Origin of the sequence: Citrobacter sp. UYEF32 (assembly GCF_040546205.1) — a bacterium.
GTDB lineage: Bacteria > Pseudomonadota > Gammaproteobacteria > Enterobacterales > Enterobacteriaceae > Phytobacter > Phytobacter diazotrophicus.
This window is the reverse complement of record NZ_JBEPNI010000003.1, coordinates 115343-173013: the sequence shown is the minus strand read 5'-3', so window position 1 is coordinate 173013 and position 57671 is coordinate 115343. Positions and strand designations below refer to the sequence as shown.

At 53.1% G+C, this 57671-nt stretch carries 50 protein-coding genes (2 of these 50 running past the window's edge); 27 read left to right on the top strand and 23 right to left on the bottom strand.

Going from position 1 to position 57671, the window contains the following annotated elements; translation table 11 throughout:
• Positions 1-1566, top strand: partial view of a hypothetical protein gene (locus ABIB59_RS09105; RefSeq protein ID WP_354035077.1) — the 3' portion only. 675 nt of this gene lie to the left of the window's left edge; the window shows 1566 of its 2241 coding nt (coding positions 676-2241); the start codon falls outside the window, past its left edge; the stop codon is at positions 1564-1566.
• A 44-nt stretch (positions 1567-1610) separates the two neighbouring features.
• Here the strand turns inward: ABIB59_RS09105 and proY are convergent, their stop codons facing one another.
• The 4 genes from proY to phoB form a co-directional block, all read right to left on the bottom strand.
• Positions 1611-2972 (bottom strand): proline-specific permease ProY, encoded by a 1362-nt coding sequence (gene proY / locus ABIB59_RS09100; protein ID WP_041852542.1) that lies wholly within the window; start codon positions 2970-2972, stop codon positions 1611-1613.
• Positions 2973-3051: 79 nt separating this feature from the next.
• Complete coding sequence (gene brnQ / locus ABIB59_RS09095; protein ID WP_041852543.1) at positions 3052-4371, bottom strand: branched-chain amino acid transporter carrier protein BrnQ; 1320 nt, start codon at positions 4369-4371, stop codon at positions 3052-3054.
• A 408-nt stretch (positions 4372-4779) separates the two neighbouring features.
• Positions 4780-6075: a phosphate regulon sensor histidine kinase PhoR gene (gene phoR / locus ABIB59_RS09090; RefSeq protein WP_041852544.1), complete on the bottom strand. Its 1296-nt coding sequence runs from the start codon at positions 6073-6075 to the stop codon at positions 4780-4782.
• Between the two features lie 21 nt (positions 6076-6096).
• Positions 6097-6786, bottom strand: coding sequence for a phosphate response regulator transcription factor PhoB (gene phoB / locus ABIB59_RS09085; RefSeq protein ID WP_041852545.1), 690 nt, complete (start codon positions 6784-6786; stop codon positions 6097-6099).
• Positions 6787-6981: 195 nt separating this feature from the next.
• Here phoB and sbcD point away from each other — a divergent pair, with 195 nt between their 5' ends.
• Positions 6982-8184 (top strand): exonuclease subunit SbcD, encoded by a 1203-nt coding sequence (gene sbcD / locus ABIB59_RS09080; protein WP_354035074.1) that lies wholly within the window; start codon positions 6982-6984, stop codon positions 8182-8184.
• On the top strand, positions 8181-11327 hold the full coding sequence (sbcC, locus tag ABIB59_RS09075) for an exonuclease subunit SbcC (RefSeq protein WP_354035072.1): 3147 nt from the start codon (positions 8181-8183) through the stop codon (positions 11325-11327). Before sbcD ends, sbcC begins: the two co-directional genes overlap by 4 nt.
• 122 nt (positions 11328-11449) lie before the next feature.
• Here sbcC and mak read toward each other — a convergent pair whose 3' ends face one another.
• The gene (gene mak, locus ABIB59_RS09070) at positions 11450-12355 is read right to left on the bottom strand and encodes a fructokinase (RefSeq protein ID WP_071195852.1); all 906 of its coding nucleotides are present in this window, start codon (positions 12353-12355) and stop codon (positions 11450-11452) included.
• Between the two features lie 99 nt (positions 12356-12454).
• Between mak and rdgC the strand changes: the two genes are divergently transcribed.
• On the top strand, positions 12455-13366 hold the full coding sequence (rdgC, locus tag ABIB59_RS09065; protein ID WP_079497577.1) for a recombination-associated protein RdgC: 912 nt from the start codon (positions 12455-12457) through the stop codon (positions 13364-13366).
• Between the two features lie 53 nt (positions 13367-13419).
• On the opposite strand, the gene ppnP is transcribed toward rdgC, so the two are convergent.
• The 5 genes from ppnP to ABIB59_RS09040 all read right to left on the bottom strand — a co-directional run bounded on the left by ppnP (position 13420) and on the right by ABIB59_RS09040 (position 16168).
• Positions 13420-13704 carry a pyrimidine/purine nucleoside phosphorylase gene (gene ppnP, locus ABIB59_RS09060; RefSeq protein ID WP_041852550.1) on the bottom strand — a complete coding sequence of 95 codons (285 nt, stop codon included), beginning with the start codon at positions 13702-13704 and terminating at the stop codon, positions 13420-13422.
• A gap of 88 nt (positions 13705-13792) precedes the next feature.
• Positions 13793-14470: an AroM family protein gene (locus ABIB59_RS09055; RefSeq protein ID WP_041852551.1), complete on the bottom strand. Its 678-nt coding sequence runs from the start codon at positions 14468-14470 to the stop codon at positions 13793-13795.
• A 197-nt stretch (positions 14471-14667) separates the two neighbouring features.
• Positions 14668-14859, bottom strand: a complete 192-nt coding sequence (yaiA, locus tag ABIB59_RS09050) for a protein YaiA (RefSeq protein ID WP_041852552.1) — start codon at positions 14857-14859, stop codon at positions 14668-14670.
• A gap of 50 nt (positions 14860-14909) precedes the next feature.
• Positions 14910-15434, bottom strand: a complete 525-nt coding sequence (gene aroL, locus ABIB59_RS09045) for a shikimate kinase AroL (RefSeq protein WP_041852553.1) — start codon at positions 15432-15434, stop codon at positions 14910-14912.
• A 269-nt stretch (positions 15435-15703) separates the two neighbouring features.
• Positions 15704-16168, bottom strand: coding sequence for a YaiI/YqxD family protein (locus tag ABIB59_RS09040; protein WP_354035459.1), 465 nt, complete (start codon positions 16166-16168; stop codon positions 15704-15706).
• Between the two features lie 138 nt (positions 16169-16306).
• Between ABIB59_RS09040 and proC the strand changes: the two genes are divergently transcribed.
• Positions 16307-17113, top strand: a complete 807-nt coding sequence (gene proC, locus ABIB59_RS09035; RefSeq protein WP_071195854.1) for a pyrroline-5-carboxylate reductase — start codon at positions 16307-16309, stop codon at positions 17111-17113.
• 43 nt (positions 17114-17156) lie between these two features.
• On the opposite strand, the gene ABIB59_RS09030 is transcribed toward proC, so the two are convergent.
• The 7 genes from ABIB59_RS09030 to ABIB59_RS09000 all read right to left on the bottom strand — a co-directional run bounded on the left by ABIB59_RS09030 (position 17157) and on the right by ABIB59_RS09000 (position 24519).
• Positions 17157-18680, bottom strand: a complete 1524-nt coding sequence (locus ABIB59_RS09030) for an FAD-dependent oxidoreductase (RefSeq protein WP_354035068.1) — start codon at positions 18678-18680, stop codon at positions 17157-17159.
• A 140-nt stretch (positions 18681-18820) separates the two neighbouring features.
• Entirely contained in the window at positions 18821-19933 is a 1113-nt protein-coding gene (gene adrA / locus ABIB59_RS09025; protein WP_354035066.1) for a diguanylate cyclase AdrA, read from the bottom strand.
• Positions 19934-20023: 90 nt separating this feature from the next.
• Entirely contained in the window at positions 20024-20344 is a 321-nt protein-coding gene (gene psiF, locus ABIB59_RS09020; RefSeq protein ID WP_041852558.1) for a phosphate starvation-inducible protein PsiF, read from the bottom strand.
• Between the two features lie 92 nt (positions 20345-20436).
• Positions 20437-21855, bottom strand: coding sequence for an alkaline phosphatase (gene phoA / locus ABIB59_RS09015; RefSeq protein WP_079497580.1), 1419 nt, complete (start codon positions 21853-21855; stop codon positions 20437-20439).
• A 100-nt stretch (positions 21856-21955) separates the two neighbouring features.
• Positions 21956-22216, bottom strand: coding sequence for an anti-adapter protein IraP (gene iraP / locus ABIB59_RS09010; RefSeq protein WP_041852560.1), 261 nt, complete (start codon positions 22214-22216; stop codon positions 21956-21958).
• 258 nt (positions 22217-22474) lie between these two features.
• Positions 22475-23665: a multidrug efflux MFS transporter gene (locus ABIB59_RS09005; RefSeq protein ID WP_354035064.1), complete on the bottom strand. Its 1191-nt coding sequence runs from the start codon at positions 23663-23665 to the stop codon at positions 22475-22477.
• A gap of 170 nt (positions 23666-23835) precedes the next feature.
• A complete protein-coding gene (locus tag ABIB59_RS09000) occupies positions 23836-24519 on the bottom strand; it encodes an extensin-like domain-containing protein (RefSeq protein WP_079497581.1) in 684 nt (227 codons plus the stop codon).
• An 84-nt stretch (positions 24520-24603) separates the two neighbouring features.
• Here ABIB59_RS09000 and ddlA point away from each other — a divergent pair, with 84 nt between their 5' ends.
• Entirely contained in the window at positions 24604-25704 is a 1101-nt protein-coding gene (ddlA, locus tag ABIB59_RS08995; RefSeq protein ID WP_079497582.1) for a D-alanine--D-alanine ligase, read from the top strand.
• Here the strand turns inward: ddlA and ABIB59_RS08990 are convergent.
• A complete protein-coding gene (locus ABIB59_RS08990; RefSeq protein WP_079497583.1) occupies positions 25701-25937 on the bottom strand; it encodes a DUF2754 domain-containing protein in 237 nt (78 codons plus the stop codon). The genes ddlA and ABIB59_RS08990 overlap by 4 nt on opposite strands.
• 253 nt (positions 25938-26190) lie before the next feature.
• On the opposite strand from ABIB59_RS08990, the gene ABIB59_RS08985 reads away from it, so the two are divergent.
• Entirely contained in the window at positions 26191-26493 is a 303-nt protein-coding gene (locus tag ABIB59_RS08985) for a YaiY family protein (RefSeq protein ID WP_041852564.1), read from the top strand.
• Here the strand turns inward: ABIB59_RS08985 and ABIB59_RS08980 are convergent.
• The 3 genes from ABIB59_RS08980 to ABIB59_RS08970 all read right to left on the bottom strand — a co-directional run bounded on the left by ABIB59_RS08980 (position 26490) and on the right by ABIB59_RS08970 (position 29509).
• The gene (locus ABIB59_RS08980; protein ID WP_502910495.1) at positions 26490-27614 is read right to left on the bottom strand and encodes a DUF1615 domain-containing protein; all 1125 of its coding nucleotides are present in this window, start codon (positions 27612-27614) and stop codon (positions 26490-26492) included. The two genes, ABIB59_RS08985 and ABIB59_RS08980, sit on opposite strands and share 4 nt — an antisense overlap.
• Positions 27615-27626: 12 nt before the next feature.
• The gene (sbmA, locus tag ABIB59_RS08975) at positions 27627-28847 is read right to left on the bottom strand and encodes a peptide antibiotic transporter SbmA (protein WP_041852566.1); all 1221 of its coding nucleotides are present in this window, start codon (positions 28845-28847) and stop codon (positions 27627-27629) included.
• Between the two features lie 128 nt (positions 28848-28975).
• Positions 28976-29509, bottom strand: a complete 534-nt coding sequence (locus ABIB59_RS08970; RefSeq protein ID WP_079497585.1) for an isochorismatase family protein — start codon at positions 29507-29509, stop codon at positions 28976-28978.
• Between the two features lie 196 nt (positions 29510-29705).
• Between ABIB59_RS08970 and ampH the strand changes: the two genes are divergently transcribed.
• Entirely contained in the window at positions 29706-30863 is a 1158-nt protein-coding gene (gene ampH, locus ABIB59_RS08965) for a D-alanyl-D-alanine-carboxypeptidase/endopeptidase AmpH (protein WP_041852568.1), read from the top strand.
• A gap of 17 nt (positions 30864-30880) precedes the next feature.
• On the opposite strand, the gene ABIB59_RS08960 is transcribed toward ampH, so the two are convergent.
• Positions 30881-31507, bottom strand: coding sequence for a helix-turn-helix domain-containing protein (locus tag ABIB59_RS08960; protein ID WP_041852569.1), 627 nt, complete (start codon positions 31505-31507; stop codon positions 30881-30883).
• Between the two features lie 94 nt (positions 31508-31601).
• Entirely contained in the window at positions 31602-34490 is a 2889-nt protein-coding gene (locus ABIB59_RS08955; RefSeq protein WP_079497586.1) for an autotransporter outer membrane beta-barrel domain-containing protein, read from the bottom strand.
• A 471-nt stretch (positions 34491-34961) separates the two neighbouring features.
• On the opposite strand from ABIB59_RS08955, the gene hemB reads away from it, so the two are divergent.
• The 19 genes from hemB to ABIB59_RS08860 all read left to right on the top strand — a co-directional run.
• Positions 34962-35933 (top strand): porphobilinogen synthase, encoded by a 972-nt coding sequence (gene hemB / locus ABIB59_RS08950; RefSeq protein ID WP_071195863.1) that lies wholly within the window; start codon positions 34962-34964, stop codon positions 35931-35933.
• A 131-nt stretch (positions 35934-36064) separates the two neighbouring features.
• Positions 36065-37783, top strand: a complete 1719-nt coding sequence (gene olsF, locus ABIB59_RS08945; RefSeq protein WP_071195864.1) for a bifunctional ornithine lipid synthase OlsF — start codon at positions 36065-36067, stop codon at positions 37781-37783.
• Between the two features lie 175 nt (positions 37784-37958).
• A complete protein-coding gene (locus ABIB59_RS08940) occupies positions 37959-38588 on the top strand; it encodes a response regulator transcription factor (protein WP_071195865.1) in 630 nt (209 codons plus the stop codon).
• Positions 38588-40129: an MASE1 domain-containing sensor histidine kinase gene (locus ABIB59_RS08935; RefSeq protein ID WP_041852574.1), complete on the top strand. Its 1542-nt coding sequence runs from the start codon at positions 38588-38590 to the stop codon at positions 40127-40129. Before ABIB59_RS08940 ends, ABIB59_RS08935 begins: the two co-directional genes overlap by 1 nt.
• Positions 40130-40215: 86 nt before the next feature.
• Positions 40216-41526 carry an MFS transporter family glucose-6-phosphate receptor UhpC gene (uhpC, locus tag ABIB59_RS08930; protein ID WP_317077957.1) on the top strand — a complete coding sequence of 437 codons (1311 nt, stop codon included), beginning with the start codon at positions 40216-40218 and terminating at the stop codon, positions 41524-41526.
• Between the two features lie 4 nt (positions 41527-41530).
• Positions 41531-42562, top strand: coding sequence for an ABC transporter substrate-binding protein (locus ABIB59_RS08925; RefSeq protein WP_041852576.1), 1032 nt, complete (start codon positions 41531-41533; stop codon positions 42560-42562).
• Positions 42563-42633: 71 nt separating this feature from the next.
• A complete protein-coding gene (locus ABIB59_RS08920; RefSeq protein ID WP_103245873.1) occupies positions 42634-44712 on the top strand; it encodes an ABC transporter permease in 2079 nt (692 codons plus the stop codon).
• A gap of 12 nt (positions 44713-44724) precedes the next feature.
• On the top strand, positions 44725-45771 hold the full coding sequence (fbpC, locus tag ABIB59_RS08915) for a ferric ABC transporter ATP-binding protein (protein WP_041852578.1): 1047 nt from the start codon (positions 44725-44727) through the stop codon (positions 45769-45771).
• A gap of 998 nt (positions 45772-46769) precedes the next feature.
• Positions 46770-48149, top strand: a complete 1380-nt coding sequence (gene eat / locus ABIB59_RS08910) for an ethanolamine permease (protein ID WP_041852579.1) — start codon at positions 46770-46772, stop codon at positions 48147-48149.
• A 9-nt stretch (positions 48150-48158) separates the two neighbouring features.
• Positions 48159-49547 carry an ethanolamine ammonia-lyase subunit EutB gene (locus ABIB59_RS08905; RefSeq protein WP_041852580.1) on the top strand — a complete coding sequence of 463 codons (1389 nt, stop codon included), beginning with the start codon at positions 48159-48161 and terminating at the stop codon, positions 49545-49547.
• On the top strand, positions 49544-50314 hold the full coding sequence (gene eutC, locus ABIB59_RS08900; protein WP_165159106.1) for an ethanolamine ammonia-lyase subunit EutC: 771 nt from the start codon (positions 49544-49546) through the stop codon (positions 50312-50314). The genes ABIB59_RS08905 and eutC overlap by 4 nt, the downstream gene beginning before the upstream one ends.
• Before the next feature lie 106 nt (positions 50315-50420).
• A complete protein-coding gene (locus tag ABIB59_RS08895) occupies positions 50421-50930 on the top strand; it encodes a hypothetical protein (protein ID WP_071195871.1) in 510 nt (169 codons plus the stop codon).
• A 10-nt stretch (positions 50931-50940) separates the two neighbouring features.
• On the top strand, positions 50941-51387 hold the full coding sequence (locus tag ABIB59_RS08890; RefSeq protein ID WP_041852583.1) for a DUF421 domain-containing protein: 447 nt from the start codon (positions 50941-50943) through the stop codon (positions 51385-51387).
• 467 nt (positions 51388-51854) lie between these two features.
• Positions 51855-52883 carry a phosphotransferase family protein gene (locus ABIB59_RS08885; protein ID WP_354035057.1) on the top strand — a complete coding sequence of 343 codons (1029 nt, stop codon included), beginning with the start codon at positions 51855-51857 and terminating at the stop codon, positions 52881-52883.
• Positions 52880-54151, top strand: coding sequence for a phosphopyruvate hydratase (eno, locus tag ABIB59_RS08880; RefSeq protein WP_041852585.1), 1272 nt, complete (start codon positions 52880-52882; stop codon positions 54149-54151). Before ABIB59_RS08885 ends, eno begins: the two co-directional genes overlap by 4 nt.
• A 131-nt stretch (positions 54152-54282) precedes the next feature.
• A complete protein-coding gene (tcuC, locus tag ABIB59_RS08875; protein WP_064572427.1) occupies positions 54283-55593 on the top strand; it encodes a tricarballylate/proton symporter TcuC in 1311 nt (436 codons plus the stop codon).
• Between the two features lie 73 nt (positions 55594-55666).
• Positions 55667-56626: a D-2-hydroxyacid dehydrogenase gene (locus tag ABIB59_RS08870; protein ID WP_071195875.1), complete on the top strand. Its 960-nt coding sequence runs from the start codon at positions 55667-55669 to the stop codon at positions 56624-56626.
• Between the two features lie 40 nt (positions 56627-56666).
• Positions 56667-57449 carry a 2-keto-4-pentenoate hydratase gene (locus tag ABIB59_RS08865; protein ID WP_052249361.1) on the top strand — a complete coding sequence of 261 codons (783 nt, stop codon included), beginning with the start codon at positions 56667-56669 and terminating at the stop codon, positions 57447-57449.
• Positions 57450-57478: 29 nt separating this feature from the next.
• On the top strand, positions 57479-57671 hold the 5' portion of the coding sequence (locus tag ABIB59_RS08860) for an HpcH/HpaI aldolase family protein (RefSeq protein WP_041852588.1). It continues 572 nt past the right edge of the window; the window shows 193 of its 765 coding nt (coding positions 1-193); its start codon is at positions 57479-57481; its stop codon lies off the right edge, out of view.

Here is a 57671-nt window from a genome sequence, read left to right as displayed (position 1 = left end):
TATGACGATAACGGCTATCGACAGGGGGAAATGAATTCCTGGCATGAAAACGGCAAGCCCTCCCAGAAATTTACCTATAAAAACGGCGCGCCGGATGGCAAATTCCTCGAATGGAATGAGAACGGCACGCTAGCAAGTGAAAGTACTTTTAAAGACGGCCATCATACTGACGGCCCATGCAAACATTATGGCAGCAAGGGAGAGCTGCTGCGGGAACACAGCTACCGCAACGGCGAATATGATGGAAAATACATTGATTACTTTGCTGACGGTAAAATAAAGCTCGAAAACTTCTATAAAGAGGGAAAATTAGTCGGCGATAGCAAAGAGTTCTACGCCAATGGTCAGCTTCGGATCCTGAGACAATATGACCAACAGGGCAACAAAGAGGGTCTCCAGGAAGTTTATCGTGAAAACGGTACCCTAATATCCAAAGAAATCTACAAACAGGATAAGCATATCTCTGCTGAGAGGTGGTATCAAAACGGCCAAAAAGCATCCCTCAAACAGTACGATGAGAATGGCAAAAAAAATGGTAAGCACCAGAAATGGACTGAAAACGGCCAACTTATCAGCGAGGAAGAATATAACCATGGCAAGCTGTCACTGGATAAAAAGCGGACAAAAACTGGCGCCCCGGTAAGCGAAGTTATTTATAAAAAAGGAAGCAATCAGAGTGTCAAAAAGCACTGGAGTATAAAAACCGGCAAACTTATCTCCCTGGCGCACTACGACGACTATCAACAATCAGGTCCCTCTAAAAAATGGGACGAAACCACCGGTAAACTGATCCTCGAAACAAGCTATAAAGAGGGCTTCGAGCATGGTCTGCGTAAAGAATATGATCCACAGACCAGTGAGTTGATACTGGAAAAATGGAGTGAAGGTTTATCTGACGTTAATAAATATGTTAACAACCAACCGTCCATTAAGAAATATAAAAGCGGCAAGCTGATCGCTGCTGGCTGCAATATAACAACGCTTCTTGAAGATCCCGATGGTGTGAAGGCGCAGGCTAAAAAAGGTGACATCAAAGCACAGGTTCAGCTTGGTCAGTATTATGACGGCTGTTCTGAATTTAAACAGGCTGAAACCTGGATGCTAAAGGCCGCGAAGCAGAAAAACGGCGAGGCGCTGGACTGGCTCGCTCAGCTCTACCTGAAGGGCCAAAAGGATGTCATTGCACAAGATATCCCGAAATATCTGCAGTACAACGAGCAGGCGGCAGAAGCAGGCATTGCTCAGGCGCAGTATCGGGCGGGGATAGATTTTCTGCCGCCTGAGGTTTGCCAAAAAGTGATGTCCAGTTGCGATGCCAAATACCGCTATCCAACCGCTGACATGAAAAAAGCGCTGTACTGGCTAAATAAAGCGGCACAACAGCAAGAAGATAGCGGCGCGTTAGAAATACTTGCGTCGCTATACGGCTATGGTTTTGGCGTTTCGCAGGACGGTAACAAAGCGTTGGCCTATTACGGCGAGCTCAAGAAAAAATACCCTGAAGCAGAGTATATTCAGAAACAAATCACAAAGCTTAAAGCCTATTTAGCCGCATCCGGGCAATAAGCTGTACGTTATGACGCCTGGGTAATGCTTACCCGGGCGTCTTTTTATTTATTGAGAACGGGTTTTGCCTTAAACATCCAGCCAATCAGTAGCAGAACAATCCACGCGAAACCCACATACAGCGAAATGCGCGTGTCCGGGTGCCAGCCAATCAGGGCGATAATAAAGACCAGAAAAACCAGGCCAGCCACGGTGGTGGCAACGCCGCCCGGCACTTTGAATTTCAGGGCATTCACTTCCTGCGGCGATAAACGACGACGGAAGGCAATTTGCGACAGCAGGATCATGATCCATACCCACACGGTGGCGAATGTCGCCAGCGAAGCAATCACCAGGAAGACGTTTTCCGGCATGATGTAATTGAGGTAAACCGCAAACAGCAGCGCGATGGTCATCACCATTACCGTGACCCACGGAATGCCGCGACGGGACGTTTTGGCAAACACTTTGGGCGCACTGCCCTGCTCCGCCATACCGTGCAGCATACGCCCCACGCCAAACACATCGGAGTTAATCGCCGACAATGATGCTGTCAGTACGACGAAGTTAAGAATGCTGGCCGCGAAAGTGATCCCCATATGCTGGAAGGTCAGCACGAAGGGGCTGCCGTCGGTCCCCACCTGGTTCCACGGGTAGATAGACATGATGACAAACAGCGTGCCCACGTAGAACACCAGAATACGCATCGGTACGGAGTTAATCGCACGCGGAATAGATTTCTCAGGGTCTTTCGCTTCCCCGGCGGTGATGCCGATGATTTCAATACCGCCGTAGGCGAACATCACCATTTGCAGCGACATCACCATCCCCAACCAGCCGTTACTAAAGAAACCGCCGTTGGTCCACAGGTTACTGATACCGGTAGGCTGTCCGCCGTTGCCAATCCCCCAGATGATGATGCCAAAACCAGCGACAATCATGATGATGATGGTAGCGACTTTGAAGAAAGAGAACCAAAACTCCAGCTCACCAAAGACTTTCACGCTCATCAGGTTGATGGCGCAGATGATCAGCACCACGCTGAGCACCCAGATCCAGTGCGGTACGGCGGGAAACCAGACCCCCATATAAATGCCAAAGGCCGTCACATCGGCAATCGCCACAATCAGGATTTCGAAACAATAGGTCCAGCCGGTGATATAACCGGCCAATGGCCCGAGGTTTTCCTGCGCGTAGCGGGAAAATGAACTGGCGGACGGGTTGTGTACTGACATCTCGCCCAGCGCGCGCATGATGATATACGCCGCCACACCACCGATGATATAGGCCAGCAATACGCTTGGCCCGGCCATTTTGATGGCATCGGCTGAACCGTAAAACAGCCCGGTGCCAATCGCCGACCCCAGGGCCATAAAGCGAATGTGCCGGGTACTAAGACCTCGCTTTAGTTTGTTCGTACTTTCCATGGTTTCCTGTTCCAGGATCTAAAAAAAACAAAAAACCACGGGACTTTACGTCCCGTGGTTAGTAAACCTTATTGCGCAATTAATGGGCGCTGGATGTCACCTGACGCCCGGCGGCACGATCCCAGCACACAGCCAGAGCCACCATCACCACTGTTGGCATCAACCAGGCCAGCCCCTGCTCTGCCAGCGGTAGACGCTGAGTCCAGGCCGGAAGCATATCGCTAAATGCAGATGCTTTGATACCGTCCAGTACGCCAAACGCCAGACTGATGAACATCGCCGGTGCAATTACGCGGGTCGAATTATGCCACCAGGAGCGCGTAAAGCTTAACACCACAAGTGCGATACACGGCGGATAAATCATTGTCAGCACCGGAATAGAGATTTGAATCAGATGACTCAGCCCCAGATTCGACACTGCCATGGAGAAGATCCCCAGGATAAACACCAGCGCACGATAAGAGAGCGGCAGATATTGCGAGAAGAACTCCGCGCAGGCGCAGGTCAGCCCCACCGCCGTAACCAGGCAGGCGATAAAAATCAGCGCAGCCAACAGGAGGCTGCCAGCGCCACCAAAGGTATGGGCAACATATGCATGCAAAATCGCAGCACCATTGGCAGACTGATCCACCAGCGTCGAGCTATCAGAACCCAGACGGAACAGCGCCAGATAGAGCAGCGTCAGACCGACACCGGCCATCAGGCCAGCCCAGACGGTATAGCGGGTCAGCAAGCGGGCTTCTGTTACGCCACGTGAACGTGCCGCATTAACGATAACAATACCAAACACCATCGCGCCCAGCGTATCCATGGTGAGATAGCCATTCACAAAACCGTTCGAGAACGCCGCATGCTGGTAGGCATCCATCGCATGGCTAATCGGACCGGCTGGCCAGATGATAGCGGCAACAGAGAGAACGATCAGCGCGATAATTTTCAGCGGCGCGAGAAAATTCCCGACGGTATCCAGCAATTTGCCCGGATAGAGCGACACCAGAATGACCAGCGCAAAGTAGATAATGCTGTAAATCAGCAGCGGCAGTGAGCCTTCACCGGTCAGCGGCGCAATCCCCACCTCAAACGATACCGTCGCGGTACGCGGCGTGGCAAACAGCGGCCCCACGGCAAGATAGCAGACGGTGGCCAGCAGTACGCCGGCTACTTTACCAATCGGCGTGCTGAGGCTATCCACCCCTCCGCCCACTTTCGCCAGCGCGACGACCGTCAGCACCGGCAGGCCCACAGCGGTAATCAGAAAGCCAATTGAGGCAGTCCAGACATGCTCGCCCGCCTGCAAACCAACCATCGGAGGGAAGATGATATTTCCGGCGCCGACGAACAACGCGAAAGTCATAAAGCCCAGAGCAACAATGTCTCGTGGTTTTAAATGATGGGTCATAAACGTTTACTGCCTGTGGATGTGATGTTGTAAGTGTTGAAATTTTCGCCTTATTTCAGCGGAACATTACGGCGGAAATAACCTTTAAACGTAGCGGGAAACACTTCCCGCGCTGCGTGACGGAGAATAGTTTTTCGATTTACCACGCAAATACAGTCGGTCTGACGACATACGGGGCGCAATTTAAACGCTTATAACGTTTAAAGGCAATAAGGGATCGCAAAACCAGATGGTTATACCAACTCTACAATAAATGCCAGATGAAGATACTGTATATAAGAAAAACGGATGGCTAATCATGCGAACAAAAAATAGTCAGAGACATAATCTGTTTGAAGATTCGGGAAAAACGAAGTGTGAAAAGCGGGTCTATGACAGAAGTGGAAAGAAAAACTGACACCTCAGGTGTCAGCTTGCGTTCTTCACGACGAGACGTGCGGGCAATGTAAAACTGAAACGGGTGCCTTTACCCGGCGTACTGTCGATTTCGAGCTTACTTTCGTGATGGTTAAGCGCGTGTTTTACGATAGCCAGCCCCAAACCGCTACCACCGGTTTGCCGGGAGCGGGCTTTATCAACGCGGTAAAAGCGCTCTGTCAGGCGAGGAATATGTTCAGGCCCAATCCCCGGCCCATTATCTTCAACGATAAACTGAGCGCCAGAGATCGCACGCTGCCAGCGCACGGTAATGTGTGTTCCCGCTGGCGTATGGTTCACGGCGTTATAAACCAGATTGGAAATCGCGCTGCGTAGCTGATCCTCATTCCCCAGCACTTTCAGGTCGTTGTCGACCACGAATTCAAGCTCATGCTTCTTTTGGCTTAACGTCTGCGCCTCGCGCTCCACAACACGCAGCATCATCGGCACATCAATAGTTTCATTTGGCGGTAACGTTGGCGCCGCTTCTATTTTGGATAATGTCAGTAACTGTTTGACCAGACCTTCCATTCGCGATGTCTGCTCACGCATGGTGTGCAGCGCCTTGTCACGCGGCGGCCCTTCCAGCGTCTGCTCCTGCATCATTTCCAGATAGCCCTGCAATACCGTCAGCGGTGTGCGTAGCTCATGGCTGACGTTGGCAAAAAAGTTACGCCGGGCCCCTTCAAGCTGATGCATTTGCGTGACGTCACGCGCCACCATCAATAACTGCTGCTCGCTGTAGGGCATCACGCGGATCTCCAGATGGCGACCATTGTTCAGCACCAGATTCAGCGGGCGGGTGAAATCTTTCGTTTTAAGATAGCGGGTAAATTCCGGATAACGCAGCAGGTTGAGAATGTTTTGTCCGTTATCGTCCGGCCAGCGTAGATTCAGCAATTGCTGTGCCAGGCCATTACACCAAAACATTGTCCCCTCTTCGGTGATCATCACTAACGCATCAGGTAGCGACTCCGCGCCACTACGAAAACGTTTGATCAGATTACCCAGCTCACGACGGCGTTTTTTATTACGCATCTGCATCTGGTGCAGACCATAAAGCAGGGGTTCCCAGCTTCCCGTGCCCGGCGGCGGCGTCATACTTTTATCGACCCACAACCACCAGGAAAGACGCATTAAATTCCAGAAATGCCAGGCCAGTAACCCGGTGACTGCCACCAGTAAAAACCAGGGCAGATAACCAAAGAAAGCGCCGAGCAGTGCAGCGGGTAGACAACAAAGGATGAGTTCGAGTACCAGCCTTTTCCATGACAGCCGTTCCAGCACGCGTCACACTCCTTTCAGATTTTAGAAACGGGTCGAGAAACGATAACCCGTGCCGCGAACGGTTTGAACCATACGATCGTGGCCGCTGTGTTCCAGCGCTTTACGCAACCGGCGAATATGAACATCCACCGTGCGGTCTTCAACATACACATTCGTTCCCCAGACATGGTTCAGCAGTTGTTCGCGGCTATACACACGCTCAGGATGCGTCATAAAGAAATGCAGTAGCTTAAACTCCGTCGGTCCCATGTCCAGAGGATTTTCACCGGTCATTACACGGTGAGAGCTCGGATCAAGGCTCAGGCCCTGCATTTCAATGACTTCTTCTACCGCCATCGGCGAGATACGACGCATGACAGCCTTAATACGTGCCACCAGTTCCTTGGGCGAAAACGGCTTAGTAATGTAATCGTCCGCGCCCGTCTCAAGTCCGCGCACGCGGTCTTCTTCTTCACCACGGGCGGTCAACATCATCACCGGGATATCACGGGTCATCGCTTCACGCTTGAGATGTTTAATGAACTGAATACCTGAGCCACCTGGCAGCATCCAGTCGAGCAAAATCAGATCGGGCCAGGGTTCATTAAGTTGGTTCACCGCGCTGTCATAGTCTTCCGCTTCGACAGGTTGAAAGCCGTTTTGTTCGAGCACGAAACACACCATCTCACGGATTGGCGCTTCGTCTTCTACGACCAGAATGCGTCTTGCCATAATTTGCCCTGTTTAAATTAAGTCATCAGCTAAGTGCGGCGCCATTATGCGTCACTTTTGTGACAGATTTATGAAACAAATGACCAACAGGTGACCCAAGCCTTTGTTTTATGACAGTGGGAAATTCTTTCACTGGCGGCTCGTGTGCCCGTGAATGTTATAATCGCGTTTACGCTTTTTTGCCACGGAACCGCTATGCGCATCCTTCATACTTCGGACTGGCACCTGGGTCAGAACTTCTACAGTAAAAGCCGCGCCGCCGAACACGACGCTTTCCTCACCTGGCTGCTGGCCACCGCTGAGGAGCACCTGGTCGACGCCATTATTGTCGCGGGCGACATCTTTGATACCGGCTCCCCGCCCAGCTATGCGCGCGAGCTGTACAACCGTTTTGTGGTGAAATTACAGCAGACGGGTTGTCATCTGGTTGTGCTGGCAGGTAATCATGATTCAGTAGCCACCCTTAATGAATCGAAAGATATTCTTGCGTGGCTGAAGACAACCGTTGTTGCCAGCGCAGGCAGCGCGCCTTTTTATTTACCGTTGCGTGACGGCTCGCCCGGCGCGGTTTTCTGCCCGGTGCCTTTTTTGCGTCCACGCGACATCATGACCAGCCAGGCGGGACTCTCCGGGCAAGAAAAACAGCTACATTTGCTGCAAGCCATCACCGATTACTACCAGCAACAGTATCAGGCCGCCTGCGAATTACGCGGCGACAGCGTGCTGCCGATAATCGCCAGCGGGCATCTGACCACCGTCGGTGCCAGTAAGAGTGACGCCGTACGTGACATCTATATCGGTACGCTGGATGCCTTCCCCGCGCAAAACTTTCCGCCTGCGGATTACATCGCGCTTGGGCATATTCACCGCCCGCAAAAGCCAGGTGGGCAAGAGCATATCCGCTACTGCGGCTCGCCTATCGCTCTGAGCTTTGACGAAACTGGTAACAGCAAATATGTCAATCTGGTGACATTTTCAGCAGGAAAACTGGCGGATGTGACAGCGCTGGAAGTCCCTGTTACACAGCAACTGGCGGTCATCAAGGGTGATCTTGAGTCGATTCGTCAGCAACTTGAGCAGTGGCGTGGCAGCCCAACCGACGCTCCCGTGTGGCTGGATATCGAGATCGCGACCGAGGATTATCTGAGCAACATGCAGCGAAAAATTCAGGCACTCACCACCAATCTGCCGGTCGAGGTGTTATTGGTTCGCCGTAGCCGCGAACAGCGGGAGCGCATCCTCGCAGGTGAGCGCCGCGAAACCTTAAGCGAGTTAAAAGTGGAAGAGGTTTTCGCGCGTCGCCTGGCGCAGGAGGAGCTCGATGACATCCAGATTGCCCGCTTGCAGTCGCTCTTTTCCGAAACGCTCCACTCGCTCAATCAGGAGCATGACGCATGAAAATCCTCAGCCTACGCCTGAAAAACCTTAACTCATTAAAAGGCGAATGGAAGATTGATTTCACCGCCGAGCCGTTTGCCAGTAACGGCCTGTTTGCCATCACCGGGCCAACCGGCGCCGGGAAAACGACCCTGCTGGATGCCATCTGCCTGGCGCTCTATCACGAGACACCGCGTCTGAATACCGTTTCACAGTCGCAAAATGATCTGATGACCCGTGACACCGCCGACTGCCTGGCAGAGGTCGAATTTGAAGTTAAAGAGGTCGCTTATCGTGCATTCTGGAGCCAGAGCCGTGCGCGTAATCAGCCGGACGGTAATTTGCAGGTTCCGCGTGTAGAGCTGGCCCGCTGTGCAGACGGCAAGATCCTCGCCGACAAAGTAAAAGACAAACTGGAGCTAACCGCCGCCTTAACCGGGCTCGATTATGGCCGTTTCACCCGCTCCATGTTGCTCTCCCAGGGGCAATTCGCCGCGTTTCTCAACGCCAAACCGAAAGAGCGCGCAGAACTGCTCGAAGAACTGACCGGCACCGAAATCTACGGGCAGATTTCTGCCGACGTGTTTGAAAAACATAAAGTCGCCAAAATCGAGCTGGAGAAACTGCAGGCGCAGGCCGAAGGCGTGGTTCTGCTTACCGATGAGCAGCGGGAATCCCTGAATGCAAGTGTGCAGGCACTCACTGACGAAGAACAGCGTCTGTTAGACGGGCAGCGGAGTGTGCAGGCACAACTGAACTGGCTTATTCGCAGCGGTGAATTGCAAGCCGCCTGCGACCAGGCACACAAAACCCGGCAGCAGGCACAACAGGCACGCACTGCCGCCGAGCCTCAGTTGGCGCGGCTTGCGCGGGTTCAACCGGCCCTGCTGCTGCGGCCCGTCTGGGAGCGGTTACTGGAGCAGCGAAAAGCACAGGACAGCAGTCGTCGCCAGAATGAAGAAGTAAATACTCGCTTACAGGCGAGCCTGGCGCTGCGGGCCCAGATCCGCGCCTGCGCCGCACGCCAGCATCAGGAGTTGATGGCGTCGCAAAAAACGCTGTCGCTCTGGCTTGAAGACAACAAACGCTTCCAGCGCTGGCAGACTGAGTTAACCGGCTGGCGGGCGATGCTAAGCCAGCAGGAAGATGACAAAAAGCCGTGGCATGCCCTGCAGGAACGCATTCAGCAAAACGAGTACAAATTACGTAATCTGATGACCGTCTCGCTGGAGATGACCACCGATGAGGTTAACGCAGCGATGACGCTCTGTGCGCAGAACCGCCCGCTGCGTCAACGCCTGACCGCCCTGCATGCACGTTTTGCCCCGCTACAAAAACATCTCGCCCAGCGGCAGCAAAGCCTGACCGAATTGAAAGCTGAGCAGGAAAAACTGACGGCCGAGCTGGCGCGTAAGCGTGAGCTTTATAAAGAAAAAAACCAGTTGCTGACGGATGTTCGCACCCTTTGCGAGCTGGAAGACCGCATCCACAGCCTGGAAAGCGAACGTGCCCGTCTGCAACCGGGTCATCCCTGCCCGCTTTGTGGTTCGACATCGCACCCTGCGATTGCTGAATATCAGGCCATCGTCCCCGGCGTGAATCATGCCCGCCGCGATGCGCTGGATCTCGAAGTCCGTCAGGTAAAAGAGGATGGCGTGGCACTCAGCGAGCGTCTGAAGGGGATAAGTGAGCGCATTGAAAAAGACGACCGCGAAGCGAAATCACTTCGCGAGCAGGAGCAAACGCTTACCAACGAGTGGCAGGAATTGTGCCTGACGCTGAATGTCACCCTGCGGCCGCAGCAAGACATCTCCAGTTGGCTGAGCGCGCAGGATGCCTACGAACATCAGCTCTATCAGTTGAGCCAGCGTTTGACATTACAAAGCCAGATCAACGAGTTGCGCCTGCAGGTTCAGCAATACCAGCAGGCGGCAGAGGCGCGCCGGGCCAGTCTGGCCGCGATGCTGGAGCCACTGGGGCTGACACTGCCGCCAGAAGGTGAAGAGGCACAATGGCTGGCAGCACGTACCTCGGAAGCGGAACTCTGGCAGGAAAAACAGAGCGCATTTAGCGCATTGCACGAGCAGATTGCACAACTAACACCGCTTCTCGACACGCTGCCGGAAGAAGCCGTTCCGGACGCGATAAAAACCGTTGCCCTGGACAACTGGCGGCAGGTACATAACGATTGCGTGTCGCTGCACAGTCAGTGGCAAACGCTGCAACAGCAACTGCGACATGAGACGGAGCGCCTGGCTGAACTGGAGAAACAGTTTGCCGATGCGCTGGCAAACAGTGAGTTTGCCGATCGGGAAGACTTTCTTGCTGCGCTGTTGAGCGATGACGAGCGCGCGCGCCTGGAGCAGCTTCGTCAGCGTCTCGACCGTGACGAACAACAGGCACAGGTACTGGTCGCCAACGCAGAACAGGCTCTCGCGGCGCATAGCGCGCAGCCTCTTGCCGCCCTGACTGACGATACGGACGCCGAAAAATCCCGTGAAGCGCTGGAGTTGCTGGCCCGCCAGTTGCGTGAAAACACTACCCGCCAGGGGGAGTGCCGACAGCAACTTAAACAGGATGCAGACAATCGCCAGCGCCAGCAGGCGCTGATGCTGGATATTGAACGCGCGGCGCTGCGCTGTGACGACTGGGGGCATCTCAACGCGCTGATTGGCTCAAAAGAAGGGGATAAATTCCGTAAATTCGCCCAGGGGTTAACTCTTGATAACCTGGTGTGGCTGGCCAACAATCAGTTGAACCGCCTGCACGGGCGCTATCTGCTTAAACGCAAGGTCAGCGAAGCGCTGGAGCTGGAGGTCGTCGATACCTGGCAGGCCGATGCGATACGCGATACCCGCACCCTTTCCGGCGGCGAAAGTTTTCTTGTGAGCCTGGCGCTGGCGCTGGCGCTGTCGGACCTGGTGAGCCATAAAACCCGCATCGACTCACTCTTCCTCGATGAAGGTTTCGGTACGCTCGACAGCGAAACACTGGATACTGCCCTGGATGCGCTAGACGCACTGAATGCCAGTGGAAAAACCATAGGCGTTATCAGTCACGTTGAGGCGATGAAGGAGCGTATTCCGGTGCAGATTAAAGTCAGGAAAATTAACGGGCTGGGTTACAGCAAGCTGGATAGCGCATTTTCGGTGCCACACACGTAACCAGTGAATACCCGGATGCGGCGCAAGCGCCTTATCCGGGCTAGCGAACGTTTCGTTTTTGAGAGTAACCAGACCACAATTTAGTCGCCCCGGCTGGCACAGCGCCGCCGGGAGTCGTTAATTTACGCCTGTGGCCACAGCCATGCCGCACCACGCACACCACTGGAATCACCGTGCAGCGCTTTACGGATCGGGGTTTCACACTCACCGCCGAAAACCCAGTTTTTCACCAGATTTGGTACGGTTTTATACAACCGTTCGACATTGCTCATCCCGCCGCCAAGCACAATGACATCCGGATCGAGAATATTCACCACGTGGGCCAGCGACTTCGCCAGACGCAGCTCATAACGGCTTAACGCCAGCTCGGCAAGCGGATCCTGCGCGTCCACCAGGCGGATGATTTCATTGCCTTTAAGCGTGTGTCCGCTTAAGCGCTGATAATCGGTGCCAAAGCCCGTACCGGAGATAAAGGTTTCGATGCACCCTTGCTTGCCGCAATAGCACGGCACCTCTTCCCGATAACGCAATTCATCTGCATCCATCCACGGCAGCGGATTATGCCCCCACTCGCCCGCCGTCCCGTTGCCACCGATATGCGAGCGACCATTAAACGCCAGACCCGCTCCGCAGCCTGTACCGATAATCACCGCAAACACGGTCTGCGCACCGGCCGCTGCGCCATCCACCGCCTCAGAAACGGCCAGGCAGTTAGCGTCATTCGCCAGACGAACTTCCCGGTTTAAACGTTGGCTTAAATCTTTATCGAACGGCTTACCGTTGAGCCAGGTTGAGTTGGCATTTTTTACCACGCCCGTATAGGGAGAAATAGAGCCGGGGATCCCCATACCGACGGTGCCCGTTTGCCCGGTTTCTTTCTCAGTCAACGCCACCAGAGAGACCAGCAGATCAAGGGTTTGATGGTAATCACGCGGTGTCGGCTGACGATGGCGAAACAGCTCGTCGCCGCTATCGCTGAGCGCAATGATTTCCGTCTTTGTGCCGCCTAAATCGATACCAATACGCACATAATGCTCCTCATAGTTGGACAACGCATTCACATGCAAGCGCGGCGACAATTGGTTATCATGCCCGCTGCAATTAACGACTAGACCGTGGAAAATATCATGCTGTGGTTCAAAAATTTAATGGTATACCGTCTCAGCCGCGATGTAGCGCTGCGGGCGGAAGAGATGGAAAAACAGCTTGCCCCACTATCGTTTACCCCGTGCGGTAGTCAGGATATGGCGAAAACCGGCTGGGTTCCACCGATGGGTTCACACAGTGATGCGCTGACCCACACTGCGAACGGTCAGATTATTATCTGCGCGCGCAAAGAAGAGAAAATCCTGCCTGCGCCAGTGATCAAACAGGCGCTGGAAGCCAAAATTTCCCGTCTTGAGGCCGACCAGGGCCGCAAGCTAAAAAAAACCGAAAAAGATTCTCTGAAAGACGAAGTGCTGCACTCATTGCTGCCGCGCGCCTTCAGTCGTTTTAGCCAGACCATGATGTGGATTGATACCGTTAATGGTCTCATTATGGTGGACTGCGCCAGCGCGAAAAAAGCGGAAGACACCCTGGCGCTGCTGCGTAAAAGCCTGGGTTCTCTACCGGTTGTCCCGCTGACGCTGGAAACCCCTATTGAACTGACGCTGACGGAATGGGTACGTTCCGGTACGGTGGCACAAGGCTTCCAGCTTCTCGACGAGGCCGAACTGAAAGCTATTCTGGAAGATGGCGGCGTGATTCGCTGTAAAAAACAGGAACTGGTCAGCGATGAGATCGCCGTGCATATCGAAGCGGGTAAAGTGGTAACCAAACTGGCGCTCGACTGGCAGCAACGCGTTCAGTTTGTGGTGTGTGATGATGGCTCGATTAAACGCCTGAAATTTGGTGACGAGCTACGCGATCAGAACGAGGATATCGACCGCGATGATGTCGCCCAGCGCTTTGATGCCGATTTTATTCTGATGACCGGTGAACTGGCGACGCTGATCCACAGCCTGGTAGAAGGGCTCGGCGGCGAAGCTCAGCGCTAAGACAAAAAATCAGACGCTAAAAAGCAGAACGCCCGGTTAAGCCGGGCGTTTTTTTACAGATAACGGCAGAGGTAAGAGGTCGGCTCGGCTACCTGCAGATGAAATTCACTTTGGCCGGCAACATTGAACACTTCACCCGCAGAGTAAGTCTTCCACTCGGTTTCACCAGGCAGCAGAACATGAAGCGCACCGCTAATGACCGTCATCTCTTCCGGCTGCGCGGTACCAAAGGTGTACTCACCTTCCACCATCACGCCCACACTGGCGCGGCCAGTACTGCTGCTGGTAAAACCAATGGATTTCACTTTACCGGAAAAGTATTCGTTACTTTGAAGCATGAACTGGCCCTTATAAAGAAAATGTCTGGAAAAACACTATAGAGGCCAGACTTCGCTTCTGTCACGCGAAATTGCAGGGTGATACGGCTTATACCAGCAGTTCCGAGGCGAGCCGCGCCACCAGAACATTAGAAAGTAATACTGGCACATCCAATGATTTTTGAAGTAAATCTCTGTGCCATTGATGAAAACCGAGGCAATCAAGCATTAATACGTCCGCACCCTGCTCAATAAGCTCTTTTCCCGCCGAAACCAGTTGATACTCAGTCGCCTCGTACGGGTGTGCCAGCGTGTAAAATGGCGTCTTTTCCAGCACGCTCCATTTTCGCTGCTGCGGTTCCATCAGTTCAGGAATCGGCACAATCACCCCTACCTGATGACCATCAACAATCGAGGCAACAAGGGGCGGAATAATACGCTGTGGTTCGATCAAAATGGCATTACGCGCATTCAGCCCACGGATATCTGCCGTACTCATCAGCAAAATAACGTCGTAGCCCTGGTTGTCCATCACTTCGATAACGCTTTGCAGATCACGCTCCACTTTCTCTCGCGAGACCATCGCAATACTGCCATCGCACAGGCGCGTAGGCAGCGGCGTTTCGCCCGGATCAACTTTGTAATCTGTCAGGACGTCCTGGGGATCCATTTTACCCAGCAGGCTGAAATGGGTTATCTGCTGTTCAGAAATATGCTCGGTCAGCAACGGTAATATCGTTTGAACAGGCACCACCCCCACGGTGAGGATCGCCATCGTTGAACTCATCTTGTTCATCCACCTTGCAACACTGCTTTTTCGTTAATGCTTTGACGCAGCCTAAATGCACAGGCAACTTCCAGGTTCTTAAAGATTCCCAAATACGCCAGTAATGTCTGATTATTGACGGTCCTCATCCATCTTGCCAGAGTGAAAAATGTGATGAGGCCCCGCTTATTTCATGTTTCAGAACTTTTTCAAGGCAATCAGTTTTTATCTGGATCCTCATACCGCTTTTTAGCATCCAGGGCTTCTTGCTCAGTGGGGTGCTCACTGATTAAAGAGTCAGGTTTAGGATGGTCGGCACGTAATTCGTACCAGGTGACGGTCTGCCCGGCTGTGCCTTTTTCGACAGCAACAACACGGGCTTCACGAGGATAAGGTGGTTTACCAGGCATGACGTTACCTCAGTTACGGGGTCAGGCCTTAAGTATAGACAATCGTTTCGCTAACTGGCGCGCGCCAGACGCAGAGCCGTCTGAATTTCAGCGATCACCAAATCAAGATCTTGCGCGGCATTCACAACATGATGTGCAGCTTCACGGTAGAGGGCATCACGGACCGCAAGAATTTCGCCCACCTCTTCGCGAACAGGCTTACCGGTCAGGGTCGGACGCTGGCTCTCTTTCGGGTACGCTTCCAGACGATCAACCAGTACCGGGACAGGTGCAGAGAGATAAATCACCACGCCCTGCTCGCGCATAAATTTGCGATTGTACTCGCTCAGAATGATACCGCCGCCAGTGGCAACAACACGCGCAGGCGCGGTAACAGCTTCCAGAGCTTCGGTTTCACGCGCACGAAAACCATGCCAGCCTTCTTTGCTTACGAGCTGGGCAACGGTCATCTGCGCCTGCTCCTGCAACCAGTGGTCTGTATCGACAAACTGACAAAGGTGTAACTGTGATAACGCATGACCAACGGTAGTCTTACCGCAACCACGTGCGCCAACTAAAAAAATGGGTAACGTCATGAACGGGTGTTCCCTCTGATATCGCAAGGTGAAAAAAAGAAAATAAGATAATGGTAAATCACCCTGCCGGGCGTTGAGTAATCGTAAACAAATCGTTACGCTTCAAAAACAACTTGCATCTTTCCTCATTAGAACCCAGAGACGACGCCACATTTGAGTGTAAAGATTTTAATGCAACCTATGTAGCGATAACCTTACTTTAAAAGATTGTCTGTTGACAAGCCCACAGGCTCGTTTAGCGTAACATATTCACATAACCGTTGATGATACTACTCGTCAGCCTTGCGGCGCTGGCGCTCGAGCAGCCATTTATCCAGTTGGGCGGCAAATTGCTGGCGGTCACGCTGGGACAGGCTATCCGGACCGCCGGTCTGAATCCCGCTGGCGCGTAGCGTATCCATAAAATCTCGCATCGTCAGACGTTCGCGAATCGTCGCTTCGGTGTAGCGCTCGCCGCGCGGGTTAACGGCTGCCGCGCCTTTGGCTAAAACTTCCGCCGCCAATGGGATGTCTGCCGTGATCACCAGGTCGCCCGCCTCACACAGACGCACAATTTCGTTATCGGCGACATCAAACCCCGCGGCAACGCGCACGAAACGGATAAAGCGCGAGGGGGGCACACGGATATTTTGGTTCGCCACCAGCGTCACTGGCGTTTGTGTGCGCTCGGCTGCACGAAACAGAATCTCTTTAATCACATTCGGACAGGCGTCCGCATCAACCCAAATCGCCATCATCGCTCCTCACTCTCATTTCGGGCATTGTCGCGTTAAATGCCCCGCTTCGCAAAGCATGACGTTAAGCTTTCGCCCTGTAAGCCTTTCCACGTTAAGCTATACCTCACAACACGTAACAGCAGAGAGACAGACGTAATGGAGAAAAAAATCGGTTTTATCGGCTGCGGCAACATGGGCAAAGCCATTCTCGGCGGTCTGATCGCCAGCGGCCAGGTACAACCTGGACAGGTCTGGGTCTATACCCCATCGCCAGAAAAAGTCGCCGCACTGCATGACCAGTACGGCATTAACGCCGCACAGAGCGCGCAGGAAGTCGCCCAGATAGCCGACATTGTCTTTGGCGCCGTAAAACCGAATATTATGGTCAAGGTGCTTAGCGACGTCGCATCCAGCCTGAATAAAGAGTCTCTGGTCGTGTCGATTGCCGCAGGCGTCACCCTCGATCAACTGGCGCGGGCGTTGGGCCACGATCGGAAAATCGTCCGCACCATGCCTAACACACCGTCGCTGGTAAATGCCGGTATGACCTCCATCACGCCGAACGCCCTGGTGACACCGGAAGATATCGCCGACGTACTTAACATCTTCCGCTGCTTTGGTGCCGCTGAGGTTATTGCCGAACCGATGATTCACCCGGTGGTGGGCGTCAGTGGTTCCGCCCCGGCGTATGTGTTTATGTTTATCGAAGCCATGGCAGATGCCGCCGTGCTGGGCGGAATGCCACGCGCACAGGCTTACAAGTTTGCCGCGCAGGCGGTAATGGGATCGGCGAAAATGGTGCTGGAAACCGGCAAACATCCGGGCGAGTTGAAAGACATGGTCTGCTCCCCTGGCGGTACGACCATCGAAGCGGTCAAAGTACTGGAAGAGAAAGGCTTCCGCGCGGCCGTTATCGACGCCATTCAGGCCTGTATGGCGAAATCCGAACAGATGAGTAAATAAGACCGTGACTGCGCCGCCGGGCCACCTGCGGCGCAGTCATGTGCTAGGCCAGCATCTCACTGGCCTGATGCAGAGGCATCGGCTGCTGCATTTTCACCAACAGTTCTGCCGTTGCGGTATTTTCACCGCAGCTTAGCACCGCTTTCAGCATCCCCTCTTCGCCATAAAGCACCGCAAAACGCTTATCCTCAAACGAACCAAGCATTTTCACACTGTCCCATTCCCGCGCATAACCCAGATATTCGAAGCGCGTACCGAAATGGGTGGTCCAGAAAAACGGTACCCGATCAAACGCATGGTGCTCACCCAGCATATTTTTAGCCGCCAGTCGCCCCTGCTGCTGCGCCACGCGCCAGTGTTCAATTCGCCGTCTGCCTTCCGGCGCCGGATAACTGGCGATATCGCCCACCGCCCACACTCCCGGCGCGGCGCATAAGGTTTCATCCACCGTCAGGCTACCGTCTTCTTCATGATGAAGATCATGGGCCAGATCGGTAAACGGACGAACCCCGGTGGCAAACACCACCACATGTGCAGGCAGCGTCAGGCCATTTTTCAGGCGTACCCCCTGCACATGCCCGTTGCCCTCCAGTGCCGCCGGTTCACCGGTCACAAATTTCACGCCATTCTGCTTATGCATATTGAGAAAGTGTTGGCCCATCTCTTCACCAAACTGCGGAACAAAAGGCAATTCGTGGCGCGACACCACCGTCACGTCAATATCCTGGTTGCGTAAGGCTGCCGCCAGCTCCATGGCAATAAAGCTGTTGCCGATGATCACTAATTGATGTTCCTGCTCCACATCGTTGAGCAACTGTTGTGCCTGATGGAGTTCCCGCAGGACATGAACGCCTTGCAGGTGGTTACCTTCAATATCAGGACACAGCGGCTGCCCACCGGTCGCCAACAACAGTTTGTCAAAATGGAGCCTTTGCCCGCTGGCCAGGGTAAGAAAGCGCTCGCGGCTGTTGAGGTCGGTCACCTCTTCTCGCAGGCTTTCAACACCCGGCTGCTGGTAAAACGCATCATCAAGCACATGCGGCACTTCACTGATTTTCATTTTTCCTGCGGGGACAAATTTGCTCAGTGCCGTACGGTCATAGGGGGCATCGTTCTCTTTATCGATAAGCACTAAACGCCCGGAGTAACCCGAGTCGCGCAGCGTTATAGCGGCGGAACTCCCCGCGGCCCCGGTACCCAAAATAACCGTGGTCTGTTCCTGTTCACCGCGGATCAGCGGCCTGCTGGCAGGGGACATCGGACGTGGATTAACCAGAACGCGGTTTTGTTCCAGCAGTACCGGATATTGTTTAAGGCTGGTCAGCGCTAGCGGCTCAAGCCACTGTCCATTCTTAATGTCGAATTCAGCTTTGTGCCACGGACAAACCAGCCGCCCTTCGCAGACAGCCCCTTTCTCAAGGGGAGCTCCCGCATGGGGGCATTTGCTCTGGAATGCGCGCACCTGCGTTAAGGTGCGAATGAGGATCATGGCGGTACCCGCCACTTCGACTTTTACCGGCTTGCTCTCCGGTAGTGAATTGATATCTAAGACGTATTGGTAGCTCATAACATTGCTCTCGTGTCAGTGTTGGAGATACGGACGTAACGCCAGACAGCGCACACCACGAGGAAATAAAAAGCACTCAATCTGTAATGATGACCTGTTAAGCCTGGCAGAGAATAGGCCTATAGCAACCAGGCGAGGAGTCAGGCGGCCACTTCGGTGCGATTGCGCCCGGCTTTTTTCGCTTTGTATAACGCCAGGTCGGCAGATTTTAGCCACTCCCGGTAGTGGGTCATTTCATCGGTCAGAGGGGCAACACCGACGCTGATTTGCAGCGCCAGTTGCGGAGCAGAAGGCAGGCGGAAGGCGGTAAGGCGGTCATGAACACGCTCCATGGCTGCAATCGCGTTTTCAGGCGGCGTGCCGCACATGATGACGGCGAATTCATCACCACCGAAACGCCCAATCAGATCGCTACCGCGCAAAGTGAGTTGCAGGTGACGGGTGATGGCAATGATCGCCTCATCCCCCACGTCATGTCCCCAGGTATCGTTAATGGTTTTGAAATGATCGACATCGATCAGCAACAGCGTCGCGATCCGTTGATGACGGCGACAATCATCAAATTCATCACGCAACAGACCCTCCCAATGGCGACGATTGTAAACGCCAGTCATACCGTCACGGATACTCATCACCTGCAGGCGGCGTTTATGCTCCTCAAGCCTCGCGGCGTTACGGAAAGTCATCCAGGAAAAGAGGAGTGGATACAGCAGAAGTACCGGCACCGTCAGGCAGATAATCAGTGACGGGCTGTCGGGGGTAATGGCAATCCCCGTAAGCTGGAGGGTAACCAGGCAGGCAACCACCATCAAAATAACCCCGGCAAGGCACAGTCGCGGCCCGCCTGCCCCCATCGTGGTGATAAAAACCACCATTGCCATGGCGATAGAGGGGAGCAGGTTCACACCGATGAGCCCCATCCACATTCCGGCCAGCAGGGCATCTGCCTTCAAATTATGGGTTTCACTGGCGTAGGGATCGCTTGAGCGGGCCGCCAGTTGCCAGGCGAGATGCGGCCAGACGAAAGTCCATAAAACCAATAAAATCCACCAGCCTCCCGCAACCGGCTGTAATACCAGTACCCCAGCGAGCGGCATAAACAGGCAGGCCAGCCCTACCGCCCGTGGCAACCGTTCCCGCTGCGCGAACTGGAGCCCCATTGAATGGGGATCGTCATCGTGCAGAGCGCTACGTCTCTCCTTGCCACTCTCTGTTGTATAAAAGTTATTATCATTCATCATTATTGGGAACATTCTGAAACATTTTCCCAAATTATAGAGAGGGGTCATGCGGGGAAAGTATGAAATTTCGGGTGAGTCGCGTGGCGAGCTCACCCGTTTGGATTAGCCTGTTTTTTTCAGGCAGGCGCTCATAAATTTGCTGCGATCTTCGCCTTTAAGCGACTGCTGCGTCGCCTGTGCGTTGCATTCGCGCATTTTTTGCTGTTGGGGACTCAGACTTTTTTGTCCGGGCTCGGTTTTGGTATTTTTCAGGCAATCGCTCATATACCGCTTGCGGGCATCACCGGAAAGGGTCTGCGCCGTAGCCTGCTGATTGCAGAGGGTCATACGTTGTTGTTGAGGGGTAAGAGTCTTCTCAGCGGCACTCAGTGCAGTAACAAACACCAGGCCGAACAGGAGCGTAACAAGTAATGTTATTTTCATAGCACCATCCTTCTGTAAGCCTTGCCCCTTAAGGATGGTCTGTCATGGAGAAAAAACCACCCGGCAGGAGAGATTTCCCACCGGGCAGCAACTTATTTCAGCCCAAGCGCGTTTTTCATGGTGAAGAACAGGTCGGTCTGATCGGTCAGGCCCACAACGTTAGCCGCATGTGGACCATAGGCTGCCAGACGAACCTGTGTACCGGTATGCTCCATCGACTCTTCCTCAGAGTTACCATAGGTTATCGCCATCACCGCACCGTCTTTGGTGTTCAGCAACTGGCTCAAGCCAGGCGCTTTGGTGTCAGGCGGGATAATCTGGCTGGCGTGAGCATGATCAGCGGTAACGATGACCAGCGTATTGCCATCTTTTTTGGCGAAGGCCAGCGCTTTTTGCACGGCTTCGTCGAGGTCGACAGTTTCACCAATCTGGCCGCACGGGTTGGCAGCATGATCTTGTTTATCGATCGATGCGCCTTCCACCTGCAGGAAGAAACCTTTCTCGTTTTTGCTCAGCAGGTCGATCGCTTTTTCGGTCATCTGCGCCAGCGTCGGTACGCTATCGGTACGTTTAGCATTTGGCGTACAGGTCACCGCAGGTTTATCGAGATTACCGTGCAATGTGGCTTTCGGGCCTTCCCAACGAACCGGCATGTTGCCATCGGAGAACAGCCCCAGTAGCGGTTTATCCTGATTCGCTTCGGTGATAGCCGCCAGCGTCGAGGCGTCCCCCACTAACTGGTAGCCACGCGCCTGTGCCTGCTCACGCAACGTTTTGCCTTTCCACTCACCGGCGGTTGCCGTTTCACTGAAGGTCTTCGCACCGCCGCCGAGGGTGACATCGGCACGCGCATTCAACAACTGCTCGGTGATGGAGCCTTTGCCGCCTTTTTCCAGCGCATTGCTGGCACATTTTTCACTGGTAACGCTCGGGCCGTAGCATTTACGCGACGTCACGTGGGAAACAAGCGCGGCAGGCGTAGCGTCCTGCAATTCAGCGGTAGAGACGTTACCAGTAGCAAGACCCGCGGCCTTTGCCATCTCCAGGATCGTCATATGATCTTTTTCGTGGATATCGACACCCAATGCGCCGTTATAAGTTTTCACGCCGGTAGACCATGCCGTTGCGGATGCCGCAGAGTCGGTCACGTAATCGGGTTTGCCCGTTTTCTTATCCAGCGCGTAATGCGTGTACTGACCCGTCAGTGGTAACGCATCGATACCTTTAAAATAACCGCCCGCCCCTTCGGCATAATTTCGCGCAGCGGTAATTTCTGAATCGCCCATGCCATCACCGATCAGCAGAATAATATTTTTAGCCGGTTTGTCATTGAGCGAGGAACGTATTGCGTCAGTTTGATCGGCAGTTAAACGGCGGGCGCCGCCTTGCGTCGTAATATCGCCCTGTGCGGCACGATTCTCAAGCACAGTGGTGGCGGAAGTGGTATCCGCATAAATAGCATGGGTAAACAGCATAGGGAATAAGGCGACGAATAATGCGCTCTGTTTCACTTTATTTTCTCCGTGTATAAATACTTAAAAAGAAATAAAACAGAGCGACTATAGGCACCGCGTATGACAGTGAGATGACAGCGTGACTTATCTCAAAGTCTCAGTTGCGCGGGTGCCTTAAAAGCTTTTTTATATACTGTTGCAGCAACTCCGTATCATGATCGGAAACGTCCGTTCCCGGATGAACATCATCCATCGCGCCTTCAATACTCTGGATAAGCGCCTGTTGCTCAGGCAGTGCCATCTGACGCAAAAGTGCAGTGACAACGATCTCCAGCGCTTCCACCTGCGCAACCAGTTCTTTGGATTCCTCTTCCTTTTCCGCGAGTTTTACCAACAGCTCTGCAATGAGATTTTTCATAGCGCTATTTCCTTATGTGATATTCGATGACGTTAGCACTCTGTTCTGTAGTTGCAAAGTGGATGCATCTATTATTTTTCGCTAAATTTGCGCTATGTAGAACCGTAAAACAGGAAAGCCAGTAACGAAACGTTTCTCTGACATAGACGTAAATTTATTCCTGTGTCAAAGCGAGGCGGGAGATAAAAGAATATATTTTTTCTATAAAGAAAATTTATATCCAGAGCGGAGCCAGAAGCTTCCGATCTGGATATCCGTTCAACGTCGCGCTTTACGTAATGCCAGCGCCAGTTGCCAAATATTGCATAAAACCACCAGCGCCGTGGCGACAAATACCCAGCGGAATCCGGCCATCGCCGAGACAGACGCCCCCATCAGCGGCCCGACCACGTTACCCAGATACATAAACGACTGGTTATAACCAAAAATACGTCCGGTCACCTGGTCGCTGGAATATTTAAGCAGCAGCGTTTGAACGGCAGGCAGCATCGCCCCATCGGCGAAACCAAGCATAAAACGCAAAATGCCCAGTTGTAGCGGCGAGGTAACAAACGACATGGCGAAAAATAGCACCACGGCGCAGATTAACGTTGCCATCAGAATGCGCGCCGTACCAATTCGATCGCCCAGTTTTCCCAGACGCGGCGCCGAGATAAGCGCGGAAACACCCGGTACGGCGGCAATCATCCCGCTGAGGAAGGCGATATTGCTGCTGTCGGGTGTCATTGACTGGATAAACAGCGCCAGGATAGGCCCGATAGAGCCATTGCATAACTGGATAACCAGCGTCGTCAGAAAAAGACTGATCACCAGGCCCGGATAAGGTAGCGAGGAAAAGACGGCCTTGCCGCTCAGCCGTTGCGCCTTGCTGACCTTAGGACGCGCCCCCTCTTTGATCAGAAACAGTGTGACCAGAAAACTGACGATCAGCAGCGTTGCGGTGATTAAGAAGACGGTTCGTAAACCAAAATGGTCCGCCAGAAAACCGCCCATTAACGGCCCGCCAATCACCCCACTGATTTGCGCCGTCGAGAGTGTGCTTAGCGCCCAACCGCTACGCTCACGGGGAGCCTGAGAGGCGACCAGCGCCATCGCATTGGGAATGTAACCAGACGTGAGCCCCATGACGCCGCGTAAGATGAGCAATTGCCAGACATTTGTCGCAAAGGCCTGCAGTAAAATGGCGATTGCCATCCCCAGAGAGGCGCGCAACAACATTAACTTGCGCCCTTTTCTGTCAGCAAGGCTGCCCCATAGCGGTGAAACTATCGCGGAAACCATAAACGTGACGCTAAAGGTCAATCCGGACCACATCGACAACGCTTCGTGAGAAGAGACCCCCAGTTGGGAGACATATAAGGGCAAGAACGGTAAGATTTGACTGATGGCAAGACCGGTGAAAAAACAGCCGAACCATACGGAAATAAGGTTAATTCTCCAGGGTTCCATAAACAGCAATTATTATTCAGTTTTTGGCAAATTAGACACAGGTTAACAAGAACAGTAATAAGAATACGCACCAGAGGTGCGATTAGCTTTTTTTTGGTGTTTTATCTTCTCTATTCTGCCACAGGCCACAGCCCTGAATATCAACCACACTTATCACGGTAGTTTATGCTTTAGCGGCATAGCCCAAATCCACGCATCCCAAGATGAAAATGGTTGGCGTGCGCCGCGTTGTACTCCGGCCCAAGGCCATTGCCATAATACCCACAACTCGCGCTTAACATCGCCTGTAGCCAGGGGCGCGTATCATCACGCGTCCAGCCTCGCAATACCGTTATCTGTTGACCGTTTGCCAGATGAAAACCGCTAATATCCAGCGCTTCAGCAGTGGCATGTTCGCTAAGACGGGCGTCGGGTCGATTATATATATTACGGCAGGCGTAACTTCCCACATGGTCGATGCGAATGAGCGGACTGCCCATAAATTGTTGCGTTAGCGGCCGGGCCTGTTGTTCAACAAAAAGCGCTGAACTGAGTGCCAGCGGGCAACTGGCAAGAAAACTGCTGCTAAGTTTGACCGGGCCAAAATCGCGCACCCGTACCACATTGTTCAGCGGACAGTCACCCTGGGTATCGGCGACAGATGTTGAGGAAATGAGTTGCTGCTGGTTTGCCTGTTGCAGCAACTCAACGCACTGCCCCGGATCGAGCCGGCGTAACTTAAATTGGGTAATGCGGCCTGGCGGATCATTGAGTTGTAATGGTGCGAAGGGGTTGTAGTAGGCAGGCAAATAGCGCCAACCCGCCGCCAGTCCGCCGAGCAAAATAAACAAACCGATGAAGCCTTTCCCTTTCACGCATCCCCTCCATTAATCACTGCAAAACAGTATGGCAGAAGTGATATGGTATGTGCTTTCTGATTCATGTGAGTGAAAGTTGAGATGGCAAAACTGCGGGTAGGGGTCGTGTTCGGCGGCAAGTCGGCTGAACATGAAGTGTCGCTGCAATCGGCAAAAAATATCGTCGATGCAATGGATAAATCGCGTTTCGATGTTGTATTGCTGGGGATCGATAAGCAGGGTCAGTGGCATATCAACGACGCGAATAATTATCTGCAAAATGCCAGCGATCCGGCGCGAATTGCACTTAATCCCTCTGAAAGCAGCGTTGCGCTGGTGCCGGGACAGCCGTCACAGCAACTGATGAATGCCACGGATGCCAAACCCTTCCCACAAGTGGATGTGATTTTCCCGATTGTTCATGGTACGCAGGGTGAAGACGGTACGCTACAGGGCCTGCTGCGCATGGCAAACCTGCCGTTTGTCGGCTCAGATGTGCTGGGCTCCGCCGCCTGCATGGACAAAGACGTGACCAAACGTCTGCTCCGTGATGCGGGTCTCGCTATTGCGCCGTTTGTCACCTTAACCCGCAACAATCGCGATCGTATGACGTTCTCAGAGATACAGGCGAAACTTGAGCTGCCGCTGTTTGTAAAACCAGCCAACCAGGGCTCTTCCGTTGGCGTCAGTAAAGTCACCAACGAAGCGCAGTACCATGCCGCCGTCAGCCTGGCGTTCGAATTTGACCATAAAGTGGTGGTCGAAACCGGCATCACCGGTCGCGAGATCGAATGTGCGGTGCTGGGTAATGACGATCCGCAAGCCAGTACCTGTGGCGAAATCGTGCTTAACAGTGAGTTTTACGCTTACGATACCAAATACATTGACGATAACGGTGCGCAAGTGGTTGTACCGGCGGCGATCGCCCCCGAAGTGAATGATCATATTCGCGCCATCGCCGTACAGGCGTATCAGACTCTGGGCTGCGCGGGTATGGCACGCGTCGACGTATTCCTGACACCGGACAACAAAGTGATTATCAATGAGATCAATACACTGCCTGGTTTCACCAATATCAGCATGTACCCGAAACTGTGGCAGGCGAGCGGTCTCGGCTACACCGATTTGATCACGCGCCTGATTGAACTGGCTTTGGCGCGCCATCAGGCCGATAGCGCGCTGAAAAGTTCAATGAACGGTTAATTCTGCGTTTTTTCGTCCTCATTCGCCGCGTCTTCGTTTTCTTCGGGGCGGCGGCGAATGATAAACCCGGCAAGCCAGAAACTGATAACCCAGGTCACCAGCCCGACGGCATAGTTTTGCCAGCCTTTCGTTTCAAAACCCAGCAAACCCACAACGCCATTCAGAATAAAGATCAAACCAATCGCAAACGCATAGTAGTGCCAGTCACGGCGTATTTTTGAAGGCAGCTTCATGACAACTCCGGCAATAAAAACGCCATCCTCGCATATTTGTCATGGCACGTCTGTGGCGCATACGGAAATTCTGAAATGTTAATTTGATGGTCTAAATGTTACAGAAATGTGAGCGCGTACAAAATTTACACATCCGGAATCATTCCCGCTGCGAAATTATCACCATTCCGATGTTGACAATTTAATCGAACTGTCAAAATTACACCGATTCACTGGCAATGAGCCAACGTAATTAAACGTAGCGGAGGTCTATATGGCTGACTTTACCCTGTCGAAACCCTTTTCGGGTAAAAAAACTCGCGACGCCTCTACGCCCGGTAATATCGCTTATGCCGTGTTTGTGCTGCTCTGCTTCTGGGCAGGCGCGCAACTGCTGAACCTGTTGGTGCATGCGCCCGGGGTCTTTGAACATTTGATGCAAATGCAGGACACCAACCGACCACACGTCGAGATGGGGTTAGGTGTTGGCACCATTTTTGGTCTGGTGCCTTTCCTGATTGGCAGCGCATTTCTGGGCGTGATTGCCCTGGTATTGCGCTGGCGACGCCATCATTAGTTTTTCATCATACATTGCGCCCGGCGGTCATCGACACGCTTAGCAAACCAGGCAGTTGTAAGGTTGCGTGTGATCTTCGGGCTTTCCAGTTGGATCCCCGGCAGCATTTCTCGCGGTAACGTCTTCCCGGCCTTCTGTTCTGCCAGACGATAAACGTTCTGGTATAACGCCGTTTTCTCTAAGGCAATACTGTCGCCGGTTTCTAACTGTCGGCGGATATCTCTGTCGCTCATTCCCAGTTTCGCCCCCAGTTTTCTGGCTGCCAGCTCCGTTGCACCTGCCTCGTTGCTGCCGTACTGAATCAGATCGCCGTCCAGCGCCAGTTTAACGCCGGTCGCTTTGCTTAGTGCATTCTGGAATGCCGCGTTACGGCTGGCGTAATGTCCGGCATTAAAATCAGCAAAGCGATAAAGGGGTGCCGTGTAATTTGCCGGATAATTGAGCAGGTGGTATGTGCCAAACCACAGGCCACCGCGACGGGTAAAGACCTCTTGTCGCACCGTGCCTTCCATTTTCCACGGGTAGCCGTCGGTGTGCTTCTCGGCAAACGCAACGCTAATTTGCATAGGCCCGCCGGTATGCACCGGGTTATAAGAACCAAAAAGCGTCTGCCCCATCGGCACGACGTTGATAAAATCGTCGAAAATTTCGCTCAGTTGTTTTTCGGTGCGAACCTTGTCCAGACGCTCGCTATAGCTTTTGCCATTGGGCGATTCAATTTTCAGCGCGGTATGTACCAGGGCAAGTGGGATATGTAAACGTGACGCACGGCGGTCAATCTCTTTCCAGGCGATTTTATTCAGCCCCGGCACCTGCGGATCGGCCTGATAGTTAGACTCCTGCTGCGCAACCGCCAGCACCGAACAGATATTTTCCAGCGTCGGAGCAATCGACTGGCTGCTAAAAGTGGTGGCAATATCTTGCGCCCACGCATCCCGGTCTTTCACACTCGCGGGCATTTTTTCTCTGACCACGCTCGCCACATCGCGGGGCTTCTCCGCTTCGGCCTCCTTCGTCTCTTCTGCGCTGGTTGTGTTTTTCGGTGTCGTACAACCGGCGAGAATCATTCCCGCCAGCAGTGTCATTGTGGTCGCGATAAGACGCGGCGCGCAAACAGGCATATCGTTCCTTGCTTAACTGAAAGTGTTGGTCATTTGCGATGCTGGCGGTGCATTCAACTCGCTTTCAAAGCTGCGCAAACGTTTATAGATGGACATCAGTTCCACCAGCGTGGTCCAGGAGGCTATCAGATACTGGAATGAACTGCGCACCTGTTCAAATACGTTTGTGATTTGGCGCATCAGACCAAAAGTAATCGCCCCGGCGGCGATGGTCGGGAAAAGGACAACCAGACCGAACACCACATCAACCTGCAGATACAAAATACGGGCAATGTTGAAATACATATAGTGGAAATAAAGACGGAAATAGTTACGGCGGACGGCAGAAAAAAGCTCTTTCACTGTATGAGGTTTCGCGCGGTTGACGTCATCTTCGCCATACACCAGTTCTTTACGATATGCGGCTTCTACGCGCTGATTTTTGAACTCCAGCCCCGGCAGTTTAATCCCGACAAACGCCAGCAAAAAGGTGCCGGAGAGCGCCCAGGCGATGGACGCAATCACCAGACCATACGGCAGATGCCCCACCAGCGGCAACTCCTGTACGTGTGGCGACAGTGCCACCAGAACCGGTAAAAAAGCAATCAACGTCATGACCGCATTGATAAAGCTAACACCCATGTCTTCAAGCGTAGAAGCAAAACGCATGGTGTCTTCCTGAACACGCTGCGCCGCTCCTTCGATATGGCGCAACTGGTCCCAGTGCTCCATATAAAATTCGTTCATTGCCGTACGCCAGCGAAAGACATAGTGGCTCACGAAGAAGTTGTTCAGCACCGCAACGGTGACCGCAATCAGGGCGATCCACAAAAAGACACCGATTTCGCTATAAAGCTGACCAATACTGACTTTATTCGGCGCACTCAGCGCTTTTTGAATAAGATCGTAAAATGGCGCGTACCACGCGTTAATCGCGACGTTGATTTCCACCAGAAACCAGGTCACGAAAATGATTAAGGCCGTTCCCAGGATTGACCAGCGCTGCCAGCGATGCGGTGCGTAGAAAAACCAGAATAGCGCAAAGAGGCCAACGCATAATGCGTAGTAGGCATAAAACAGCAGGAAGTTCAGGGACCAGAAGCGCGCCGCGCTGATGGGAACATCCTCAGAAGCGCCAACCAGCCGCATTATCCAGACCTGCCCACCGGCCTGCCAGAAAACGACTGCGATCAGTGCCCAAATAAAGGCCGAGAGAAAGAACAGCTTCGGCTTTGGGAAAAAAGACTTAAACATAATACTCTCCTGCTCACTTCTTATTTTTGTGCATTACTCATACGGCGCACAACACACCTCCGCCACAGGAGCTTCCTGCGGTGGGGGAGCGTTGTGAGAACTGTAGAATCAGACCTGAGCGTAACGCCTTAGTTCGTTTGCCACTCGTGAAGAATTGTTTCGACGGGTTTCACAAAAACGGGGTTATCCGGCACAGTAAGTGTGCGCCAGACTTCATTATAATGGGCGATGAGTGTTTCAGCCGGAGCTGCTGGTCGGTTGGCTGTCGTATGGGCGTCTTCAGCTACGGTAATTGAATATCCACGGCTGGCACCATTTTTCAGCGTGGTATCGAAACAATAATCTGTCGCACAGCCGCACATGACGAATGCAGAGATATCGTGCTCGCGTAAAACCTCCGCCAGCAGGGTACGGTAAAAGCTGTCACAGGCGGTTTTGGTGACATACAAAGCGTTATCAGGCTGGTAAAGATCGGGCAGCAACTGGAACCCTTCGCTCCCCTCTTCCAGTCCACCGCTTTCGATATGCTGGATAAAAATCACCGTATCCGCCGCCCGTGTGAGCTGATTTATCCGCGCTACACACGCTTCGCGTCGAAAACGTGGCGTCGCAAAAACCCCGTTTTGCATATCCACTACCATCACCACTCGCTTACCTGACATTGATCGCCTCCAGAAATTCGCCGCGGAAAGAAAAAGGGTATCACAACGAAGCGGCTATTTTGTGGTCCGGAAAAAAGTTCATGTTTACCCCTCGTTACGTTATTTCGCGAAATAATGCGCTTTTCGGTGCTTTGAAATATGCCGCCTGGTAGTATAAATACGCATTATCCACTTCTTTCATTTACGGATGCTTTCGTTGAAACGTTGTTTGTTTTTCTCCGCGACGCTCTACGCGTTAACACTGACTTGCGCGCATGCAGCACAACAGTCGCCTGATGCTGAATTTGCGTCTGATATTGTTGATCGTTATGCCAACCATATTTTTTATGGAAGTGGCGCAACAGGGATGGCGATGGTGGCGATTGACGGTAACCAGCGGGTATTCAGAAGCTTTGGTGAAACGCGTCCTGGTTCGAACGTGCGCCCGCAGCTTGATTCGGTTATTCGCATTGCCTCGCTCTCCAAGCTTATGACCAGCGAAATGCTGGTGAAGCTCCTCGATCAGGGCGTAGTGAAACTCAACGATCCGTTAAGCAAATATGCGCCACCGGGTGCGCGTGTGCCGACTTATCAGGGTGCGCCGATTACGCTGGTTAACCTGGCGACACATACCAGCGCACTGCCGCGTGAACAACCGGGTGGTGCAGCAAAGCGAACCGTATTTACCTGGCCGACCCGCACAGAGCGCTGGAACTGGCTCTCTACGGCGACCTTAAAATCGGCACCGGGAACTCAGGCGGCGTATTCCAACCTGGCATTTGATCTTTTGGCCGATGCGCTGGCGAATGCGGCGGGGAAACCCTACTCTCAGCTTTTCGAAGAGCAAATTACGCGTCCGCTGGGGATGAAAGACACCACGTTTACGCCATCACCTGACCAGTGTCGTCGTCTGATGGTGGCGGAAAAAGGCGCGAGTCCGTGCGATAACACCCTGGCGGCTATTGGTAGCGGTGGTGTTTATTCAACGCCGGGGGATATGATGCGCTGGATGCAGCAATTCCTCTCTTCTGATTTCTACAGCCGTAACAGCCAGGCAGATCGTATGCAGACGCTGATTTATCAGCGCAATCAGCTTACACGTGTTATCGGAATGGATGTGCCGGGTAAAGCCGACGCGTTAGGCCTGGGCTGGGTGTATATGGCACCGAAAGACGGGCATCCGGGAATTATTCAGAAAACGGGTGGTGGTGGCGGTTTCATTACCTATATGGCGATGATCCCGCAGAGTAATGTCGGTGTGTTCGTGGTGATCACGCGTTCGCCATTAACGCGTTTCGTGAATATGAGCGATGGCGTAAACGATCTGGTTAGTGAATTGAGCAACAATAAACCGGTGGTTGCACCTTCGTCCTGATTTGGCCAGGCAGTTGGTCAATACTCATAAGGCAAGCGGTTGATTTTCAACAGCTTGCCTTTATGCATTTCGATATAGTTTCCTTTACGCAGTGCGGACAGGACTTCGGCAATCACAGAGCGAGAAACCCCGGTGCGCCGCTGAATGTACTGAATAACCCCAACGCGCGCTCTAAGCTGTTCGTCCCAGTCAGACATGGTTAACAGCGATGCCCGAATTTGGTCGTAGGTACTGCTGCCAATAAGCTGACAATCGCGGGTTTCAGCAATGCGGTGCCACCATGTCAGCCACGCAAACGCTTCACGCCACAGTTGGTTTTTATCTATGAGCGTCATCGCTAAATCAGAAGACAAGTAATATCCCGAGCATTCGTTTTGCGCGGTGTATATATACTCGGATGGGCGTTGAATAAGGCCTGTACTTAGCCCTTTGATAAACGGTGCCCTGGCAATACCTAATAGCACATCGTTATATTTTCGACTAATAGCTATTTCACCCTGCAGAAGGACAAGGGTAATGTTATTCGGGTCGATTTTATTGAAAGTCAGAATGGCGTCATTGGCTAACTCAAAAGGAATACCATGAGCGGAAAAACATTCATCTAGTAAATATAACTCCGCAAGCGGCTTACTTAATGAAATCATTCAAGTCCCTTATAAAATAAAATTCCCGCCAATCCGTGGCGGGAATTTGGATACTGATAAAATAGCAGGGAAAATATATTCCCTGCCAGATTTATTACCAGGTGTATTTCACGCCAACTTTTGCGCCCCAATCCTGTTCAACGTCGCCGCCGCCCAGATAGTTCACATCAGTGTATGCGCTGAAGTTTTTGGTGAAGCTGAACTGCGTACCCAGACCAACACGAACCGCAGAACCTTCAACACCGTTGTCGATAGAATCGCCATTCACTTTTGCAGTGTTGTTAGAGTCATCGTAAACGTATGCCAGGTTGAAGTACGGAGTCAGAGCCTGATCGCTGCCATAGGTGAAGGTATAACCTGTGTTCACGCCCAGTTCATAACGCAGGCTATCGTAGTCCTGATCGCCCGCTTTCATGTTGTTGCTCAGGCGGAAGTTATCACCAGACTGGAACAGACCAGAAATACCGGCATACGGAGTAACATAACCTTTGTCGTTAACTTTCCAGTCGTAACCCAGTTTCAGACCGAAGCCCCATGCATCCGTTGAGGAGTCGCCGTCAACATACTGGCCGTTGGACATGCTGGCAGACAGATCGTTATCGAAACGGCTGTAGCTCAGGTTACCATCCAGGAAGATGTTGTTAGTAAAGCGCGCAGAAGAGTAGATGTACGCGGACTGGCTATCCTGATCAACTTTACCAGAACGATCGCTTACATCACCTTTCGCAAAGCCTGCTGCCGCACCGACGATCCATTTCGCGTTATTACCGTCAACGAAGGTATCAACACCGACCATGATGCCGCTAACGTCCTGATCGTAGTTGATCACGCCGTTGTCGCCATTCAGGTTGCCGCCAAAGTAGCTCACCCATGCGCCACCGTTGTCAGCCAGGCCATGACGACCATTGGTCAGACGGGTAGACAGAGTATCCTGTTGCAGATTCCAGATGTTGGTGTTTGCAGAAGGAATGCTCAGCGCCATGTTCGCGTAGTCGGTCAGCTCCATCTGGCGCATAACGACGGTATTACCTTTCTGCTCAGCCTGATAGGTATACGCACCAAGGTCAGCTTTGTTTGCTGCGCTAAAGGTTGCAGTGGTGTTTTTATCGTTGACGTAGATAAGTTCTTTACCTTTGTAGTCAGCGATACGGCCTGCACCAGTAGAGTTATCGATACGAACTTTGTAGTTACCTTTGGCAGCTACAACGTTGTCATTCTCATCGTAAACGCTGAATTCCTGGTCGGCATTGTTGAGGTTACCGTTACCATTGACGGTCAGGTGACCATCAGAATTCATAGCAATCACACCATAACCGTACGTTGAATCAGACTTATTCTTCGTATTGGTGTGGGCGTTGACCAGGTCTGCGTCTAACACATAGTCGCTGCTGTTGATGTTAAATACGCCGCCTTTATTCAGGTCCATGGTATTTGTACCAAAAGCCCCTGCTTCATAAGCGCCTGCGCCGATGCTGAATTCACCGCCGTTAGATACGGTGATGGTATTTGCATACAGATAAGTAGTTTCATCGTTCAGGTCGACTTTACTGTAGCTGTCGACTTTCAGATGATCGGTTGCAACCTGACCACCAGAGCTCAGGTTCATAGCTGAATTGTTAGTCAGCGTAATGTTGTCCGCGAGCAGGCTTGAACCGTTAGCCACATCAACATGAGAGCCGTTGTTAACGGTCAGGTTGTCGATGTTAGAATCATTGACGGTGTTCCAGTGAGAACCGTTGTTCAGCGCAACATTGAACAGGCCACTCTGGAAGGATTTATTGTCAACAACGTTGCCCCATTTGTCATAGGTCGACGTCGGCTCCAGGCTGTTAACCGCAACGTCATACATATCTGCCGGACCAATAGCATTGTACTTAAAGATTGCCGCACCGGTCCATTTACTGCCGTTATCCAGCGTAATGTTCAGTTCGTCAACATTCAGTCCATCGTCAATCCAGCCGCCGTTGGTATCCAGCACACCATCATTGTTTGAATCATGACCATTCGCGTAGAAGTTGGCATTCCAGCTGCTATTGAAAACGACATCGCCCGTCAGCGTCGAGTTGCTGAGAGAGACCTTGTTTTTCATCGAATAGTTCGACGCAGAATTATCACTGAAAGACATTGCGGTGTCATCGTTAGGAACGATATTTCCTGCAGAATCAGCGTTATAGGCAATATTTCCAGAATAATCGCTTGGTTCTGGAGATTTACCGTAGAAGCCTTCGTTTTCCAGCGGAGTATAAGATCCCGAAGTAATCGCAGAATCTTTTACAACGACATTATTGTCCCAGGTATGGGATTCGGTCGTGTAATCAACATTCGAAGTGTCACCCTGAGAAAGTTCAAGACCTGCAACACGAGAATTGGCAGTGATATTGATGTTGCTCTCTACGTCCAGAGTGACGGCAACACCTTGCTTAGCGAACGCTGCTGTACGGTAATCTTTCGATGCAGTTTTACCTTCACCATTCAGATAGCTGTCGGTAAAATAGAAATACTCGTAATCGTCATCAATAGTGGAGTTTTCGATATTCAGAGTGAAGATATCACCATCATGCCACTTATAATCGACGTTAGTACCGTTGTTCCAGGTATAGCCCATACCAGCATCGTCAACATAAGCAATCGGACGCTTAGAGGTAATCATACCGTGGATCGTTGAGTTTTTAACATCCAGGGTATTACTCGTACCATTGGCATAATCATGGTTCATGTAATAGGTGGAGAGGACACCGTTTACAACATCATTATTAAACGTCTGATCGTAAGCGCCATCAGCCGCATTATTATAGATGTAACCATGATAAGAAATATAATTGAGTTTATCGTCGACTGTCCAATCATCCCAACTGTATGCGGTATTGGTGTCGTCATGATACCCAAAGGTATCGTACTTCGTCGCATTTGCCTGAGAAGCAATTGCCAACGTGCAGGCTAATGCTAATTGAGATACTACAAGTTTCTTTTTCCACGAGTGCATTTGTCATCCCTCCTCAGGGACATTATCGTTGGTCCATCAATTATTAATGCATCAAATGCAATAAAATTATTTGCGGGGAAATTATGCCGCAGAAAAAGAAAATGGTTCAATTAAAGTTCACGTAAAGTCCGAATTCGGACATATAAAACATAAATATAAGAAATCAGAATATATAAATATTGTAAAATACTTTAAAATCAAATAGATAATACTAATTCAATGAATATTGAATCGCCAAAAAAAGATATTAACAGGAGAAATAAAAATACAATTCTCAATCACAATAAAAATAACATCATGAAGCACTATAAATCACGCCAATCAAAATTGAACTGATGAATGATTTAATGCATTTTAATGTCTCTGCGCATTGCCCTTCATATATTGCCGTTTTAACGCCGATTTTGGTGAAACATACCGGTCACTTTTCGGATACACTGTGCCCTCTGTTCCTAAGACATCAGGCAAATCATGACCGACTTAATCACCCGTCCGCGCCGCCTGCGCAAATCTGCCTCGCTCCGCGCTATGTTCGAAGAGACAACACTCAGCCTGAACGATCTGGTGCTGCCTATCTTCGTTGAAGAAGAGATCGACGACTACAAAGCCATCAGCGCCATGCCTGGCGTGATGCGCATTCCGGAAAAACACCTCGCCCGCGAAATTGAACGCATTGCCAGGGCCGGTATTCGTTCTGTAATGACCTTTGGTATCTCTCATCACACTGATGCGACCGGTAGCGATGCCTGGCAGGAAAACGGCCTGGTAGCGCGCATGTCACGGATTGCCAAAGACGCGGTGCCGGAAATGATTGTGATGTCAGACACCTGCTTCTGTGAATACACCTCACATGGCCATTGCGGCGTACTTTGCGACCACGGCGTCGATAACGACGCCACGCTGATTAATCTCGGGAAACAAGCAGTGGTTGCCGCCGCCGCTGGCGCTGACTTTATTGCCCCCTCCGCCGCAATGGACGGTCAGGTGCAGGCGATTCGCCAGGCGCTGGACGCCGCTGGCTTTACCGACACTGCCATCATGTCCTATTCCACCAAATTCGCGTCATCATTCTACGGCCCGTTCCGTGAAGCTGCAGGGACAGCGCTGAAAGGCGATCGTAAAACCTACCAGATGAGCCCGATGAACCGTCGTGAAGCGATTCGCGAATCGCTGCTGGATGAAGCCCAGGGCGCCGACTGTCTGATGGTCAAACCGGCAGGTCCGTACCTCGATATCCTGCGTGATATCCGCGAGCGCACCACGCTGCCGCTGGGTGCATATCAGGTGAGCGGCGAATACGCGATGATTAAATTCGCCGCGCAGGCGGGAGCCATTGACGAAGAGAAAGTCGTACTGGAAAGTCTGGGCGCCATCAAACGCGCCGGTGCCGATTTGATCTTTAGCTACTTCGCACTCGACCTGGCTGAACGTAAGATTTTGTAAGCCCTCAGGCCCGGCGCGGCTGCCGGGCCTGTTCTCCTCACCTCCCCCGCATTACCATTTATTCATAAAGCTGAAATGCAACTGTCATCCCGTACTTCTACTGTCATCGCAAGACGGCAGGAGGAGCCACCATGTTTAGTCTCGACAATGTACTCGACGACCTCTGGCCACAGGCCAAACCCGCGCCCTGGCAAAAGAATCTGCTCAGGCGTTTATTATACGAACAAGAGTTCCAGCAGTTCGCTGCAAACCATCCCCATCTGAAAGGGCTGGATATGGTTGAGCAGGTCCTGGAGCATCTACAAATTCGCTGCACCATCCCCGCATACGATCTTGAACAAATCCCCGAACAAGGCCCCCTGGTGATTATCGCCAACCACCCGACAGGCACGCTGGACGGTCTGGCGCTGATGTATGCGGTTTCTCGCGTGCGTCGCGACGTAAAAGTCGTGACCAACCGCATGCTGAGCCATCTGGAACCGCTCAGCTCCCTGTTTATCCCGGTGGATAATATGGGTGGTGGTCGCACCCGCAAGGCCTCGCTGCAGCAGATGGAAACCCAATTGCAGAACGGCGGCGTACTGATTTTCTTCCCGGCTGGTGAAGTTTCACGCCTGACCCGCAAAGGGATTCGCGACGGCAAATGGCACCCCGGTTTTATCAAACTGGCCGCCAAATTCCGCACCCCGCTTTTGCCAGTGTGGATCAATGCCCGAAACAGCCCACTCTTTTATGGCTGCGCCTTGCTTTCCGATACGCTGCCAATGCTGCTCCTTATGCAGCAGATGTTCCGTCGCCGTGGTACCCAACTGCCCATCACCATCGGTCAGCGCATTCCCTGGGATAGCTGGCATTCAACCTCGCTGGCTCCACGTGATCTGGCGGATAAATGCCGTAAACACGTGCGACGTTTAGGCAAAAAAGCGCCCGGCGTCTTTAAAACCGAGTGTGCGATAGCCCGCCCGGAAGACCGGGCCACGCTGCGCCGCGAGCTTAGCCGGGCGGAGTGTCTGGGACGCACCGCTGACGGCAAAATCATTTACCTCTGGCAGCGTCAGGGGCAAGAAGATGCGCCGTTGCTGCGTGAGTTAGGCCGCCTGCGCGAAATTGCTTTCCGTGCGGTTGGTGAAGGTAGCGGCAAGCGTCGTGACACGGATCGTTATGATGATGACTACCTGCATCTGATCTTATGGGATGAAACCGATCTGGAGATCGTCGGCGCGTATCGCTTTACGCCCACGGCGCGTCAGGTGGAGGCGCATGGCCCGGAAGGGCTGTACAGCTATAGCCTGTTCCATTACGACGAACGGATGTCAGAGGTGTTAGAGCACGGCATTGAACTGGGGCGCAGCTTTATTCAGCCGCGTTACTGGGGACGCCGTGGCCTCGACTATCTATGGTCCGGTATTGGCGCCTATCTGGCACGCTACCCCCAATATCGCTATTTGTTCGGCCCGGTCTCTATTTCCGGCGGCTTACCGCCCGCGGCACGGGATTTACTGATTGCCTTCTATCGGTTGTGGTTTCCGGCAAGATGGCCGCTGGCCGAATCTCGCCGCCCCTGGCCTGCGACACTACCGGATGTGCTGGCACAGTTTACGGGCGAAGATTATACCGAAGATTTGACGCGTCTGAAGTCGTTGCTGGGCAACCTGGGCTGCGGTATTCCGCCGCTTTACAAGCAATACTCCGAGCTGTGCGACCCCGGCGGCGTGCAGTTTATCGATTTTGGCTGTGATCCGGATTTCAACAACTGCGTAGACGGTCTGGTGCTCGTCGACCTGACCTATCTGAAAGCGAACCGCTATGAACGTTATATCGCCGCACATTTGAATGACACAGCAGCCTGATCCTCAGAAAGGATTCGTGGATGGCCAGGGATGGCCTCAATGGCGACCCCTCTTTCCCTTCCCGGAACAGGTTAAATATTGCAATTTTGTTACACCGCTTACATATCATTGACCAGAGCATTGCCACGCGAAAACCAGACGGCATCATGAAGCTTTAGGCTTATGAGAGTGCGTTATGATTCGTGTGGTTCTGGTGGATGATCATGTGGTGGTGCGTTCAGGATTCGCCCAACTTCTCGGCCTTGAAGACGATCTCAGCATCACCGGGCAATACAGTACCGCCGCCGAAGCCTGGCCTGCGCTATTAAAAAGTGATGTGGATGTCGCCGTCCTTGATGTCGCCATGCCGGATGAAAATGGTCTGAGTCTGCTGAAACGCCTGCGGGCGCAGCGCCCTGATTTTCGCGCCATCATTCTAAGCATCTACGATACCCCTGCCTTTGTGCAAAGCGCACTGGATGCGGGGGCCAGCGGCTATCTGACCAAACGCTGCGGCCCGGAAGAACTGGTGCGCGCGGTGCGTTCCGTCGGTCTTGGCGGCCATTATCTTTGTGCCGATGCGCTAAAGGCGCTGCGCGGCGGGATCGAACCGAACAAAGTCCTGGCGTCTCTGACACCACGCGAGCGGGAAGTGTTTGATTTACTCGTAAAAGGCGATAGCGTCAAAGAAGTCGCGTTCAAACTCGATCTCAGCCATAAAACGGTGCATGTTCACCGTGCCAATGTGCTCGGTAAACTGAACTGCGCCACCACCATTGAGCTGGTCCATTTTGCGCTTAACCATAATCTGCTGGCGAATCACTGATGTCGCGTTCATTACGCCACGGGATCATCTCGCTGTTTATTGTGCTGGCCTGGGGGCCTGGCTGGCTAATGCTGTGGACGCTCAGTTTCTACCTCACCCATAACGGCCAGCAGGCGGTGCTCTTTCTACCGCATGGCGTCTATCTGGCACTGCTGATTCTGCTCTCGCGTCGTTTCTGGCCAGCCTTATTACTCCCCCAGTTGGCGCTGATTTTCTGGCTGCACAGCGAGCAGCTCCTGAGTGGCTATACGATGCTGGCCGCGCCCATCATCAGCCTGCTTCCGGCGCTGATGACGCAACATTTCTGGCACCGCTTTCCGCTCTACTGGCAGCGATTGTCCCTGTTGTTGACTGCCGTTACCGCCAGCGCACTGCTGCATACCCTGCTGCTCGCCCCTTTTTTGCAAAGCACCATGCTGCTGGCGGGCCTGGCCTCGTTCACCGGCGGGGTGCTGCTGACACCCTTTGTCTATCTCATTTTTGAATTCTTACGTCAGCAACATCGCCATCATCTGCTTGGCCTTGACACGATAGCGCCACCGTTACGGACCTCGCTTATCATCTGGTGCAGCCTCTTTTTTATTATCGGGATCGGCACGCAGATGGTGCTGTCACCGCAGATTGAACGCCTGTTGCTGATCGTGGTGTTTTTACCCAACGTGGTGATGGCATGGAAGTTCGGCTGGCAGGGCGGCGTGCTGTCTGGCCTGCTCGGCAGTATGTTGATCACCATCGCCCGTCAGATTGGGGTAGGGTTTAGCGACCTGTTGGAACTGGAAATCTTCCTTGCGACACAAGCGTTACTGGGGATTGGCCTGGGGATCGCCATCAGCCGTCAGCAACATCTGGCGCAAAATCTGCACCACTACCGCAAACGGCTGGAGGCGGAATTACAGGCCCGCCGGGTGTTGACCGAGAAACTTATCCATACAGAAGAGGACACCCGCAAAAGTCTCGCCCGCGAACTGCATGACGAAATTGGCCAGAATATTACCGCCATCCAAATTCAGTCACAGTTGGTGAAGCGGGCGGGCGAAACAGATCGGGCGCTGGAAGCCGCGAATCAAATCAACGAACTCGCCAGGCGCATCCACCACTCTACCCGGCAACTGTTGCGCCAGCTTCGCCCGCCGGTGCTGGATGAGCTCTCGCTGCAAGAAGCCCTGCACCATCTGGTTAACGAATTTGCCTTTGCCGAGCGTGGTATTGCCTGCCATTTCGATTATCGGTTAAGTGCTCCCCCTGCCAGCGAAACCCTGGTTTTCACCCTCTATCGCCTGCTGCAAGAGTTACTCAATAACGTCTGCAAACACGCCTGCGCCAGTGAAGTGCGCATCGCCCTCAGCGAGCAAAACGGCCGTCTGTGTCTCGAAGTGCATGATAACGGCCTCGGTATAGCCGCTGAGAAGATGCCGGGCTTTGGTATCCAGGGAATGCGCGAACGTGTCCATGCCCTGGGGGGTGAGCTAACGCTTGAGTCGCGTCAGGGCACGCACGTAACTGTTAACCTACCCACAATTTTGCAACAAAACCCGCTCTGACCAGGAAAAAGTCTTAGTCACCTGGGGAGTTTCTCTCATCCGCTTTCGTTTGCGCTTACCTATAGTCAGCGCAACTGGAGACCGTTATGCACGCCATCTCATCCGCTGAAATTGAACAACGTTACCGGGCTTTTCGCCCACGGTTACTGCTGTGCATGGTGGTGGGCTATGCGGCGTTTTACCTGACGCGTAAAAGCGTCAATTACGTGCTTCCGGCGCTACAAAGCGATCTGGGGTTAGACAAAGGCGACATCGGGCTGATGGGCTCACTGTTTTACCTCAGCTATGGCCTGTCAAAGTTTGCCGCCGGGCTATGGCACGACAGCCACGGGCAGCGCGCCTTTATGGGCTGCGGGCTGTTCGCCACGGGTTTACTGAACGTGCTGTTCGCTTTTGGTGACTCACTGCCGCTGCTGTTAGTGGTCTGGACGTTAAACGGTTTTTTTCAGGGCTGGGGCTGGCCCCCCTGTGCTCGCCTGCTCACCCACTGGTATTCCCGCAATGAACGCGGCTTCTGGTGGGGATGCTGGAACATGTCCATCAATATTGGCGGTGCCGTGATTCCGCTGATATGTGCCTTTGCCGCCCACTGGTGGGGCTGGCAGGCTGCGATGCTGACACCAGGGATAATCAGCATGGCGCTCGGCGTCTGGCTGACAATGCAACTGCGGGGTACACCGCAGGAAGAAGGATTACCGAGCGTGGGCGAATGGCGGCATGACCCGCTGGAGCTCCGTCAGGAACAACAAAGCCCCCCAATGGGCTTATGGCAGATGTTACGTATCACCATGTTGCGTAACCCGATGATCTGGCTGCTGGGCGTGTCGTATGTGCTGGTCTACCTGATCCGCATTGCGCTCAATGACTGGGGCAACATCTGGCTGGCAGAAAGCCACGGCGTCAATTTATTGAGCGCGAATGCCACGGTGATGCTGTTTGAAGTCGGCGGTCTGTTAGGTGCGCTGTTCGCCGGTTGGGGATCGGATTTGCTGTTTAGCGGGCAGAGAGCGCCGATGATTTTGCTCTTCACGCTGGGGCTGATTGTTTCGGTCGCGGCACTGTGGCTGGCGCCGGTACATCACTACGCGTTGCTGGCGATGTGCTTTTTTACCGTTGGATTTTTTGTTTTTGGCCCACAAATGCTCATCGGCCTGGCCGCCGTCGAATGCGGGCATAAGGCCGCGGCAGGATCGATAACCGGTTTTCTCGGCGTCTTTGCCTATGCGGGCGCAGCGCTGGCGGGCTGGCCGCTGTCGCAGGTGATTGAACACTATGGCTGGTCGGGGATGTTCAGCTTGCTCTCCGTCGCCGCCGTATTAATGGGTTTACTTCTGATGCCCTTGTTGATGGCGGGCATCATGACGTCTCGCAGTCCTACAACCTCACAGGAAGGATAAAACAATGAAAGTTACCCTGCTCTCTACCCTGGTGGCGACCGGTTTGGCGCTGGCGGCATTCAGCAGCGCGGCCAAAGCAGAAGGTCGTCTGGTGGTCTACTGTAGCGCGACCAACGAAATGTGTGAAACCGAAACACAGGCCTTCGGCGAGAAATACAATGTGAAAACCTCCTTCATCCGCAACGGCTCAGGCAGCACGCTGGCGAAAGTCGATGCGGAGAAGAAAAACCCGCAGGCGGATGTCTGGTACGGCGGCACGCTGGATCCACAGTCGCAGGCCGGGGAGATGGGACTGTTGCAGCCCTATAAATCAGCCAATCTGGGCGAGATCATGGAGAAATTCCGCGATCCGGCGAAAGTGAAAGGCAATCTCTCTTCCGCCGTTTACGTGGGCATTCTCGGTTTTGGCGTTAATACCCAACGCCTGAAAGAGAAAAATCTGCCCATTCCGAAGTGCTGGAAAGATCTGACGAAGCCGGAATACAAAAGCGAAATTCAAATCGCCGACCCGCAGAGTTCGGGCACCGCCTATACCGCGCTGGCAACCTTCGTTCAACTTTGGGGCGAAGACCAGGCTTTCGATTACTTAAAACAGCTCAATAGCAATATCTCTCAGTACACCAAATCGGGTATCGCCCCGGCACGTAACGCCGCGCGTGGCGAAACCGCCATCGGCATTGGCTTCCTGCATGACTACTCGCTGGAAAAAGAGCAAGGCGCGCCGCTGGAACTGATTTCACCTTGTGAAGGCACCGGCTACGAAATTGGCGGTATCAGCATCCTGAAAGGGGCGCGCAACCTGGATAACGCGAAGCTGTTCGTTGACTGGGCGCTGTCAAAAGAAGCACAGGAGCTGGCATGGAAAAAGGGCAAGTCTTATCAGATCCTGACCAACACCACCGCCGAAACCTCCCCGAACTCGCTCAAGCTCGACGACCTGAAACTTATCAATTACGACATGGATAAATACGGTTCCACGGACGTACGTAAAGCGCTCATTAACAAATGGGTTAGCGACGTGAAGATGGGCCAGTAAACGCGCATTGGCGATCATATTGCCGGGTAGCGGCTTAACGGCTTTACCCGGCCTACAACACCGGAATGCTTATGTCACACACACTCACACTCCATCCCGCCCCCAAGCGGGATGCGATATTCCTTTGGGTTCTGCTTGGCGGGCTGGCCTTTGCGCTGCTGCCAAGCTGGAGCCTGGATTATGGCCTGCTGGAGTCCACGCGCGATGAAATTATCGACGCCTACGGCTGGTCGCACGTTAACGTCAGTTGGTTGTGGTATCTGCTGCCCGCCGTGTTATTGCTTCGCCCACTGAGTGAAGCGAAGCGCGAGCAGCGAGGCCGCCACTACTTTGACGCCGGCTGGGCCTTACTGTGCATGGCGTTTGTGGCTGTCAGCGCCACCGTAGAAGGACGTGGTCTCGGTTATGCGGTGATTGTGCTGTTTGTCGCCCTTGCAGCCATCATGACTCTGGCGCTCACCCGCCTGGAGTGGCTCGGCGGCGACCGTTTTGTTATTGGTTCGCTGATTGTCATCGTGGCGCTGATCGGCGTCTTTATCGTCTGGCCAAGTATTGCCATCTTTATTCCTATGTTCACCACCGCCAGCGGCGAATTTGCCCCGCTGGCGTTTATGAATGTGCTCGCCCAGGCGCACATCATTCAGGTGATTTTGAACTCCATCTGGCTCTCTATTGCCGTGGGCGTCGGCTGTACCTTCTTCGGCCTGGTGCTGGCGATTTACACAACCCGCATTGCACAGCGCAGCGCGATTATTGGCCGTATTTTCTCGATTCTGCCGATCGTCACCCCGCCGTTTGTCGTCGGCCTCGGCGTTACCCTGATGATGGGACGTTCCGGCTATATCACCGAATTAATGGTCGACTGGTTCGGGCTCACCAATACCAACTGGCTGTATGGGTTTACCGGTATCTGGCTGGCGCAGGTGCTGGCGTTCACTCCCATGGCCTTTATGATCCTCGACGGGGCGATTAAGACCATTCATCCGTCACTGGAAGAGGCCTCGTACACCCTGCGCGCCAGCCGCTGGCAGACCTTTAACGGGGTATTTATCCCACTGCTAAAACCGGCGCTGGCTAACGCGTTTCTGATTGTGGTCGTGCAGTCGCTGGCCGATTTTAGTAACCCGCTGGTGCTTGGCGGCAACTTCGACGTGCTGGCAACGCAAATCTACTTCTATATCACCGGTTCGCAGCTTGATTATCAAGCCGCCAGTACGCTTGGTGCGTTCCTGCTACTCTTCTCGCTGCTGGTGTTCTGCGTGCAGTACATGTGGATCGGCAAACGCTCTTACGTCACCGTTTCCGGCAAATCCTATCGCGGCGATGTGCAGCCTCTGCCGGTCACGCTGGTATGGAGCGTAGTGGCGCTGCTGGCAGTCTGGGTGGCCTTCAACGCCCTGCTCTATGGCAGCATTTTCTACGGCAGTTTCACGGTGAACTGGGGCGTGGATTACACCCTGACGCTGGATAACTTTATTAAGCTGTTTGGCCAGGGAATGAGCGATGGCGCGTGGCCTTCTCTTCTCGATACCCTGCTTTACGCCGGGATTGCCGCCCCGATTACCGCCATTTTCGGCCTGCTGATTGCCTGGATTGTGGTACGCCAGCAATTCAAAGGGAAAAAGACCATAGAGTTCACCACCATGCTGTGCTTTGCGGTTCCGGGCACCGTGGCGGGCGTCTCTTATATTCTCGCCTTTAACAGCGCCCCGGTGTACATCACTGGCACCGCCGCCATTGTTATTATTTCGATGGTGATGCGTAACGTGCCGGTGGGTATTCGCGCCGGGATCGCAGGCTTAGGCCAGATTGATAAATCACTGGATGAGGCCTCACTTAGCCTGCGCGCCGGGTCGTTGCGTACCATTACGCAGATTTTGCTGCCCCTGCTGCGCCCGGCGATTTTGTCCGCGCTGATTTACAGCTTTGTTCGCGCCATCACTACCGTCAGCGCCATTGTCTTTTTGGTAACGCCGGATACGCGTGTGGCGACCGCCTACATTCTGAACCGCGTGGAAGACGGCGAATACGGCGTGGCAATTGCCTATGGTTCAATCCTTATTGTGGTGATGCTCGCCATCATCTTCATCTTTGACTGGCTGATCGGTGAGGCGCGTATCTCCCGTTCCAAAGCTAAAAACCAGGCGTAACGGAGCGCGACCATGACACAAAAACATTTCGTTGAACTGCGCAATGTCACCAAGCGATTTGGTAACAACACGGTTATCGACAACATTAATCTTGCCATCCCTCAGGGGGAGATGGTGACGTTACTTGGCCCATCAGGCTGTGGGAAAACCACGGTGCTGCGTCTGGTGGCAGGGCTGGAAAAGCCCTCTGAGGGACACATTTTTATTGATGGTGAGGATGTCACGCATCGCTCCATTCAGCAGCGCGATATCTGCATGGTGTTCCAGTCCTACGCCCTCTTCCCCCATATGTCGCTGGGAGAAAACGTGGGTTACGGTCTCAAGATGCTGGGGGTTTCACGTGCGGAGGTGAAAACGCGGGTGAAAGAAGCGCTGGCGATGGTGGATCTGGAAGGCTTTGAAGACCGCTACGTGGATCAGATTTCTGGTGGGCAGCAACAGCGCGTGGCGCTGGCACGCGCGCTGATCCTCAAACCCAAAGTGCTGTTGTTTGATGAGCCGTTGAGTAACCTCGACGCCAACCTGCGTCGCAGCATGCGCGATAAAATTCGCGAGTTGCAAAAGCAGTTCAACATCACGTCGCTGTATGTGACGCACGATCAGAGCGAGGCATTTGCCGTCTCCGATACTGTGCTGGTGATGAACAAGGGTCACATCATGCAGATGGGCTCTCCGCAGAATCTGTATCGCCAGCCTGCGTCACGCTTTATGGCGAGTTTTATGGGGGATGCCAACCTGTTCCCGGCAACGTTCCACCCGCAATTCGTTGATATCTATGGATACCGTTTGCCTGTGCCGGCACATTTCTCGGCCCAGGGAAGCGGCACGGTGGGTGTCCGTCCGGAGGCCATCACGCTGGGTGAACAGGGTGATGACAGCCAGCGTTGCGTGATCGTGCATGTGGCCTATATGGGGCCGCAGTACGAGGTGATTGTGGAATGGCACGGCCAGCGCATTTTGTTGCAGGTTAACGCCACCCGTCTGCAACCGGATGTTGGTGAGCAGTATTACTTGCAAATCCACCCCTACGGTATGTTCGAACTGGCCGAAACCGCGTGAGTTTAACCCGGATGCGGCTTTGCCTTATCCGGGTTACGGGTTCGGTGCCCGATCGTAGAGGGGGAGGGATCCCCATAAAAAATGCGAGCACGATCGGTTCCCTCTCCCTGAGGGAGAGGGCCAAGGTGAGGGGGAAAATGCGGCTCGGGAGGTGGGTTCCGTTCACCGTATGTTCATGGTGAAATGGAACCTCCGGACACGTGAACGGGTAAGCGTCAGCGCCACCGGGGGGATGCTCCCGGATGCGTCTGCATCAACGGAACACCTAACCTTCCTGACCAGGAACCTCACTTATGGATGGTTTGCGACCACACGCAGTCGCGCTCGCCTGCTGCTCAGCCGTGGGTTAGTCGTAAAAATGACATATAAAATCGGTCGCCAGGCCATATGCCCCTCCTTAGTTAAATATAATCCTGGATTTGCCTGAAAAATTTTTCTCTCAAACTAAAGTGCGAAACAATTCAGGTCAACTCATTCTCAACGATTAAATTTAACATCAGGTAATTACCTGAAAACATTGTGATACAACCGACAAAACAATGTCATAAGGTAATGAAATCTAAAATGTAAAAACCATGTGAAATAAAAACAGTAAATATCGTCAATAATTAATAATAGTAAAGCGCCGCCGGGATAAAAAGGGTGTAAGAATTGTCGGATTTATTCCCTGCCTGCTCCCTATAATATTTTGTTTTTTCCTGAACCATAAAAGATTCAAACTACTATGCCTAATGAAATTTCACTCAAGGCATTATTTTTACGCTTCGCTTTCAGCCAGCTCCTCCTGGGAAAAACATCAAAAGCCTTTACCCTACGGCAAATTTCACCATTGCGGGGCAGCATGCACCAGAATTACCCGTCAGGCGCTACATCGGTGCCGCGTTTTTTTCGCGCCATTCCTCGCGCCATCCATAACCAAATGAATTTATTTGCTTTTTAAGCTTGGCACTGCCTTTGCTACTGACATTGCACTGTGTTTAATGGCGAGGCAGTAAATGATGACCACAGAATCAACCACATTAAAAAGAACACTCGGCAGCTTCCGCTTATGGGGCATAGCCGTCGGCCTGGTCATTTCAGGCGAATATTTTGGCTGGAGTTATGGCTGGTCCCAAGCCGGAACGATGGGATTTTTGATTGTCGCGCTGGCGATTGCCGCCATGTATTGCGCATTCATCTTCAGTTTCACTGAGTTGACAACGGCGATCCCACACGCGGGCGGCCCTTTTGCTTACGCGTATCGGGCTTTCGGCCCCACCGGCGGATTTATTGCCGGTTTCGCCACGCTCATTGAATTTGTATTTGCGCCACCGGCTATTGCAATGGCTATCGGGGCCTACCTGAACGTGCAATTTCCGTCCCTCGATCCGAAATGGATCGCCTGCGGCGCCTATATCATCTTTATGGCGTTGAATATTCTCGGTGTCGGCATTGCCGCTACGTTTGAATTGATCGTCACCCTGCTGGCGATATTTGAATTGCTGGTCTTTATGGGTGTTGTTGCACCGGGCTTCTCCTGGGACAACTTCACGGCCAACGGCTGGGCAGGTGCAGAAAGCTTTAGCGCCCCGGCATTGTCGGGGATGTTTGCCGCTATCCCCTTTGCTATCTGGTTCTTCCTGGCAATTGAAGGTGCGTCGATGGCCGCCGAAGAAGCCAAAGACCCGCAACGCACCATTCCTCGCGCGCTGGGCGGCGGTATCCTGACGCTGACCGTATTGGCGGTTGGCGTAATGATATTTGCCGGCGGCGTGGGTGACTGGCGCGCCCTGTCGAACATTAATGACCCCTTACCGCAGGCGATGAAAGTCGTGGTGGGCAACAGTAGCGGCTGGCTGCATATGCTGGTCTGGCTGGGGCTGTTTGGCCTGGTGGCCTCTTTCCACGGCATCATCATGGGTTACTCCCGTCAGATCTACTCACTGGCGCGTGCGGGCTATCTGCCTGCCAGCCTGGCGAACCTGAATCGTAAAACGCGCACACCGCACCTGGCGATTCTGGCCGGCGGCGTGGTGGGGATCGCGGCCATTTTCTCCGATTCGCTGGTAACCATTAGCGGCATGCCGCTGACCGCATGCATTGTGACGATGTCAGTATTCGGCGCTATTGTTATGTATATCATCTCAATGGCCGCGCTGTTCAAACTGCGCCGTAGCGAGCCGAACCTGGTGCGTCCGTTTAAAGCGCCCCTGTTCCCGATAGCGCCCGCGTTTGCGCTGGGTATGGCGGTACTCTGTCTGGTCGCGATGGTCTGGTACAACACCCTGCTGGCGCTCATTTTCGCGCTGATGATGCTGGGCGGTTACATGTGGTTCCGTAAAACAGCGTCAGCCCGTGAGCGTGCGGCGATGGATCCGCAACTGCGTGCGCTCTCCTGAGGAGGCGAAATGTATAAAACGACCCTGGCGCACCGGACATACCGGTTCGCCAGTCTTAAAGAAGTCATGGCAAAAGCGTCCCCGGCCCGTTCCGGGGATGTACTGGCGGGTGTTGCGGCAGATTCAGCGGAAGAGCGCATGGCGGCGAAAATCGCCCTTGCCGATATCCCGCTGCGTGACCTTCTGGACAATCCGCTCATTCCTTACGAAAGCGATGAAGTTACCCGCCTGATCGTTGATACCCACAATGCCGATGCCTTTTCGCTTATCCGCCACCTGACCGTCGGCGATTTCCGTGACTGGTTGCTGGCCGATACCACCGATGCCGCCACGCTGACACACATCGCCCCGGCCGTCACGCCGGAGATGGCAGCCGCGGTAAGCAAGCTGATGCGTAACCAGGATTTGATTCTGGTGGCCAGCAAATGCAGCGTGATTACCCGTTTTCGCAACACCATCGGCCTGCCCGGCCATTTAAGCGTTCGCCTGCAGCCGAATCATCCCACCGATGATTTAAAAGGCATCGCCGCCAGCATGCTCGATGGCCTGCTCTACGGTGCGGGTGATGCGGTGGTGGGTATTAACCCGGCCAGCGACAGCCTGCCGGTCCTCGAACGGCTCAATCATATGATGGATGACATCATCAGCCGTTTTGCCATCCCCACCCAATCCTGCGTGCTGACGCACGTCACCAACACACTGCAACTGATTGAACGTGGCGCACCGGTGGATCTGGTCTTTCAGTCCGTGGCGGGAACCGAAGCGGCCAACAGCGGCTTTGGCATTAATCTGTCGATGCTTAAAGAGGCGCAGGATGCAGCCCTGAGCCTGCAACGCGGCACGCTCGGCAACAACGTGATGTATTTTGAAACCGGCCAGGGGAGCTGCCTGTCGGCGAATGCGCATCACGGCGTTGACCAGCAAACCTGCGAAGCACGGGCCTATGCCGTGGCGCGCCACTTCAACCCGTTACTGGTCAATACCGTGGTCGGATTTATCGGGCCGGAGTATCTCTATGACGGCAAGCAGATCATTCGTGCCGGTTTAGAAGATCACTTCTGCGGCAAGCTGATGGGGCTGCCTATCGGCTGCGACGTCTGTTACACCAACCACGCCGAAGCAGATCAGGATGATATGGACACGTTGCTGACGCTGCTGTGTAACGCCGGGCTGACGTTCCTGATTGGCGTACCGGGCGCGGATGACATCATGCTCAATTATCAGAGTACGTCGTTCCACGACGCCCTCTATGCCCGCCGTCTGCTGGGGCTGAAACATGCGCCCGAGTTCGCCGACTGGCTCACCCGTATGCAAATTATCGATACCCACGGACAGTTGCGTTTAACCGGGGCGAACCACCCGCTGCTGACCGCATTACCACAAGGAGTGAGCGCATGAATCCACCCGATGCCTGGACATTACTGCGCGAATTTACCGATGCCCGCATCGCGCTTGGGCGCAGCGGCGCCAGTCTGCCCACGCGTGAGGTGCTGAACTTTGGCCTGGCCCATGCTCAGGCCCGCGATGCCATCCACCAGCCGTTCGACAGTGAAAGTCTGGCGACACAGTTACACGAGCTGGGGCTGCAAACGCTGAATGCGCACAGCGCGGCGACAGACAGGCACATCTATCTGAATCGACCGGATTTGGGGCGCATGCTCAGCGAAGAGAGCCGCAATGCCTTAAAAGCGAGCCGGACACCCGCCCACGACCTGCTGCTGGTGATTGGCGATGGCCTCTCTTCACATGCGGTGCAACGCCAGTCCGTCGGCCTGATTAAAGCGCTGCTGCCCTATCTGGAGACGCTGGGGATTTCACTTGCCCCGGTGGTACTGGCGCATCAGTCACGGGTTGCGCTGGGGGATGACATTGGCGAAACGCTCAACAGCAAAGCGGTCGCGATCCTGATTGGTGAACGCCCCGGCCTCTCCTCCCCGGACAGCCTGGGTGTCTATCTGACATGGAAACCCGAGCGCAAACGGCTGGAGTCAGAGCGCAACTGCATTTCGAACATTCGCCCCGAGGGGCTGAACTATGACGCCGCCGCCTTTAAGCTCGCCTGGCTGTTGGAACAGGCGTTCCTGCGCAGGCTTACCGGCGTGAAGTTAAAAGACGAAAGCGATAACCCTGCCCTGCACGGACGCGTGACCCCACGCGTTCGCTAGCCTCCCGCGCGCTTTATCGCCTAAGGGTAAAGCGCGACGCGTAACGCAAATTTTGTTCCATACTCTGTTAACCCTGTGTGCATTCTACGTTTGTGGAGACTCCAAGGTGAAAGAGACCGCACCTGATCCCCAGAATCATCCTGTAAGAGAGAACCCGCGCTGGCTGAGATTCGAATCCCGGGTACAGCAATATGGCGCTTATCTGCTTTTTTTGATTGTCATCAGCGCCCTTGCAGGCCTGTTTTCCCACGGATTTTTAAGCGACAGAACGCAGGAAACTGGCGATAAACAACTGCAAGTGCATTACGAGCGATTCGGGCGTTTACAAAGCGATATGGCGCTGGCCATTACCGTCAGGGCGCCAAAGCATGAGCAGCTCGTCATCACGCTGGGCGGCGATTTTATGCAGCAATATGAGATACGCACGCTTCAGCCGCAGCCAGACCAGGTCTCCAGTCGAAACGGAATACTGCGTCTGGAATATTCCCACGCGCATCCGGGAGACGCCTTTGATCTTTGGCTGGGGCTGACCCCACAGCTTCCGGGCAGCGTAACGTCGCAAATTGGTGTGGAAGGCGCATCCAGCACCAGCATCTGGCAATTTATTTACCCCTGAGGGCGAGACGATGGAAATGGTATTGCGGGCAATCGCCATCTATCTGGTGTTAATGGTGGTTTTTAAAATCGCCGGACGCCGGGCTTTGTTACAAATGACCTCTTTTGATCTTATCTTGCTGCTGATCATCAGCGAGGCCACACAACAGGCGTTACTGGGGAATGATTTTTCCGTCACCGGTGCGGCGCTAACCATCATTACCCTGGTGACGGTGGACATTCTGTTCGGCTATCTCAAAAAATATATCAATAACGCGGAAGACATGATCGACGGTGCTCCGGTCATCCTGGTGGAACATGGCCAGATGTTACGCGGCAAAATGAAAGAGGCTGATATCACCTATGATGACATCATGGTCTCTGCACGTAATAATCAGGGCATTGATAAACTTGACGATATTAAGTACGCCATCCTTGAGCGCAATGGTCATATCTCGATTATTGCGAAGTCGCCATAAAACCCGATTTACACTGTGGCTGTCTGCAATTATGCCGCAGGCAGTACACAGTGCGCGGCCTTCTGTCCGTCCCTTTAATTTCATTATCTTTCAATAAAACCCGCAACAGTGGCATTTAAAAATTCCATTTCTTATAATTACGATCAAGATCACACCCATATAAAAACATAAAAAACAGCAAGTTACAGTCATAAAAAAATAAATGAGAGGCGCATCAACATAATTAACCCGCAGGTTGATTGACTCTTATGCACACGTGTGCATAAATAAATACAGTATGATTAAAAAGCTACATTCGGGACGGTAAGCATTTATCAAGGCATATTCTGTTCGCCATGATAGATACCCTATTGCTGTAAATAATTAACGTCGTTGCGCCACGGCTAATTCAGTCGCAGGGAAACGCTTGCCTGCTGCTTTTTACTCATCAGAAACAGTTACGTAAATACATCAATTACGGGTGATGAATGGAAACGTGTTTCAAAGATCTGTCGATAGATCAGGATGCAATACGTGATGTATTGCAAACGATGGGCCTCCTCGAAGTAGAAGAAGCCCTGCATGTCAGCCCACTCACGGGCGGCGTCTCTTCCAACATTTTAAAAGTCAGCATCGGGGAACGGCAGTTTTGCCTGAAACAGGCACTGCCAAAATTGAAAGTCGCCAAAGAGTGGCATGCACCGCTTGAACGTGTCTTTGCCGAAATAGACTGGATGCAAACCGTTGCCGGTATTGCGCCGCACTCGGTTCCCCATATCACAGGCATCGACCGTAACGCGCTCTGTTTTGTGATGGATTATCTGCCCGCAGAGCAATTTCATAACTGGAAATCACAACTGTTAAGCGGAGAAATCGATATCGATTTTGCCGCGCAGACAGGCAGCATATTAGGTGAAATTCATCAGAAGACGGCGAAAAGCGAAGCGCTGGCAAAAACCTTCGCCTATGACGACAACTTCTTTTCGCTGCGTCTGGATCCCTACCTTGGGGAGATCGCCCGCGTTCACCCGCACTATGCTGATTTTATTTTGACGGTATTACACAGAACACAATCCACCAGACTGGCACTGGTGCACGGTGATATTAGCCCGAAAAATATCTTACGCGGCCCAGATGGCCCGGTCATTCTCGATGCGGAATGCGCATGGTATGGCGACCCGGCATTCGATTTAGCATTTTGCCTAAATCATTTTCTGCTGAAAACGGTGATTGCCGGGTCGCAGGAGACACAGCAAAAACTCATGCTCGCCTTTGATGCAATGTCCCAAAGCTATTTTCACCACATCACCTGGGAACCTGTCGGGGAATACGAAGCCCGTGTCGCAACACTGCTGCCCTGTTTAATTCTGGCCCGCGTCGACGGCAAATCACCGGCGGAATATCTCCAGGGCAGGCATGCGAATAACGTACGTCGCGCAAGTTGCGCATTACTGGAGCGTCAATTTACGCAATTGAAAGACATTACATCATTCTGGCGGAAGGAGAACGGGTTATGAGTCGTATTAAAAATGTGATTGGCCGTCGCGTGTGGGATTCCCGGGGCTGGCCGACAGTTGAGGTTGAAGTGCATCTGGAAAATGGTCTTTTTGGTCGCGGCATGGCACCCGCCGGGGCCTCATGCGGGATGCACGAAGCGGTGGAACTGCGCGATGGCGGCAGTGTTCTTTCCGGCAAAGATGTGCAAAAAGCGCTGCATAACATTCAACATGAAATTGCCCCGGCGCTTATCGGCACGGATATCAACGATCAGAAACTTATCGACAGCATTCTGATTGAACTGGACGGCACGGGCACGTTCTCCCGTCTGGGGGGCAACGCCTCGGTCGCCTGCTCCATGGCGGCTATCTATGCAGCGGCTAACAATGCCCACCTGCCGCTGTGGAAGTATCTGGCAGGCGATCGGAAAGTGGCGATGCCGCTGCCGCAAATTCAGATTTTCGGCGGCGGTGCGCACGCCGGGCGGCGTATCGATATTCAGGATTTGATGGTTATCGCCAACGGGGCGAAATCTTTTGAAGAAGCGCTGGTGATGACCGCTGAGGTGTATCACAGCGCGGGGCGCATCATGAAACAGCGCGGCCATTTAAGCGGCGTGGCGGATGAAGGCGGCTGGTGGCCAGAGTTCAGCAGCAATGAACAGGCGCTGGACACGCTGGTAAAAGCGATTGAAAGCGCAGGCTATGTACCGGGCCAGGATGTCTCTATCGCACTGGATATCGCTTCGTCTGAGTTTGGCAAAGAAGGCCGCTACCGCCTGGCGTTGGAAGCCACGGAATATGACTCCGACGGCATGTGTGAATTATTGCTCGGCTGGTTGGATCGGTACCCGATTCTCTCTATTGAAGACCCGCTGGCAGAAGATGATGAACAAGGTCTTATCGCCTTTACGAAAGCCGCAGGTTCTCGGGTGCAAATTGTCGGTGATGATTATTTCGTGACAAATGGCGAGCGCGTAAAAGCAGCGGCGGAAATAGGAGCCTGTAACGCCGTATTATTAAAAGCCAACCAGGCTGGCACTATTACCCAATTACGTCATGCATTTGCCGAAGCGCAAAAAGCGGGATACGGCTCGATTGTTTCCGCGCGCTCAGGTGAAACCGAAGACAATATTATTGTCCACCTCGCATTAGGTTTGAATGCCGGGCAATTAAAAGTGGGCTCAATGACCCGCTCAGAGCGTACATCAAAATGGAATGAAGCCATTCGGCTGGAAGAGGCCAATGCTCTGGGATTTTTCGGCATCGCCGCATTAGATCATAAATAATTTTTTAATTTCATTCCGATTAGCTGAACAGGCGTTATCTCCGGGCCCTACGCATTGACCTGAATTTTCGATGTCTGTTCTGGTTGTATGAGTTTTTCCAAATTGTCGATATATAATTTCAGGAGATTCAAATGACCGATTACAGCGGCGAGGCATTGCCTGCAGCCAAAAAGAAAATGCAGATCAAACCCATAGTTCAGGTGGGTGCCGGAAACGCCCTCGAAATATATGACTTTATGGTCTATGGCTATTATGCGCGCTATATTTCGCAGGCTTATTTTCCGTCTGATAATGAATACGTGTCATTAATGCTCACCCTGATGACATTCGCTTTAGGCTTCTTCGCCCGTCCGTTCGGGGCCATTATTCTGGGGGCTTACACCGATCGTCATGGCCGTCGAAAAGGGTTAATTATGGCCCTGACCCTGATGTCCATCGGTATTTTGTGCGTCGCCATGACGCCAACCTATGCCTCCATTGGTATCGCCGCACCGATCATCGTCATTCTTGGTCGCTTGCTACAAGGTTTCTCGGCCGGCGCGGAACTGGGTGGCGTGGTTGTGTATCTGGCAGAGATATCGCCGCCGAACCGGCGTGCGTTTTATACCTGCTGGCAGGTGGGTTCCCAGCAGTTTGCGGTCATGGCAGCGTCTATTATCGGCCTGGTACTGCTCTACAACATGTCCACCGAAGATCTGCACGACTGGGGCTGGCGCGTTCCGTTGTTGATTGGCTGCGCGGTTATCCCGCTGATGTTCTGGCTGCGTTCAAACCTGCAAGAGACGGAAGTTTTCGCGAAGAAGAAAACCACACCGAGCGTAAAAGAGATTTGCACAAGCCTGGTGACCGGCTGGCGCACCATTGTGGTCTGCATGGGGATGGTGGCGATGGCAACCGTCACCGCGCAAACGGTCACCACCTATGCCCCCACTTTTATCAAAAGCCTGAACCTCGGTGAGAACGTTGGCTTTATCACGCTGTTCTTTGTTGGCCTGTCGATCCTGTTCTGGCTGCCGATCACAGCGATGATCGCTGACCGGGTCAACAGAAAAACGATGCTTATCGTGGTGACGCTGACCGGTGCGCTCACCGCATGGCCGATGCTCTCCTGGCTGGCAGCCGACCCGACGGTGTTTAAATTTGTCGTATTTGAACTGTGGTTCTCTTTTATGTATGCCTGCTACAGCTCCGTTCAGGTTGCCGCGATGGTCGAACTGGTACCGGCACATGCCCGTACGGCGGGTTACTCTTTTGCTCAGGCGGTTGCCGCCGCCGTACTGGGTGGCCTGACGCCGGCAATTTGTACCTGGCTTAACCACACCTTTAACAGTAATGCGATGGTGGGTGTCTGGCTTGGATTTAACGCCGTATTAAGTTTGTTGGCCGTATTAACCCTCGACCATAAACAAACAGCCATTAATCAGACCAAAGAATTACATTAATTAATTGCTGACCAAACAGCAGTACATCGATTAAGTTGGTGTACTGCTGAAAATAAACTGGAAAAGGTAATGTATGAAAATTGTTATTTTAGATGGTGGCGTACTTAATCCTGGCGATCTGTCGTGGGATGCGCTTTCGCAACTGGGAGAAATATCCGTTTATGACAACTCGGCCCCGGAAGAAGTGGTGGAACGAATTGGCGATGCGGAAATAGCGATTATCAATAAAGTCGTCTTAAGCGAAAAAGAATTTAGCCAGTGTCCTAACCTGAAATTTATTGGCGTTACGGCGACCGGTTATAACGTTATTGACCTCGCAGCGGCAAAAGCCCACGGCGTGACGGTCTCCAATGTCCCGACATACGGCACCTCTACCGTCGCACAATTTACAACTGCGCTGATGCTGGAACTCTGTAACCAGGTTGGCCTGCACGACAGCGATGTCCACGCCGGTGGTTGGGGGAAAAAACCGGATTTCTGCTACTGGCTGAAACCGATGCTCGAAGTGGCGGGCAAAAACGTGGGTATTATCGGCTATGGCCGTATTGGTCAGGCGTTCGGCGCCGTGGCGCAGGCGCTGGGTATGAATGTACTGGCTTATGACGAATACCAGAACAAAACGCTGGAAAACGACCGCGTCCGCTATGTCGACCTCGATACTCTTTACGCCGAAGCCGATGTGATTAGCCTGCACTGCTTACTGACACCCAAAACACAGGGCATGATCAACGCACAATCCCTGCGCAAAATGAAGAGATCCGCCCTGCTGCTTAACGCCTCGCGCGGCGATCTGGTTAACGAAGCTGACCTTGCCGATGCGCTCAATAACGGCGTGATTGCCGGTGCCGCTGTCGATGTCCTCTCCAAAGAACCGCCGGTGCCTGAAAACCCAATGTTAACGGCGAAGAATTGCATTATTACCCCACACATTGCCTGGGCCTCGGTTGAAGCGCGCGGACGCATTCTGGCGACCACCGTTGATAACGTTAAAGCGTATCTGGCCGGACAACCGCAAAATCGCGTAGGCGACTGATATAACCCTACAAATCAAATAGATAACTAGAGCAAGAACAATGGAAAACAACATTATCAAAGCGGCAGACTTGCTGCGCCAGGCCTGGGATAACAACGAAGCGGGCGACCCGATTCGCGAGCTGGTCGACAGTGAGAACCTGACGACTGCGTACATGATTCAGGATTACAACGACAAAATCTGGCAGGCGCAGGGCCGCCGTCTGGTCGGGCGTAAACTGGGTTTAACCAACAAAGCCGTGCAGAAGCAGTTCGGTATTTCAGACCCCTGTTACGGCAACATCTACGCCGACATGGTGCTGATCGACGGTGCGGAAATCACTAAACCGGTCGTCAGCGATCTGCGCGTGGAAACCGAGATTGCCGTCGTCCTGAAAAAAGACCTGACGCAAACTGAACACACCATCCTCGACATCATCGACGCCGTTGATTACCTCCTTCCGGCGTTTGAAATCTGCGACAGCCGCGTCACCGGCTGGAACGTGAAGTCCTGTGATTTTATTGCAGACAACGCCGCCGCATGTCTGGTGGTACTGGGCACCAGGCCGGTCTCCCTCTCCGACTGCGACATCACACGCAGCGAAATGGTCACCAGGCGCGCGGGTGAAGTGGTCTCACAGGGCAAAGCGACCGCCATTCTCGGCCACCCGCTACATGCGCTGAAATGGCTGGCGGATGACCTGGTGCGTATCGGTAAACCGCTGCGCGCCGGGGAGTTTGTTATCACCGGTGCTATCGGTCCGGCGGTATCCGCCAGGCCGGGGGATGCCTTTGATGCAGAAATCACTGGCGTGGGGCTCATCAGCACCCGCTTTGCCGACTAAGGAAGTCTCGCAGGCTTAAAGGAGCCGTTATGGAACTGCAAAAAAATCATTTCAAGCATGCCATTAAAAACAATAGCGTACAGCTCGGCCTCTGGACTCAACTGGGCAGCTATATCGCCGCTGAGATCCTCTCCGGCTGTGGTTATGACTTTATTGGACTCGATGCGGAACATGGCCCGAGTGAATACATCGAAATTTACTCTCAGTTGCAGGCCTGCGCGG

What these genes read in the sequence shown, in the direction of transcription:
- sbcC (WP_354035072.1), top strand. Translation starts at nt 8,181, where the DNA reads ATGAAAATCCTCAGCCTACGCCTGAAAAACCTTAACTCATTAAAAGGC.
- ABIB59_RS08925 (WP_041852576.1), top strand. Translation starts at nt 41,531, where the DNA reads ATGAAAGTTACCCTGCTCTCTACCCTGGTGGCGACCGGTTTGGCGCTG.
- ABIB59_RS08960 (WP_041852569.1), bottom strand. Translation starts at nt 31,507, where the DNA reads ATGATTTCATTAAGTAAGCCGCTTGCGGAGTTATATTTACTAGATGAA.
- ppnP (WP_041852550.1), bottom strand. Translation starts at nt 13,704, where the DNA reads ATGCTTCAAAGTAACGAATACTTTTCCGGTAAAGTGAAATCCATTGGT.
- ABIB59_RS08955 (WP_079497586.1), bottom strand. Translation starts at nt 34,490, where the DNA reads ATGCACTCGTGGAAAAAGAAACTTGTAGTATCTCAATTAGCATTAGCC.
- tcuC (WP_064572427.1), top strand. Translation starts at nt 54,283, where the DNA reads ATGACCGATTACAGCGGCGAGGCATTGCCTGCAGCCAAAAAGAAAATG.
- rdgC (WP_079497577.1), top strand. Translation starts at nt 12,455, where the DNA reads ATGCTGTGGTTCAAAAATTTAATGGTATACCGTCTCAGCCGCGATGTA.
- yaiA (WP_041852552.1), bottom strand. Translation starts at nt 14,859, where the DNA reads ATGCCTGGTAAACCACCTTATCCTCGTGAAGCCCGTGTTGTTGCTGTC.
- ABIB59_RS08890 (WP_041852583.1), top strand. Translation starts at nt 50,941, where the DNA reads ATGGAAATGGTATTGCGGGCAATCGCCATCTATCTGGTGTTAATGGTG.
- ABIB59_RS09030 (WP_354035068.1), bottom strand. Translation starts at nt 18,680, where the DNA reads ATGAGCTACCAATACGTCTTAGATATCAATTCACTACCGGAGAGCAAG.
- ABIB59_RS08940 (WP_071195865.1), top strand. Translation starts at nt 37,959, where the DNA reads ATGATTCGTGTGGTTCTGGTGGATGATCATGTGGTGGTGCGTTCAGGA.
- ABIB59_RS09040 (WP_354035459.1), bottom strand. Translation starts at nt 16,168, where the DNA reads ATGGCGATTTGGGTTGATGCGGACGCCTGTCCGAATGTGATTAAAGAG.
- eat (WP_041852579.1), top strand. Translation starts at nt 46,770, where the DNA reads ATGACCACAGAATCAACCACATTAAAAAGAACACTCGGCAGCTTCCGC.
- uhpC (WP_317077957.1), top strand. Translation starts at nt 40,216, where the DNA reads ATGCACGCCATCTCATCCGCTGAAATTGAACAACGTTACCGGGCTTTT.
- ABIB59_RS08970 (WP_079497585.1), bottom strand. Translation starts at nt 29,509, where the DNA reads ATGTCAGGTAAGCGAGTGGTGATGGTAGTGGATATGCAAAACGGGGTT.
- ABIB59_RS08935 (WP_041852574.1), top strand. Translation starts at nt 38,588, where the DNA reads ATGTCGCGTTCATTACGCCACGGGATCATCTCGCTGTTTATTGTGCTG.
- ABIB59_RS09055 (WP_041852551.1), bottom strand. Translation starts at nt 14,470, where the DNA reads ATGAGTTCAACGATGGCGATCCTCACCGTGGGGGTGGTGCCTGTTCAA.
- ABIB59_RS08980 (WP_502910495.1), bottom strand. Translation starts at nt 27,614, where the DNA reads ATGCCTGTTTGCGCGCCGCGTCTTATCGCGACCACAATGACACTGCTG.
- psiF (WP_041852558.1), bottom strand. Translation starts at nt 20,344, where the DNA reads ATGAAAATAACATTACTTGTTACGCTCCTGTTCGGCCTGGTGTTTGTT.
- ABIB59_RS08865 (WP_052249361.1), top strand. Translation starts at nt 56,667, where the DNA reads ATGGAAAACAACATTATCAAAGCGGCAGACTTGCTGCGCCAGGCCTGG.
- sbcD (WP_354035074.1), top strand. Translation starts at nt 6,982, where the DNA reads ATGCGCATCCTTCATACTTCGGACTGGCACCTGGGTCAGAACTTCTAC.
- phoB (WP_041852545.1), bottom strand. Translation starts at nt 6,786, where the DNA reads ATGGCAAGACGCATTCTGGTCGTAGAAGACGAAGCGCCAATCCGTGAG.
- ABIB59_RS08905 (WP_041852580.1), top strand. Translation starts at nt 48,159, where the DNA reads ATGTATAAAACGACCCTGGCGCACCGGACATACCGGTTCGCCAGTCTT.
- eutC (WP_165159106.1), top strand. Translation starts at nt 49,544, where the DNA reads ATGAATCCACCCGATGCCTGGACATTACTGCGCGAATTTACCGATGCC.
- adrA (WP_354035066.1), bottom strand. Translation starts at nt 19,933, where the DNA reads ATGTTCCCAATAATGATGAATGATAATAACTTTTATACAACAGAGAGT.
- brnQ (WP_041852543.1), bottom strand. Translation starts at nt 4,371, where the DNA reads ATGACCCATCATTTAAAACCACGAGACATTGTTGCTCTGGGCTTTATG.
- ABIB59_RS08985 (WP_041852564.1), top strand. Translation starts at nt 26,191, where the DNA reads ATGGCTGACTTTACCCTGTCGAAACCCTTTTCGGGTAAAAAAACTCGC.
- ddlA (WP_079497582.1), top strand. Translation starts at nt 24,604, where the DNA reads ATGGCAAAACTGCGGGTAGGGGTCGTGTTCGGCGGCAAGTCGGCTGAA.
- eno (WP_041852585.1), top strand. Translation starts at nt 52,880, where the DNA reads ATGAGTCGTATTAAAAATGTGATTGGCCGTCGCGTGTGGGATTCCCGG.
- aroL (WP_041852553.1), bottom strand. Translation starts at nt 15,434, where the DNA reads ATGACGTTACCCATTTTTTTAGTTGGCGCACGTGGTTGCGGTAAGACT.
- ABIB59_RS08920 (WP_103245873.1), top strand. Translation starts at nt 42,634, where the DNA reads ATGTCACACACACTCACACTCCATCCCGCCCCCAAGCGGGATGCGATA.
- fbpC (WP_041852578.1), top strand. Translation starts at nt 44,725, where the DNA reads ATGACACAAAAACATTTCGTTGAACTGCGCAATGTCACCAAGCGATTT.
- ABIB59_RS09005 (WP_354035064.1), bottom strand. Translation starts at nt 23,665, where the DNA reads ATGGAACCCTGGAGAATTAACCTTATTTCCGTATGGTTCGGCTGTTTT.
- iraP (WP_041852560.1), bottom strand. Translation starts at nt 22,216, where the DNA reads ATGAAAAATCTCATTGCAGAGCTGTTGGTAAAACTCGCGGAAAAGGAA.
- ABIB59_RS08990 (WP_079497583.1), bottom strand. Translation starts at nt 25,937, where the DNA reads ATGAAGCTGCCTTCAAAAATACGCCGTGACTGGCACTACTATGCGTTT.
- ABIB59_RS08885 (WP_354035057.1), top strand. Translation starts at nt 51,855, where the DNA reads ATGGAAACGTGTTTCAAAGATCTGTCGATAGATCAGGATGCAATACGT.
- sbmA (WP_041852566.1), bottom strand. Translation starts at nt 28,847, where the DNA reads ATGTTTAAGTCTTTTTTCCCAAAGCCGAAGCTGTTCTTTCTCTCGGCC.
- ABIB59_RS08870 (WP_071195875.1), top strand. Translation starts at nt 55,667, where the DNA reads ATGAAAATTGTTATTTTAGATGGTGGCGTACTTAATCCTGGCGATCTG.
- proY (WP_041852542.1), bottom strand. Translation starts at nt 2,972, where the DNA reads ATGGAAAGTACGAACAAACTAAAGCGAGGTCTTAGTACCCGGCACATT.
- proC (WP_071195854.1), top strand. Translation starts at nt 16,307, where the DNA reads ATGGAGAAAAAAATCGGTTTTATCGGCTGCGGCAACATGGGCAAAGCC.
- hemB (WP_071195863.1), top strand. Translation starts at nt 34,962, where the DNA reads ATGACCGACTTAATCACCCGTCCGCGCCGCCTGCGCAAATCTGCCTCG.
- olsF (WP_071195864.1), top strand. Translation starts at nt 36,065, where the DNA reads ATGTTTAGTCTCGACAATGTACTCGACGACCTCTGGCCACAGGCCAAA.